A 57,671-nucleotide genomic window follows, 5' to 3' on the forward strand; every position below is an offset into this window, starting at 1 on the left:
AAGGCGGCGTGCCAGTCCGGTGCAGGATGCACAAATACGGCTGGCCTGCCGACACGAAGGCGGCGTGCCAGTCCGGTGCAGGATGCACAAATACGGCTGGCCTGCCGACACGAAGGCGGCAGGGTCATGCAGATGCACACGATCCGCCGCCCGGCGGATTTTCATTTTTCCGGAGAACCCCATGCTCGACATGTTCACCATTGCCACCGTGTGGCTCGCCCTTGCCGTGCTCTCGACGATACTTGCCAACCGGTTGAAAATCTCCATGGCCCTCATGGAGATATGCGTGGGCGCCGCGGCAGGGTACGCCGCCGCGCGCTTCCTGGACCCCGATATCCTCAGGCCGAATGCGGACTGGTTGAAATTCGTCGCGGGCTCCGGGGCAGTGCTGCTCACCTTCCTCGCGGGGATGGAGCTGGACCCCGCGTCCCTGCGGGAAAAATCCAGGGAGATTTCCCTCGTGGGAACCATTGGCTTTTTCGCCCCGTTCCTCGGCTGCGCGGCGATCGCACATTACCTCCTGGGATGGGACACGCGGGCGAGCCTGCTTGCGGGGGTCGCGCTGGCTGCCACCTCCATGGCGGTGATCTACTCGGTCATGATCGAGTACGGGTTCAACAAGACCAGCTACGGAAAGGGCATAATCGGTGCAAGCTTCGTCAATGATATAGGATCGGTGATCGCGCTCTCGCTCATTTTCGCGCCCCTGGATCACAGGATGCTCGTCTTCGCGCTCGCATCGGCGGCGGCGTTTCTCGTCCTCCCCCGCGTGACGCGCAGGCTCATCAGGATTTACGGCTACGGGACCGCGGCGATACGCACCAAGTGGGTGCTTTTCATCGTGTTCGGCATGGGCGCGCTGGCGCTGTGGGCGGGGAGCGAGGCCGTGCTTCCCGCGTACATCGCCGGGATGGTGCTGTCGGCGACCATCAAGAAGGACGAGCTCTTCGTCCGAAGGCTTCGCACGCTCACGATAGGCTTCCTCACGCCATTCTACTTTCTGCGCGCGGGCGCGCTCGTCTCCCTGCCCGCGGTCGCTGCCGCACCGGGGGTGTTCCTCGCGCTCCTCGCCGGGAAGATCATCTCCAAGGTGTTCTGCCTCTATCCCGTGATCGGGATATTCAAGGAGAGCGCGCGTGAGCGCTGGTACTACACGCTGCTCATGTCGACCGGGCTCACCTTCGGCACGATAAGTGCGCTGTACGGACTGACGCACGGCATCGTCACTGCGGAACAGTATTCGCTGCTGGTCGCGGTGATCATCGGGAGCGCGGTAATCCCCACCCTCGTCGCAAACGCGGCATTCCTGCCGGAGCACCTCCTCGAAGCGCCGGTGGCCGACGAGGAGATGGCGCAGATGGAGACCATTTCCGCGGAAGGCCCGGGATTGGACATCGAGGCGTATCTGAAAGGACCGGCCTCGGAACGTTAGGTAAGCTTATGCATAAGCAGTTCACGGACGCCTGCGGCGCCGATATCAAGGCGAACTGCAAGGCAAAACTCAACCTCGACTGACGCCGCCTAGTGACGCGCACCGCCTTCCGCGAAGCTGAACGTGCGAAAGGTGGACACGCGCGCCCCCTGCCGCCACATGTAGTCGGGAAGCCCGGCTTTCCGGCAGGCCCAGATGAGAAATTCCTCGCGCGAGTAGCCGCGCGCCGATGCGACCTCCGGCAGGAATATGCCGTACTGCCCGTTGTACTCCACCACGATCCCGTCCCTGCCAATAACGATTTCATCGATCGACGCTATGGGCGTATGCGGCGTGATCACCGCGATGTCGATGACGATTTCTTGAAGTTCCGCCGCGGCAAGGGGACCGATGCGCCAGTCCTGGAAGGCGGCCCGGTACGCGGCATCGAGCACCGCGCGGTAGAGGGGCGCCTCGGGGAAGAGCGTCCCCATGCAGGCGCGGAAGGCGCCGTTTTTCGCGAGGGTCACGAATACGCCCGCGGGCTTTTTACAGGGTTCGGGTACATCGTCCGGAGCTATCTGGATTCCGGTTCCCTTTTCCATGTACGATACGATGTTCCCGCGGGCTATTTTAAGCAGGAAGGCCGTATCGGCGGCCGTCAGGCCGAAACCTTCTTTACCAGGCGCCTCAACCGGTAAACGTTCCGAGGCTTTCCCTGGGTTCCGTTCGCCCTGCCCCTGCGAATTACACATCGCAAGCACCATGATGATTACAATAAGACCGAACCTGCCCCCGAAAGCGGGACATTGCCTGAAGTGTATCGCATCCATGTCGAATCCCCGGCGGTAAGCACTCATGATATTTCTACCATAGGGTTTTCAATGGGAAAAGTCCACTCCTTCGGAGAATCGAGCGAATGCAATCATTCGGACACCTTACCCCGGCGATGGCTAGTCCCTGATCATTAAAACCGGTTTATTTGACGTTTGATCCTTGTCCAAAATTAATACCGTCCAACCGGATTTTTTTAATTGACACAAGCCCATCCAGGCTTTTATGTAGAAGCATCCCGCGACCATGGGATGGCATATAGAAAGATTGGGCTCCAGGAGGACAGGTACGATGAAGAGGATTCTGATACTTGTGTTTGTGATGATGTTCGCCGCAGGCGGGATCGCGTTCGCGGGGGCCGCCAAGAGCACCTACCCGGTCGTGTTCGCGCACGGCATGGGCGGTTTCGACGATATCCTCGGCCATTTCTATTTCGCCGACGACAGCGGCGTGTGGGTGGGCGACACCTGCCAGTTCCTGGAAATAGGCTGCAACGAGGACATCGATTCCAACCAGCTGACCCTCGCCGCGTCGGTCACGCCCTTCCAGTCCTCCGAGGTTCGCGGAACGCAGCTTGCCGACCAGATCGAAAGCTACATGGCGACGGTCGGGGCGAGCAAGATTAACATCGTGGGTCATTCCCAGGGCGGCATCGACGCGCGCAAGGCCGCGAAGCTTCTCTACCAGAGGAAGGGCGCGCAGGTCGTCCGGGTAATCGTGAGCGTATCCTCACCGCACCGCGGATCGCCCGTCGCCAAGTACATCCTGGACCAGAAGCCCGGCGTCACCAGCGTCCTTTCCGCGCTCATGGAGATCTACGGCGATATCGTCTACGCACCGGGCAACGACGCCTACGCTTCCCTGAAATCCCTCGTGTATAACGACTACAGCGCGAGCGACGGCGTGACCACGGGCCTTAAGGTTTTTAATACCAACTATCCCGTAAGCTCCACCTACGCGTACCGTTATGCGTCGATAATCACCGGACAGGACGGGTTGAGCGTAAACCCGGCCCTCTATCTCCTGAGCGAGGGATTCTTCGATATCGACGGCGACGGATACTGCACGGACGACTGCGACAACGACGGCGCGGCCGGTAAGGGCAACGGCGTCGCGTCCGGTCCGGACGACGACGGACTGGTGGGCATCAATTCCCAGCAGATGGGATACCGGCTCACCTACACGGAGAATTTATTCGGATTCGACAGCATCTCGACGAACGCGAACCTGGGATATGTGGGGTCGATAAACTATCCCACGTCCGCGCAGATGACCAGTCAGGAAAGCAGGGTGAATCAGGACCACGCCGACGTCATAGGCCTGGGGCCCGATACATTCGACGAACCCGAGTTTTACGCGGCGATCATCAACTACATCGCGAGCTTCGACTGACGTACGCGTATCGGACCCGACGACGTGAACAAGCCGCTTTCGGGCGGCTTTTTCATTGCCGTGCGCCGATTTAAATTTTAGTTTACAGGCGCGCCCCATCACGCAGGCTTTTCCCGCGGGTTGACGGCAACTTCAACCCGGGGAAAATATCGGACATGCCGCCGTACCGGCACACCAGGTGAAACCGATGAAGATGAAAACAGGAATTCTGACCGCCGCCGGGATCGTCGCCGCCGCCGTCGTCGCCATCGTGATCTTCGGCAGGAACGATCCCTCGGCCGACGAGATCAGCAAGAGGAAGAAGGACCCCGTGCGCGTGCGGCAGTTCGACGAGCGTGTCATCGCGGGGATCCGCTTCGCCGATCTCGAGCGCGCGGGAGGGGGGCCCCTGAGCTTCGAGGAGCAGGTCGCGTATCTGCGCCAGCGCTTCGGCAGGAAGATCGCGCACGCGCACACCCAGGTGAGGGTGCTCGATCTGCTCATGCGCCACTGCAGGGAACAGGATGCCGACGGCTGGATCGCCTGCCTGCAGGAATACCTGATCGCCGCGTTTCCCGACCTCGCCGACGAGATGTTCGCGCTGTTCGAAAACTATTACAAATACCAGACCTGGCTCCAGAACAACGAGACCGATCTCAAGGGATTATCGAATAAGGAAAGGAAGCGCCTCCTCTGGGAAAAGCGGAAGGCCCTGTTCGGCGACGCGCTCGCGGAGGAGATATGGGCGGGCGAGATCCGCAACGATTCCATCCTCGATGCGATGGAAAAGATCGACAAGGCGGGCGGCAGCATCCTGGACAAGCTTTCGATGTACAAGGGAAGCATTTCGTCCGCGTACGAGGAGGCGGCGCCAGGATTCGTGAGGACGCACCAGCAGGAGGTGATGGACCGGTTCCTGGGCATGGAATCGGTGCAGGCCGGGCTTTCCGCGATGCCGCCGGATGAAAGGGCGCGCAACCTCCGGGAGGTGCGTAAATCCATGGACATGGACGAGGCGGCGCTGGGACGCTGGGAAGAGCTCGACCGTTCCAGGGACACGCGCTGGGACGCCGGCAGCGCATACATGAGCGCGCGCGCCCGGCTGGAGGAGGAATACAAGGGAACCGTGCCGGAATCCAGGCTCGATGAAATTCGCGCGAAGTATTTCGGCACGGAGGCCGAGGCGATTCGAAACGAAGAGGGCTCCGGATATTTTCGATTCAAGGAAAAGCGCGTATGGGGAAAAAATTGAGCGCCGCGGGAGGGCTTGCGATCGAATTCGCGGCCGGCGTGCTGTTCGCCCGTCCCATTCTCTTGAGAGGTTCGATGCGACCATGAAAAGTATATCGGCCACCCCCCTTCTTCTGATGACGTCGCTCCTCCTCGCATGCTTCGCCGGGACCCTCCCGGGGGATAACTCCGCCCGATGCACGGTCGTCACGGTAGGGGAGAACCTGGAGCGCCATGTGGGTTCCTGCATCGAGGTGACAGGTACGGTATCGAACACGAAATACCCCTCGCTGGGAAATTACTGGATCACGGCCTTCGAGCTAGAGGACTACCGGGGCAAGACCGTCACCGTGACGGGTATCGTGGAAAAGCGGACCGAATCGACCGACGGCGGGTTCACGCAGGGGCGTGAGGGGGAGTACTATCACCTGAAGGTGAAATCGGTTTCCGTCGAAAAATCCGTTGATCGATAGGCGCGCGGCGAATCTTCCGGGGCTTCCCGCCCTAATAACTTGACATGAGTCCCTGTTCGGGATAAATTAATCCGATGAAAACGATCGGACGGAAAAAAATCCGGACCCCGGAGGAAAACCTGCGCCGGCTGGAAGAGCTTGTGCGCGAGGCCGAATTGCTTCGACCCCCGGTAAAGAAGAAGCGCATGGTGATGCGATTCAGAACATGGGATGATCTCTATAAATTCTGCATTACAAGGGCGGCCCGGGGCCTATGATAGATCAAAGCCGTCTGGCGGATATCTGCGCCATCCTGAACCGCCATGGCGTGGTCTATGTCGTGGCCGGGGGATACGCGTGCGCGCTCAACGGCCACGTCCGTATGACGGAGGACATAGACATACTCCTCCTGGACGAAACGGAGAACCTTGAAAAAGCCATTCTCTGCATCCGCGAGATCTTTCCTTCCATCAATGATGAGATAATCGTGGCGGACATACGCGATAACGTGGTTCTGAAAGTCGCGGACGACATCGAGGTCGATTTCAGCATTAAGGCGTGGACAATGGATTATTCCGGAGCGCAATCGGATATCCGGCATCGCGTAATCGATGGCGTCGATATTCCTTTTTTAGGACTTGACTCCCTGATAAAAAGCAAGGACACCCTCAGGGAAATAGACCAGTGGGACGTCAGGGTGCTCAGGGAGATTCAAAAGCGTGGACGCTGATCGCCTCCCGCCTAAACCCCAAGCTTCCTCGCGTTCGTCACGAACACATCCTCCAGGCTCGGCTCCACGCGCTCGATGGTAAACCCCCGCAGCCCGCGCTCCTTCATGAAGCGCCGAAGCTCCTTTTCAAGGGGAAATCCCTTCTCGCAGAGCAGGTGAATATCGCTCCCGAAGATCGCTGCTTCTTTCACATAGGGGAGCCGCGAGACGGCGTCGAAGATATCGATGAAATTATCGGCGCTCAGCGCGAACACGCCGTATCCGAGCCCGTCCTTGAGGGCCTGCGGGGAATCGAGCTCTATGATCTTCCCGGCGATGATGAGCGCGATGCGGTCGCAGTGCTCCGCCTCGTCCATGTAATGCGTAGTCACGAAGACGGTCTTGCCCTCGCCGGAAAACTTGTAGATGAGGTCCCAGAAATTTCTCCGCGCGAGCGGGTCGACGCCCGACGTGGGCTCGTCAAGGAAGAGCATGGGCGGATCGTGCAGGATGGCGCCGCCCAGCGCAAGTCGCTGCTTCACCCCGCCGGGAAGTTCCTTCACGAGCGAATTTTTCCGGTCGCCGATATCGGCCATTTCCATCGCGAGCGCCATCCGCTCCTTGAGGCGTCTTCCGGACAGCCCGTACACGCTCCCGAAAAATTCCAGGTTTTCCATCACCGTGAGATCCTCGTAGAGCGAGAAGCGCTGCGACATGTAGCCTATGCTCTGCTTGATCGCGTCCTGGTCCGTGACGATGTCGTGACCGCCCACGCGTCCCCTGCCCTCCGTGGGCGCGAGGATGCCGCAGAGCATCTTGATGGTCGTGCTCTTTCCCGCGCCGTTGGGGCCCAGGAACCCGAATATCTCGCCCTTGTTGACCTGGAAGCTCACCGCGTCCACCGCCGTGAAGTCCCCGAACCTCTTTGTAAGCCCGCTTACCTCGACCGCATTCATCAGTCCATCCCCCTTTTAAATCTGCGCACCGCGAAAAAGAGCATGATCGAGCCCAGCACGAAGAGCGCGACGACGTCATGCCAGAGATGCGCGGGTCCCACGCCCTTCAGGAACACGCCCCGGATGATATCGATGAAGTAGCGCAACGGGTCCGCAAAGGTCACGACCTGGATCACCGGCGGCATCGCGTAGATGGGAAACATGAAGCCGGAAAAAAGGATGGCAGGCAGGAAGAACAGGAAGGTGGAGAGTACCGCCTGCTGCTGGGTGCGCGATATTGTGGAAATGAAAAGTCCCACCGCGAGATTGCACATGATGAAGAAGGCGCTCGCGAAAAGGAGAAACAAAAAGCTCCCGTTGAACGGCACGCCGAAGTAGCCGATAGCGACCATCGTGATCACGATAATGTCGACAAAGGAGACGATCGCGAAGGGGAGCATCTTGCCCACGATGAATTCCGCGGGCCGGAGCGGCGACACGGTAATCTGCTCGATGGTGCCTATCTCGCGCTCCTTTACCACCGCCATCGAGGTGAGCATGATGCTGATGAGCGTGATAAGAAGGCCCAGTATTCCCGGCAGGTAAAAATTGCGGCTGGCGAGGTCGGGATTGAAGAGGGCGCGCTCCTTGAGCTCCACCTGCTGCTTGAAGCGCACCCCTGCGGCCCCGCGGCCCGCGATCATCGCACGCACATTCTTTTCCAGGAATCCCATGGAATAATCCCCCGCGATCGCGTTCACGTAGGACATGGCGACCGAGGCCCTCACGGAATCCGACCCGTCCAGGACAAGCTGCACACCGGCCCCCCTCCCCGCGCGCACGTTTTTCTCGAATCCCTCCTCGATGTGGAGGAACAAGTCAATCTGTCCCGTATCCATGAGGTTCTCGAGCATTTTCTCAGAATCGGCATACGCATAGGGGAGAAAGTAGCCGGACGCCGTGAATTTTTCCACGAACGCCCGGCTCTCGGAGGATCTATCGCGATCGAGCACGGCCATCCTGATATCCTTGACGTCCGTGATGACGGCGTACCCGAATATGAGAAGCATGAAGACCGGCGACGCGAAAAGTACGCCCACCATGCGCCGGTCCCGGAAGACCTGTTTGAATTCCTTGACGAGCATGCTTTTTAAAATCGCCGCGCGGACGAAGCGTTCCATGTCAGCCCCCCTTCTCCGGCAGCGTGAGTCTGAATTTTTTGATGCTCACGGCCATGACCAGCGCGGTGAACAGGAACAGGAACACGACCTGCGACCAGAGAAGGCTCGCCCCCACGCCCTTGAGCGCGATTCCCTTGATGATCGCGATAAGATACTTCGCGGGTATGACGTAGGTGATCACCTGGATCACGAGCGGCATGTTGTTGATGGGAAATATGAATCCCGAGAGCATGAACGACGGCAGGTAGGTCACCATGATCGCGACCTGCACGGAAAGCACCTGCACCCTCGTGGCCGCCGATATCATGATCCCCAGCCCGGAGGTCCCGGCGAGGAACAGGAGCGCGAGCGAGGCCAGCTCCACGAAGCTCCCCTTCAGGGGAATGCCGAACACGAAATACCCGATCGAGAGGGTCACCACGATATCGAACATCCCGAGCAGGAGGTAGGGTATCAGCTTGCCGATAAACACCTCGTAGGGCCGCACCGGGGTGGTGATCAGGGTTTCCATGGTGCCCCGCTCCCACTCGCGCGAGATGGTGAGCGAGGTGATGAGGGCCGATATGATCGCCATGATGATCGCGATGAGCCCCGGCACGATGAAATTCTTGCTCTGGAGCTCCGGGTTGTACCAGATGCGGCTGCGCACGTCCACGGGCACGCGGATGTCGGTGAGGCCGGCGCGCTTGAGCTCGGCAATCTTCATGTCCTGGTTGAAATTGAAGATGATGGACTTCACGTAGCCCATCGAAACCATGGACGAGGTGGAGTCGGACCCGTCCGCGATGAGCTGCACGTCCGCGGGCTTCCCGGACTGGAAGCGCTTCTCGAAGCCGGGCGGGATGACGAGCGCCATCACGATGGCGCCCGAGTCTATGAGCTCGTCCACCTCCCGGTTCGATTCCGCATAACGGAGAATGCTCAGGTACTCGGTGTGGGAGAACTTCTCCACGAGCCTGCGCGAGAGCGCGGACCGGTCCTGGTCCAGGATCGCGGTGTTCACGAGCTTTACGTCCATGGTGAGCGCGTAGCCAAAGAGAAGCAGGAGCAGCGCGGGTATCCCTATCGAAAGGAGCAGGCTCCTCAGGTCCCGGCGTATCTGCGTCCATTCCTTGTCCGCGAGGGCCAGTATCCGCATGAGCGAACGGTTCAGTTTCATGGCGCCACCCCCCCCGAGATGATTTCCACAAACGCGTCCTCCAGGCCGGGCGTGGTCTCGCGGAACGAAACGACCTTTATCCCGCCCGCGGCCAGCGCCTTCCGGATCCCTTTTTCCGCCTTCCGCGCGTCATCGACGAAAAGCCTGAGCCTCCGGCCCGCCATCATCACCGCGCGGAACTCGTCGATGTGCGAGAGTGCTTCCTCCGCGCGCCGCGGATCGTCGGTGACGAATTCGATGAAGGGCTTTCCTATCCCCGCCTTCACCGCGCGCGGGCTTCCCGTCACGATGAACCGGCCGCCGTACATGAGCGCGATCCGGTTGCAGCGCTCCGCCTCGTCCAGGTAGGCGGTGCTCACGACGATGGTCACGCCCTCGCCCAGCAGGTCGTACAGTATGCGCCAGAATTCCCGGCGCGAAACCGGGTCGACGCCGTTGGTGGGCTCGTCCAGCAGCACGAGTCCCGGCGCGTGGACCAGGCAGCACGCCAGACCCAGTTTCTGCTTCATGCCGCCGGAGAGCTTTCCCGCCAGCCGGTCCCTGAACGGCTCGAGCCTCGAAAACGCATAGAGCCGCGGCAGGCGCGCGCGAATCTCCTTCCCGGTCACGCCGTAGAGCCTTCCGAAGAACCGGATGTTCTCCTCGACCGTGAGGTCCTCGTAGAGCCCGAACCGTTGCGGCATATAGGCAAGTCCCTCCTTGATCTCGTGGGCGTGTGTACGCGAATCCAGCCCGCTAATCGCGACACTTCCCCCTGAGGGCGTGAGTATCGCCGCGATGAGTCTTAGAAGCGTGCTCTTCCCCGCGCCGTCCGGTCCCACGATTCCGAATATCTCCCCCCGCTCCACCTTCGCGGTCAGACCGTCCACCGCGGTGACGGGGCCGAAGCGCTTCGTGAGGTTGGCGATCTCGATCACTTTTCATCCCCCGTGTATATCACCGCGTCCGCGGGCATCCCGGGCTTGAGGGCGATATCCGGGTTCATGATCGCGATCTTGACCTCGAAGACGAGCTTCACCCGTTCGTCCTTCGTCTGTATGGTCTTGGGGGTGAACTCGGCCCGGTTCGAGATTGCGGTCACCTTTCCCTCGAACGGCTTCCCGGGGAATGAATCGACGAACACGTGCGCCTTCTGTCCCGGCTTCACGAAGCCAAGCTTCGTTTCGTTCACGTATATCTTTATGTAGACGTTTTTCAGATCAGCGAGCGTAAGGATGGGGGAACCGGGAAAGGCCATCTCCCCCACCTCGAGATTGCGCTCGAGCACGTGGCCCTCGATGGGGGCGTAGATAACGGCGTTCCCGATCGTCGCGGAAACCAGGTCATAGGCGGCCTTCGCAACGCGGTACGCCGTCTCGGCGTTATCCAGATCGCGGTTTGAGGTCGATCCGGACCCGAAAAGCTCGCGCACGCGCACGAGGTTCCGCTCGGCGTTCGTGAAGTTCGCGAGGGCGGAAAGCCGCTGCGCGTTCAGCTCGTCATAGTCGAGCTTCGCGACGAGCTCGCCCTTTTTCGCGCGCGCGCCCTCGTCGAAGGGAAGCTCGATCACCCTTCCCGCGATCTTCGAGCTGATCTCTATCTCGGTGACCTCGATGGTACCGGAGCCCTCGATCCTGCCGCCGTCGCCGCCCAGCCGCCGGAAGACCTCGAAATAGAGTATGGCCGATACTACGACCACGGCCAGGATTACGATGGGTACGATCTTCCGGTTTTTCATTGTGCGTCCTCCATGATTATTTTCTCGTCGTCGGTGCCGATTTCCCTTTTAAGCTCGGCGAGCGAGGTGAAGTAGCTGTTGACGGAGTTGATGTAACCCGTCCGCGCGTTCGTGAGCGCGAGCTCCGCCGACAGCAGCTCCGCGTTCTTGATGACGCCGGCGCGGTAGCTCTCCTTCGCGATGCGAAGGCCCTCCTCGGCAGTCGCCACGTTCTCCCGCTGAGACCGTATGGTATGGTAGGAGGTCACGAGCCTCGAATAGCTCGCGCTCACCGATATTCCCACGAGCGCCCTGATCTTCGCGAGCTCATCCTCGGCCTCCCGCACCTTGAGCTCCTCCTCCCGCCCCGCGGCCCGCGTGGAATCCCAGGGATTGAGCGCGCCCCAGCGGTAGGTCGCGGCCACGCGCACCTGCCAGGTGTTCTGCCAGTCGCTCGTGCCGGTGATCGAGGACATGTCCGGTGTAATGGTGTTCGGTCCCACTTGAATCGCTAAATCGGGCGCATTGGGAAGCAGTTTCGTCATCCCGTACGAGCCGCCGATCGTGAACGTGGGCCACAGGTAGTACGCGTCCTGGATGCCTTCCGCGTTCTCGGCCATCTCGCGCTTCTTTTGCAACTGGATCACCTCCGGACGGTTCTTGAGCCCGGCCCGCACGAGGCGCCCGGTCTTTACGCGCGCGTCCCCGGCCGGGAGGCGAAACTCGTCCCGCTTGAGCACGGAATCGTCCGCCGCGTAACGGTCGCCCTCGGCCCCCAGGTGGTAGTTGAAGGTGTCGAGGCACACGCGCCAGGCGTTTTCCGCCTCGAGCAGGAGCGGCTCCTGGCCCTGGTACTGCACCTGCGCCTGCAGGAGCTCGAACCGGGGAACGCTTCCCGTGCGGAAAAGGTTTTCCACGTCCTTGAGGTTATTTTTCAAGAGTTCCCTCGATTCCTTCCTGAGCGTGATCACTTCCCCCGCGAGCAGCAGATTGAAGTAGCTCTTTATCACGTTATACTCGATCTCCGCCTTGATTCGCCGCGCTTCTTCACGGGCGACTATGAGCGCCTTGCGCGAAAGCTGTAGCGAGTTGTAAAACATGCCCGGGTTGATCCCGAATTTTAGCTGCACGAAGCGCAGGTCGTACTGTCCGTCCGAAAGGCTCATGGCGCCGCTCTCCGCATACTGGCGCTGGAGGGATGCCTCGGATTCGAGCACGGGAATGAGCTGGCCCCATACCCCGCCCACCCTTTCTTCCGCCTCGCGAAGCTTCAGGGACGCGATGCGGTGATCCCGGTTGCTTTCGAGCGCGACGCGGCGCGCCTCCTCCAGCGATATCTTCTGCGGCGCCGCGCTTTCGTCCGCGCGGGTACGTGAGGCCAACGTTCCCATCGCCAGGACGAGGATGGCGCACAACGCCGCAATTTTGTATCGGTCCCTCATGCCGGTTCCTCCCTCTTTTCGATTCCATGCTTGAGTATTCCCATGAAGTTTTCCTTGAACTCCTGCAGGTGATTTTCGTGGAACAGGACGCCGTGAATATCGGCCCCCTCGGTCGTTATCCGAAACAGGTTGAAAAAGACGACGCCCCCCACGATCTGGAGCATCGTGTAGTACGGCTTGATATCGCGGATGAGCCCTTCCGCCTTCGAGCGCTCGATGAGCGGGATGATGAGCTCCATCATGGGCGTGAGCAGTACCGGTATCCCCACCTTCCGGAAATATTTTCCGCCGCTCGATATCTCCCTGATCATTACCCGGATGAAACTGCGATCGAGCCCGTGAATGTAGACGATATAATTTTCCAGGATCGTGTAGAGCGCGTCCAGGGGGCTCCCCTCGCTCGGCATGATGCTCTTGACGTAGCCGTAAATCCCCTGGAAAAGGTTATTCAGGATGCGCTCGTAAAGCGCCTCCTTGCTCTTGAAATGATAGTAGATCATCGCCTTGTTTACCTTCGCGCGGGCCGCGATCCGATCCACGCGCGCCCCGTCGAATCCGTGGCCGGCGAATTCCTGGAGTGCGGCCTCCAGCACCTTGTCCTCCGTCGCGATTTTTTCTTTCTTTGGCATGTTCCCTTCCCGTCACATAAATAATTTTTCCGCCAGCGAGCCCGCGACGAGCGAAAGCGCGATGAGGGGCAGATAGACGACCGCCCCGCATACGAACGCGATCGCGAAACCGCGCCTGTCGATATAGTGTTCCCTGAACGCGGCCCGGAAGACCAGCAATGCGAAGGGAATGTTTACCAAGAGCGCGGTATACACCCCCGGGGCGGGGGTCAGGAACAAAATGGAAGCCCCCACATGCGAGAGCGCGTTCAGGAGCATGACGGCCTGTATGGCCACCGGCATATGCCCCCAGAATCCCTTTTCGAGAAAATACAGTGATGCATACACCGCCGCAAAACCGCCCAGGGTGACGATTACCAGCGCCGCGTGGAACTGGGGCCCGGTCACGAAATGCACGCCGGGAAGGTATTTTGCCGAGAACGCGACCATACCCGGCGCCTCCTCCAGGTTATGCAGCCCCATCAGGAACGGCATGATCCAGAGGAGCGATTTATACGAATCAAGAAATTTTTTCTTCATAAGTTAACCAACCGGTTATTAAAACTAACTGTTTAGTTAAACATATCCGATGAACCTGCCGGCGTCAATATTTTTTCCGTATATTCTTAAATTAATTCTCCTGTGCCGCCCCGGAACCCACGTCGAGGCGACAGAATCCTGATTTTTTCGCTTTTTTTCAAATTAATGCTTGAATTTGATTCCGGCAGGTGCATACCAGCTTTTTTCCTGAGTGGAAAGCACCGCTCGGAGGGATTGAATATACAAATTAAACTTAAAATAAAGTAAATATTCGACTTGTTGCGAAACTGCTGTCTCGCGCTCGCAGGAAACCCCTGCGGGGGGCTTTTAAGGGGCTTCGCCCCTTATACCCCATAAAAAATTGAGTTATGCAACGAGTCTATATAGATTTTATAACTACGAGTCAAATGGAGCGCCACACATGATCAGCCCGGCAGTACAGGACGAACAGGGTACCGAAATCCGCGAATGGGCAGGCTTTACCCCCGGCGAATGGACGGACGAAATAAACGTCCGCGAATTCATTCAGAAAAACTACATCCCCTTCGAGGGCGACCGCGCCTTTCTCCAGGGTCCCACCGAATCGACGCTCGCGCTCTGGGGCAAGATAAGCGACCTGATAAAGGAAGAACGAAAGAAGGGCATACTCGACGCCGACACGAGCGTCATCTCATCGATCATCTCCCACGAGCCAGGCTACATCGACAAGGACCTCGAGATCATCCTCGGGCTCCAGACCGAGAAGCCCTTGAAGCGCGCGATAATGCCCTTTGGGGGAATCCGTATGGCCACGCAGGGACTCAAGGCCTACGGGTACGAGATAGCGCCCGCCATCACCGAGATATTCAGCCGGTACCGGAAAACCCACAACGAAGCCGTACATGACGCCTATACCGACGAGATGAAGCGTGCGAAGAAGAACGCGATCATCACCGGGCTCCCGGACGCCTACGGCAGGGGCCGCATAATCGGCGACTACCGGCGCATCGCCCTGTACGGCGTGGACCGGCTTATCGAGGTGAAGCAGAAGGAAAAGAAGCACCTTGATTACGATTATATCGAATCCCCCATCGTGCGGCTGCGCGAGGAGCTCTCCGAGCAGATCAAGGCGCTCCACGAATTGAAGCAGATGGCGTCCGCGTACGGGCTCGATATCGGCAAACCGGCGGCAACCGCGCTCGAGGCGGTTCAATGGACCTACTTCGGCTACCTGGCCGCGGTGAAGGAACAGAACGGTGCGGCCATGTCGCTGGGACGGGTCACGAGCTTTTTCGACATCTACATGCAGCGCGACATCGAGCGGGGGCTCCTCACCGAAGCCGGCGCGCAGGAGATCATCGACCGCTTTGTAATCAAGCTCAGGATCGTGCGCTTCCTGCGCACACCCGAATACGACCAGCTCTTCTCGGGTGATCCGGTCTGGATCACGGAATCGATAGGCGGGATGGGGATCGACGGCAGGACGCTCGTGACGAAGACGAGCTTCAGGATTCTCCAGACGCTCTACAACCTGGGCCCCGCTCCGGAGCCCAACCTCACCGTACTCTGGTCCGAGAAGCTCCCGGACGGATTCAAGCGATTCTGCGCCCAGGTGTCGGTCGACACGAGCGCCATACAGTATGAAAACGACGACCTCATGCGCCCGGTGCACGGCGACGATTACGGGATCGCCTGCTGCGTCTCGGCGATGAGGATCGGGAAGCAGATGCAGTTTTTCGGGGCGCGCGCGAACCTCGCGAAGGCGCTGCTCTACGCGATCAACGGCGGGCGCGACGAGATGTCCGGCGACCAGGTGGGCCCGGAGTTCGCGCCCATCACGGACGAGTACCTGGACTACAAGGACGTTATGCGGAAATACGACCAGGTCCTCGACTGGCTCGCGCAGCTCTACATCAACACCCTGAACATCATCCACTACATGCACGACAAGTACGCCTATGAGCGCATCCAGATGGCGCTGCACGACCGCGATGTGATACGCACCTCGGCATGCGGCTTCGCGGGGCTCTCGGTCGTCGCGGATTCCCTGTCGGCGATTCGGCACGCGCGGGTGAAGACGGTGAGGAACGAACGGGGGCTTGTGTCCGATTATATCATCGAAGGGGATTACCCGGCCTTTGGCAACAACGACGACCGCGTGGACGATATCGCCATAGACGTCGTGCGCAGGTTCATGATGAAGCTCAAGAAGCACAAGACCTACAGGAACTCGACCGCGACGCTCTCGATTCTCACCATCACCTCGAACGTGGTGTACGGCAAGAAGACGGGAAGCACGCCGGACGGAAGGCTCGCGGGCGAGCCCTTCGCGCCGGGCGCGAATCCCATGCACGGGCGTGACCAGAAGGGCGCCATCGCGTCCATGGCATCGGTCGCGAAGCTCCCGTACGAATACGCGGAGGACGGGATATCGTATACCTTTTCGATCATCCCCAAGGCACTGGGCAAGTCCGTGGAAGAGCGCACCGGGAACCTGGTGGGAATGCTCGACGGGTATTTCCACAGCGGCGGGCACCATATCAACGTGAACGTCTTCGACCGGGAGACGCTCATGGACGCGATGGAGCACCCCGAGCTCTACCCGCAGCTCACGATCCGGGTATCGGGATACGCGGTGAACTTCATAAAGCTCACCAGGGAGCAGCAGCTTGACGTCATCAAGCGGACCTTCCACCGGCACTCCTGAAGTCCCGAAACCGGGGACGCGCGGAAGGATTCATTCATTCGAATCCTTCGGCGCGGTCGACGGCCCGGGAATACGGTTCGTCGTCTTTATGCAGGGATGCCCGTTCCGCTGCAAATACTGCCAGAATCCCGACACCTGGCTAACCGGGAGGGGCCTCGAGATGTCGCCGCTCGAGGTTTTCCGGGAGGTGAGGAAATACCGCGCATATTTTCACTCCGCCGGGGGCGGTATCACGGTGACCGGCGGCGAGCCGCTTCTCCAGCCGCGTTTCGTGAAGGAGCTCTTCGAGCTTTGCCACGGAGACAAGATCCACACCGCCCTCGACACCTCGGGATGCGTCCCCCCTGCAATGGCCGAAGAAGCCGTGTCGCAGACCGACCTTGTGCTCCTCGACCTTAAAAGCATCGACGAGAAGACGCACAAGGCGCTCACGGGATCCGGGCTTGCGCCTGTCATGCGTTTTGCGAAATGGCTGTCCGATATCGCCAAACCCGCGTGGATACGGCATGTCGTGGTTCCGGGCTACACGGACGACGACGCGATGCTGGGCGCGCTCGCGGATTTCATCCTCACCCTGCGCAACGTGGAGCTCGTCGAGCTCCTCCCCTTCCACAAGCTCGCCGAGTTCAAATGGAGGGAGCTGGGGTACGAGTACGAGCTCTACGATACGGAGCCGCCCTCCCCGGAAAGGATGCGGGAGATCATCGATATGTTCGCCGCGAAAGGATTGAAGGCGCGCTGAGGGGACCGATATCGCCCCGCGGCATACGGGACCGGCAGCCCCGCGGCGGCGATTTACGGCAGTGAACGCAGCCGGCGGGTTGCTTCATCCGGCTATTTCTTCCTGGGAAGGGGCGCCTCCAGGACGGGACGGAAACCGATATAGTTGTTGTGGTAACTGTTCAGATATTTGTCCCGAAAAGCGGAGCGCATATAATCTGCGATCAGGCACCAGGACCCGCCGCGGACTACGTGACGATCGCCGTTCCCGGGTCCGGCAGGATCTTTTTCCGGACTGTTTTTATAATAACGCTCGTCGTATGCATCCGCGCACCACTCCGAAACATTTCCGCTCATGTCGTATAATCCAAAGCCGTTGGGTTGTCTGGAGCCGACCGGATGCGTTTTTTGTTCGGAATTTTTAACAAACCAGCAGTACGCGCCGTCCATTTCATCCCCCCAGTAATACCGCGTACCTGTACCGGCGCGACACGCGTATTCCCATTCCGCCTCGGTGGGGAGCCGGATGGCGATATCGTTCTTATTTTTAAATTTCCCGCAGAATTTTTTCGCGTCGTCCCAGCTGACCGATTCCGCGGGATTATCCTTTGCCTTGAAACCGCTCGCGTTATCTCCCATCACCGCTTCATACTGCGCCTGCGTGCACTCATATTTCGCCATCCAGAAACCGTTCACGGTTACCTTGTGCTGCGGGCGTTCACTGGAGCCGCCTTCGCTTTCAGGAGACCCCATGGAAAATGTTCCCCCGGGAACAAAGACAAACTCGATGCCTCCCACCACTTTCACTCCCCTCGTTGCATCTATTGCGTCAAATACCCCGGGGTAGTCTTCACGCTTCATCTCCCCCGCAGTCAAAACCTTCGCAATACCGTTATATGTGGCGAGCGCTTCCGCCGAGGCAAACCTGACAAGCGGTCCCGACAGCAGCTTCCTCGCCTCCTTGAGCGATTTCTTCGCGCTCGAATTTTCATTTTTGAAGTTGTAGTGCTCCGCGAGGTCCGCGAACCTTTTCACGGAGTTCTGTACATAGTTTCGGCCTGTCACGCTCACCGTGTCGACTTTTTGCTCCAGGCGATGAACCGTCTCCGTTTTCTTCTCCGGATTGTGCAAGTATTCGATCTTTCTCCCTCCCGTCTCGTAGCATTCCAGTGCCTCTCCGAAGCGGTATTCCCTGTAATGTTCGTCACCTTTTCTTTCAATGAGCCCGGCCATGGCAAGGAGCATCGAATCTTCCCGTTCATCGAGCGTTTTCAGAATGCCCGCGACGGCCTCACCGCGTGCATCGGACGGGGTTTCCTTGTTTACCTGGGCGCGCACCTTGCCGTAGCGCGCTGACATCTTTTCCAGGAATGATTGGTCAGGGTTCCCGCCGTCGGCATACGTCCGGTCGACCTCCTCGATTTCGGGTTTGTACATCATCGCATATGCGGTATCGGCACGGCGCCTGGCGCTAGCGACGAATTCCCCCATCTTCGCCTGCTTCTCGGCCGACAGTTTCGAGCGAATTCGCTCCAGGATGGAACAATAGTGCCCTGCGGCCTTCTCGTATTTTCCTTCCTTGAATAATCTGTCTCCTTCCTGGAGCAGTTCCCTGCTGGAACTGAGAATTTTCTGCACCGATTCATCGGGCGAATTGAAATCCAGCTCGGCGATATCGGAACCCCTTGAATAATCGACCTCGATGCCTTTCAATGAAACCACCCCGGCTAAATCGTCATCGCCCGGCTTTCGGATCGTATAGGAAGGATCGACCAGCTTGTACGCGGCTTCCCGGATAAAGTGATCGAGCCAGCGCTGGCTGAAATTCTCTTTGAACATGGATTTAGCGGAAATGGTGAGCGCTTTCCGGTCACGGACCAGATTGTTAAGCACCAGGGTGAGTTCGCCGCCCGATCCGCGGATTTCGCCGTAAATGATTTCATCCGCGTTAATCGCTTCCGCGATCTGGGACGTACAGCTTTCATCCGAAGAGCCCGATGAAAGAATTTTTTCCGCCTGCGCGTACATTATTCGCACGGCCTCGTCATCTATTACGTAATATGATTGTCCGAATTTCCCGATTACCTCGAGCTTAAGCCCGTCGCGCACCTCATCGGCCAGCTTTTGTGATACACCATCGGTTTTAATGGCGGATATGTATAATTTTCGCTTGTCATCTCCGCCATAGGACCGGTTCAGGGGTGCAATCCCGGCAATAAATACGGCAAGGGCCAGAATGAATGCGACCCCCAAATGAATCTGCGTCCGCGAACTACTTCGGACCTCTCCATTTTTCATTGAGCACTCCTGTGGTGAGAACGTTTACGACGGGATAGTCTGAATTAGTACTCATTCTATAAAATAATGCGGCGTTGGCTGGTGACCGGTTCAACTGTTTTGCTACTTGTTTTCTTTCGCCTTCATTTCATATGTTTTTTCCGGGCTGTAATCCATTATCCAAAGGAACGGGACAAGGAATAAAACCCCCCCGCAACACGCACTGGCCGAGAACTGGTCTTTTACAAGCGGCGTGGTGAAATCATTATAACCGTCCTTGGTGAGCCTAAGGGTCGTATTTGAAAGAAATGATTTGCTGTCGGTCTGAACGTACGGCGTTTCCCCTCTGTATTCGCCATCGATATAGACCTTGGCCCCCGCGGGGATGGTATTGATTTTAACGCTGCTCTTGCAACCCACGGCAGCCATGAAAATAATCATCATGAAAATTGCGGCTGTTTTTCTCATCGATAACACCTCTCCTGAATTTTTTGCTCAAAGCCATCCAGCACAGCACCGCACGGTAGTAACCATGCAATTCCAATAGAAGAAACCGTTAATAGTAATGTCTGATAAACCGCTGTGAAGCACAGCGTGCTCAAAGGACAAAACGGCTCGAAAACTCCACGCAGCGAGCCGGAAAACGTTATTTATATAACAACTGAAACTTTCATGGTCAATTATATTCGTCAAGCCCAATACGATTTTTTTTACTCATCGATGTGAATTTTTTAGAAACTGCGCTATGACCATTCTGTTTATTGCATGACGTCACCCGCCCGCGGACACGGTCCCCCTACATATTCGCGATCTTCTTCTCCTCAAGGTCCCGCCCCTTGCGCGGATAGGCGAGGTAGGGAACGATCACGTCATTCCTGAGGCTTCCGGTGCCGTCGTAGGTGACCGATATCACCGGCACCCCGGTGGCGCGCTCGATCTCCGCCGACATGGCCTCGGAGACAAGCGAGGGGCAGCAGAAGGCCGGGCTCGTTTGCACGAAGAGCGCAATGTCCGGGTAGTGTTCCAGGAGCGCGAATATCTTGAGTATGTTGTCGTGGGTCTCCCCGTTGTTATGCAGCTTCAGGCCGAAGCGCGCCAGGATCCTTTCCGCCGGGATGTCGTATGACGGCATGGGCTCTTTTAATACCTTCTCGAAATATCGGTAATACTTCTTCTCCATCATCCCGACTATCCCCAGCATGGCCCTGCTGGTGAATACATCCTTGTATTTTCCTTCGGACAGCCAGCGCTTAAAGTAGGAGCCCGCGACCACCTTCGCGTAATCGCTGTAGGGGGTGGTGAGCGCCTCGCCCCCCGCCGCCTCTATCGCCCTCACTAAATTCTGGTTCATCACGTCGTTGTCGCGCGCGTAGAGGTCGCCGAATATCGCGACCTTGGGACGCCGTCCCGGCTTGACCGCGACATTCTCGAACTCGGCGACCGCGTCGCGCACCGCCGTCTCGCGCGGGCTCTTCCCCAGGAAATGCGCCTCCAGGATTTCGGTGGCGCGCGCAATCGCCGCGTCCGTCGCGCCGCGTACCTCTTCATAGGGGCGCAGTGTACACCCGGCCTTGCGTATCAGCCCCCCGAAAAGGTAGGCGAAGTAGGCGTTGATCATCATCTGCGGGGGAAACTCCAGAAAGGTCACGTCGCCCACGTAGACGCCCGCCTTCTCCATCCCGCCGCCCTCGGCCTCGAAGATGCTCTTGATATAATACGGGTACATGCGGATGTTGCAGGCGACCCCGCTCTCGAGCATCCACAGCAGGGTATTCGCGGGATCCAGCTCGTGCGCGCGCACGTAATCCATAAATTCCTGCGCGATCGCGTTCATGGGGATGCACTGCCCCGTGTTGTGGCGCAGGCTCTTCTGGATGAGCGTATCGTTCTCCTCGAGCAGGCGCGCGTCGATCCCCGCGCTGCGGAGATTCGCGACCAGGAAGCGCCCGGTGATCGGGTCCCAGTTGGGAAACAGCAGGGTTTTGCCGGCGATCTTCTTCTCGACCTTCGGATTCGACATCCGGAGGCCCGCGGCGCCCCGGCGCGCGTTCCCTGAATGGTGGTTGCGGAATGCGCGCACCGCGGACTCTATGCGGGTCTCGTATCCCACGCTCGAGTCGTGCTCGTCAAGCTGCAGCACCAGGTAGGGCTTGCCGTGATGGTCCATGATGCGTTTGAAGTATTCCACCACGTAGGAGTCGGGCGAACACTTGAACGAGGTCACCAGCACCGGGTACACCCCGGGGCGTGTCGCGATCGCCTCGGCGGTCTCGATTATCTTCGACGCGAAGTTCCAGTGGAAGGCCGCCAGCAGGTCCTTCACACGGGCCGTATCGGCGGGCGAATATTCGACCATGTCCTGGTAAAACGTCTTGATCCCCAGCGTCGCGAAAATGTCGGGGATGCCCTTGTTCATGGAGGGGGCGAGCACCGTGTAGGGGCGGCCCAGCAGGACGACACTCACCCCGCCTAACGTCGATTCGCGCTCCCGCGCGTACACGGCGCGCAGGGAGGACTGCACGGTTTCCTGGAAGCGAATGGCATCCTCGTACGCGTTGTACACCTCCACGAAGCCCAGGTCTTCGCCCAGCACCGGGCGCAGTGCCTTCACGAGCTCGCCGGCGGTGTGGAAATGCGAGTAGGCGTGGTTGACGAGCGGCATGATCGTACGGGAACGCAGGCCCGCGCCATGCATCACCGACATGATCGCGGGCGAATACTGCGTGTAATAGCAGTACTGCCGGGCGCGCTCCTTCGACCGGTTCCTGCCCTCGAGGTACACCGGCATGAACACGTAATCGGCATGCTCGGAAAGCCAGGAGGCGTGCCCGTACATCGCCGACATGGGCGCGCAGAACTCCGCGCCGGCGCGCTCCTTGCCGCGCTTCACCGGGTCGGCGCAGTCCTCGCTCGTGACGGTGCGCACCCCCAGCAGGTCGAAAAATTTTCTCCACAACGGAAGCTCGTCGAACATGTGCAGCGCCGCGGGAATTCCCAGCGTGACCCAGCCCCGGTTTTTCTGCGTGGGCGGGAACGCGGCCGCCCTGCGGCGCGCACGCAGGAGGTCGAAGCCGGAGGCATTCTTGTTGACGAACTTTTTCGTGTCGTAATCGCGGCCGCACAGGAATCCGTACGCGACCGTCTCTCCGTCTACATGGGCGGTCTTGATCTTGCAATGATTCGTGCAGAGATCGCACACCTCCGCGCCCAGCGGGATGCGCTTGCCGTGCAGCGAAAGGCCCCTGAACGAGCTCGCGGCGGGCGCGTCCTCGGCAAGGGAGAGCGCGACGCCCAGCGCCCCCGTGATGTGGCAGAACCGGGACACGAAGATGGGCTTCCCCAGCTTCTGCTCGAACGCGGCGACGAGCGCGCGGTTCTTCGCGGTCGCGCCCTGGAAGCACACCCGCTCGCCTATGTTCGCCTCGATGGCGACCTTGGACAGGTAGTTGTCGCGCACGGAATGCAGCACCGTGGCGAGTATCTCGGGGACCTCGTATCCCTTGTTCAGCAAATGGTTGATGTCGCGCTCCATGAAGACGGTGCACCGGTCGCTCGCGATGGGCGCGCGCGCCCCCCCCGCCCGCTCCGCGTACTCGTCCAGCGGGCAGCTCAGTTTCTGCGCCTGCTCCTCGACAAAGCTCCCCGTCCCCGCGGCGCACACGGAGTTCATGATGGAAAAGGTCACCGTCCCGTTGCGCAGCGTGGTGAACTTCGCATCCTGGCCGCCTATTTCGATAATCGTGTCGATCTCCGGATCGAGCGTCGCGGCCGCGCGCGCGTGCGCGGTGATCTCGTCCAGCACCAGGTCGGCGCCCATGATCTTCCCGATGAATTTTCTTCCCGAGCCGGTGGTCCCGGCCCCGGCGATGTCGAACGGGATGTGCGCGCGGCGCCCGGCGTCTTCGATCGCCTCGAGTATCGCCTGCGTGGCCGCGAGCGGCCTTCCCGCGGTGCGCGTATAGAATCCCGCGAGCACGCGACCGTCGCCGTCCAGCAGCGCGGCCTTCGTGCTCGTCGAGCCGATGTCGATCCCCAGGAACGCGCGGCAGGCCGCTCCCCTCGCGGGCTTTTCGTAAATGTCGACTTCCACCGGGATTTCGAATCCCGGAACGGCCGGGTCGTAGTTATAGCGCTCTATGCCGGGAAATTCCGGGTAGTCGGAGAGCGTGAGCTCCAGGGGCGCGTAGTAATACCGCTTCTCTTCCCGTTCCTCCGCGACCAGCCGCGCGAGGGGCTTTTCCGGAGCAAGGGGCTGCGCCGATTCATCCCCGGCCAGGCACAGCGCCGCGCCGATGGCGCCGTACAGGTGCGCGCGCTCGCCGGCGACCAGGGGCGTTCCCATGAGCCGTTCCAGGTGTTTCACCACCGCCGCATTGCGCGCAACGCCCCCTGCGAATATCACCGGACCGCGCAGCTCTTCGCCGCCGCACAGGGTGTCGACGATATTCTTTGCGAGGCCGTGGCACAGGCCGTCGCATATCTGCGCCAGCGTATAGCCTTCCTGCTGGGCGTGTATAAGGTCCGTTTTCGCGAAGACGGCGCAGCGCGAGGCGATCCTGGGTATGTCGCCCGTGCTCGCGCACGCGATCGCCGAAAGCTCCTCGATCCCCGGGAGGCCCAGCCTGCGCGCCTGCTGGTCAAGGAAGCTCCCCGTGCCCGCGGCGCAGCTCGAATTCGCGCGGTACCGGCGGTAGGACCCGTCCTCGTCGAACCGGATGAGGCCGAACCGCTCCCCGCCCACCATGAGAATGGAGCCGGGCTTCCCGTGCATGCGCCGCGCCGCGGTGATCACGGCGATCCTTCCGTCGTAGCGGTGCGCCCCCGTGATGATGCCGGGGGATGACGCCGTGCAGGCGATTCCCCGCGCGTCGTACGCGTCGAACTCCGCAAGCATCGATTCGAGGGTCGCCGCGATCTTCCCGTAGTGGAACCGGTAGGCGCTTTTCGCCGCCTCTCCCCGTTCGTCCACCAGCGCGATCGCGATGGACACCGATCCGATATCCACCCCCAGGTATTGGGCATTTTTATTCATTTGTTGTATATCCTGTAATTATATATAAGTTTAACTGCACATAAAATTTAATGTAAATATCGTGATGGAAGTGAGCGCGTATTATTCATGCCCCTTGGAAATTGCAAGCATTAAAAGAAAAATATCGTTTTTCAACCGGCGAATCCAGCGGCGGACAGCCCATCCTGGGAATTTTTTCCGATTCTCCCCCGGTGAAGAGTAATGAATTTCGATCCGCCAGGAATACTATGAACGATTCGTGAAAAATCGGTTTGTTTTCGATGGGGTACGGGGCGGGCTTTTCAGGCGGGATACTTTGCTCCGCGCTTAAAGATTTCTCCCTGCGGTCGAAATGACAGATTTGCAGCAACCCTATAACACAATGCACAATGCATTCGAATTCTTTTCGGTTCGGGCGCCGATACTCCTTTCGGCCCGCGCCGCGCGCCCCCCGGCAGCACGGTGCGATGCCGGACGAAACCCGCTATTCCGGGAAGACCGGCCAGCGGTCGATAATCTTCCCGCCCCGTACCACGAGCAGGTCGCCGAACTCGCGCATGATCGCCTCGCTCTGGGTGGGACGGAGGAAAACCGTATCGTCGGCCCCCAGCGCGGTGCGCGCCGAACCGTTCACGATCGACTGGTTGGTGCTGAACCCGTAGATCGCGTTTCCCTCAAGCCCCGCCGGCGACGTGAACCGCGCCATCCATCCGCCCCCGTAGATGAAATAGGTGAGCTGCTTGTTGGGATTCCACGCGCTCATGAATCCCGCGAGCCCCTCGATGAAGGGGATGGTAGTCCCTGAAATCTTCTTCAGCACGGGGGCCGCGATGAAGAGGGCCGGCTCGTGGCGTTCCAGGAGCATGGTATCGAAGTCCGACGGCTGCACGATGCAGGAGCCCGCGGAGATATCGTTCACGGGGCCTCTGCCCTGGAAGAGCATGTAGGTGTGGCTGCCGCCGCTGTTGAGGGTGAGCCCCTCGCGGAAGAGGGCCGGGTATTTCGCCTTTCCCGCGTCGAAGAATTCATTATAGCGGTCGAGCATTCCCTGGAAGGCCTTGTCGATCGCCGCGCGCTTCGACCCGAACACTGTCGGCGCCGATGCGGTGTGCACGTCGTAGCCCATGAATCCCGCGAGGGCGAGGCTCTTCGGGTTGGCCGCGATGAGCGCGAGCATCTCCTCGAGCTCAGCCGTCGTCCTGAGACCGCCGCGGTGCAGGCCCACATCGATCTCGACATTAACGCGCATGAGCAGGTTTTTCTCGCGCGCGAGCGCAAGGTATTGTTTCAGCCTCTCGGGACTGTCCACGAGCCACTGCACCTTCGCGGACGGGTCGAAGTTCCATTCGGGCCGCAGGGCCCCGTAGAATTCCCGCGCCGCGTTGACCGGCATGGGCTTGCCCAGGAGCATGTCCATACCGCCCAGCCCCGCCCGGGCGAGGATCCTGAGATCGGGCTCGTGAAAAACCATGAGCCTATCGGACCCCATCCGCTTCTGGACGTACTGTACCAGCTTGACCGAGGGAAGCGATTTCACCACCAGCCGGAAGGACGCGGGCGGCTTTATGGCCTCTTTGAGCAGCGCCAGGTTCCGGTCGACGCGGTCGAGGTCCAGGACGAGCGACGGGCGTCCGGGCCCGTTTTTTTTCATTTCGGCGTTGAGCGCCTTGAAGTACTCGTCGTACGGGGCCCCGTTGTCCGAGGGCTTCATGGCGACGGCAGCGAGCAGGAGAACGACGACACAGCCGGCGAGAATGGAGAGTTTTCGATGCTGTCGGATAAACCGGATCATGCGGGGCCTCCGCGGATTGTTTTCCGCAGTATGGCACGGTACGCGGAAAAAGTCAATCCCGGGGGCCGCGGTGCCGTGGAAGGCGCGGATTCGAATCCGCGCCTTCCATCTTTATTCGCTTTTCCGATCACTGTTCGGTTTAAATAAAACGTTTGCTAAAATCAGAACACTTCGTGTAAAGTGCCGTAAAAATTTTACCGGCTGGAAAGTGATCATGGACCGCGCGATATCTATACTCGTCTTTATCAATATAATTGCCACCTCGTTCTTCTTTTACATCGGCGCCCTGATCATCTGGGCCTGCACGCGCCCCTTCGACAGGCGCCTTCGGTTCCTCCATCTGTACACCTGCTTCTGGGGCGCGTTTTACACCTATATCATGCCCGCGTGGCCGGCGAAGATCGAGGGCAGGAAGAAGATCAGGCGCGGCGCCACCTACGTGATCGTGTCGAACCACCAGTCGCAGCTCGATATCCTGGTGCTCTTCCGGCTCTATAAACATTTCAAGTGGGTGTCCAAGGCCGAGATATTCCGCTTACCGCTCATCGGGTGGAACATGGTGCTGAACAACTACATCAAGCTCCGCAGGGGCGAGAAGGAAAGCATCGCGCAGATGATGGCCGACTCCGAGAAGCAGCTCGCACAGGGCAGCTCCATATTTATTTTCCCCGAGGGCTCCCGCTCCCCGGACGGGAACTTGAAGCAGTTCAAGATGGGGGCGTTCATACTCGCTAAAAAGATGAGGGTGCCGATAATGCCGGTCGTAGTGGAAGGCACGCGCCACGCCCTTCCCAAGTACAGCGTCAACTTCCACGGAACGCACCCCATAAAGGTACGCGTGCTCGACGAGATTCCCTACGAACAATTCGCCGATAAAACCGTCGAGGAGACGGCCGCCCTGGTGCGGGACTATATCAACGGCGAGCTGGTGAAGCTGCAGAAGGAAATGTACGGCTGAGACGCCACACGTACGCGATCCCGTGCGTGTGGCGAGCGTGCCGCACGATCTCCCCGGCGGGCTAGTCGATATTGTACCTCGTCCCGCTCAGCAACCGGTTTAAAACCTGCACCTTCAGCAAAACGATGCCCTCCCCGCTTTTCGATTTTGCGATCACGAGCTGGTCCCCGGTGTTTATGCCCAATTCCGCGCGCAGATCGGCCGGGATGACGATCTGTCCCTTCGGGCTCACCTTCCCGACCCCGTATACCTGCATATCATTTTCTTTTTTTGCCATGGGCGCCTCATCTTCGATATCCTATCATTTCAATCCGGTATCGGTCCGGTAGTAACGATCCCGTCTCCGGCAATGGGCGGTTTTTCCTGTACCACCGGTGAAATTACCGTTACCGGTGACGGCATAATTATACAAATGGCACCATTTGTCAAATATTATTATTTGTTTTACTTGTTTAACTTTTTATAATTTTATTACTTGACGCGATACGCCAAAGACGGCATCATGCAATCATGCATGGTCTCATCTGTTATTAGCGTGCGCGCAAGACGACAAGAGCATCACCCGGCCGCCTGTCATGGTTTCCGGGGATATTCCCCGCACGGAGGATTATATGGACCTGTTGGACAAACTGAGCAAGCACGAGGTCCGCGAATTCGTTTCAAAGAGCTGGCTCACGCACGACGCCATGTGGTTTTACTGCACCCTGCAGGAGTGCGGCGCGGAAACGGCAAATAGATTGAACAAGTCCGCGGTCCGCGCCATGGCCGGCATCGAGATTCAGAGAATAATGAAGCTGATGGGCGATCCCAGGCCGGAGATTAAAACCTTCACACAGTTGCAGGAGATCATCGATACGACCTTCAGGTTCATCAAGCCCGATTTCATGAAGCTGTACTACGGCACCCCGGAAATAAATCTGTTTGTCGGCGGGTTTCACGAGTGTTTCGCCCACGACGGCCTGAAGAAATTCGGAATGATCGATAGCTACGATTGCGGCGTAGTAGCCAGGGTCAGCACCTGGTTCGAAACCCTGGGGGTGAAATTCGAGATTTTACAGGATATCGAAAAGGGATGCCTGATGCACAAGTACGGAAAATGCGAAATTGCATACAGGTTTTTTCTTGAGTAAAGAGCACCGGCAGGCGGAAATGACTTCAGGGTCTCACAGAAGGAGGAACGACTCATGTCTATGAGTACCGCGATAGGAAAATTAAAATTCCGGGTAAAATCATGAATGATGAAACTTCGCATAAAAGACCGCTGGAAGTTTTTTTGCCGTTCAAAGTACAGACATATGATATCGATTTTGCGGGAATCGTCAGTAATATCACGTATGTTCGATGGCTCGAAGACCTGCGCCTCCAATTGCTTGAAACGTACTACCCCCTCGACACGCTGATTAGAGATGGCAATGTCCCCATTATTCAGACGACGCAGATAGAATATCGAAGGCCGATACGGATGTTCGATAAAGTGACCGGGCACATTTGGATGAGTGAATTTGATTCGCCCCGGTGGACGGCGCGCATGGAAATCACGGTTAACGATAAAACCGCGGCCACCGCGAGCCAGAGCGGGGTATTTATCAGCATGCTGACCATGAAACCGTCCGCGGCACCGGAATCATTGCAGAAGCGCTTTGATGACGCCATGCGCGAAAATTGACGCTTTTCCGCACAGCCGCTCCCGCCCGAGGTCCGGAAATCCCATGATCCGCCGGAGTATCTTTCCCGTCCGCGGATATGAAATGATTATTCCGCTTTCCTGGTCGAAATTCCGAATGGCAGGTACCCCGGGCACCGCGAAAGGAGACTCGTCACCAGGAAAAGTACGGCGATGACACCCAGGATAATGGCGGCGGTGCCCGTGATCTGCCCGGTAAAATAAAGCACCGCGATGAGAATCGCCACCGCGGTCCTGATAATCCTGTCTATGGTCCCCATGTTTTTTTTCATTGGAAACTTCCCCCGGTATTAATTTTTCCTAAATACATTAATTGACTATCCATTGAATCGCGAGAACCACGGCCGCGATGATGCCGGCGCAGATCGCACACACCAGGATGATTTTCAGGATTTTAACCATACCCGCTTCCCCTCGCAGTGCCGTTGGCCTCGTTTAATAATGTACAGAGAGGGAACCGGATAGTCAAGGAATGGGGGCGATGGTGCGCCGGGTATGGGACGACATTTATAAAATTCCCCTGCCCGCGTGCATATATTTCTTGCAGGCCGGGAAAAAACATAGAAAAGTATTCCCGATTAATAATTGTGAGTGAGGGGCACGCCCATGGAACCATCACCTCATCCATCCGCAACGGCACAGGCACGCCGTTATGACCTCGATTGGCTCAGGGTCCTGGCCGTCCTTCTGCTGGTGCCGTTTCATTCGGCCCTGGTATTCAACCTCGACCCGAACGCCATTGTATACATGAAAGATGTCGTGCAGAGCGAATTCCTGGTCCACGCGGCAGGCTTCATCCATAGATGGCATATGCCGCTGTTGTTTTTCATAGCCGGCGCGGCGACATGGCTCGCCCTGGGCGTTCGCACCGGCGACCGATACTTGAGGGAACGCGTTGCACGCCTGCTGGTGCCATTCGCATTCGGCCTTGTCGCGTTGATTCCGCCCATGACCTACGTACACTTCCTCGATCGCGCCGATACGCCGGGTTTCTGGCGGCACTTTGCAGGCTTCTGGACGCTCGATCCCCATGATTTGAGCGGTCTGGGAGGTACACTTACCGTGGGCCATCTCTGGTTCATCCTTTTCCTGTTCATCTTTTCGGTCGGCGCGCTGCCCCTGTTCGCGCGCCTGCGCGGCGTTCGCCGACAGGTACTCGTTGACCGGCTGGCGGGCTGGTGCGCAAAACCGGGGATGATTCTGATCCTTCCCGGATTGCTGCTCGCCATCGCGGCCGCGATACCGTTGCTGGGCGACAAGAATCCTTTTTTCTATTTCAGCGTTTTCATCCTGGGCGGCGTCTTCATGACCGACGGGCGTTTCCGGCAGGCGGTCGATCGACAGCTGAAGGCGGCCGTTGCACTGGGGATCGCCTTGGTGGCGCTCAACTACCTTTTTCCGCTGCAGTACCAGGAGGAATGGTCATGGCAGTGGATGGCGCTGGGGACCCTGTACATCCTCAGCCGCTGGGTGTGGGTTCTCGTCTTTATCGGCGCGGGCCGCCGCCTCCTGGTCCGTACAAACAAGGTCCTGGATTACGCCGCCGAGGCCGCGTATCCCTTCTACATTCTGCATCTGCCGGTGGTTACTATGGTCACGTATTTTGTAATCCGGTTCGAAACGGTCATTGCGGTCAAATACGCGGTAATCGTGCTTGTCGCGATCGGCCTGACGCTGGCCGTCTACGAGGTCTTTGTCAAGCGGATACGCCTCATGCGATTCCTGTTCGGGATGAAACCCCAGCTGCCGATATGAAGCATTATGCCGGAAAGCTGTCGCCGGCACGATGATATAAATTCCCATAAGCTTTATCCGCCAGGAGCGTTAAAAGGACGACTTCATGCTGCATTTTAGGAAGAATATTCTTCTTTATATATAGCGGCATGAGATTTTTCATCGGGAAGTATGCGCCTGAGAATTTTCTGATACGAAGGCTCGAGGCCGGCCGCGAGAGCCGCTTCAATCATCCTGACGGCGTCCGACTCTTTACCGCTCAATGAGTTCAGCTTCTTTTTGAGAGGCATCACCGTCATCATACCGGCGATGAACCTGCCCACCGCCTTCCAGAAACTTTCATTTCCCGCCTGCTTGTTGAACCTGTTGAAATAATAGTGCTTGAATAACCTGCCATGCATATGCTCCTGTTCCGCTGCCTCTCTCAACCTGGCCCCGAGTTTTGGGTTTTTTTTCGCATACTGCATCGCAAGCACGGCATAAAGTCCTGACGCGAGCATTTCTTTCCGGAATGAACCTCTTACCAGCGACTCCAGATTATCCATCATGCGGTCCTCCTCCTTATTGATTATTTCTTATTACAAATGGCAATCCACCCCGACGGGCGCGCATGCCCGTGCTTAATGAATGCCGAATATATCCCTGAAGCGCGCGTGTTCCAGGGTGTTCCTCAGCCAACCGGTTATATCGGGTGGGCCGTAAAAAGGATCATTCCGGTAGATATCGAAAAACGGATCGTAATAGCTCTCCCTGAATTCATCCAGTTTCAGTTCCAGCGCATCCCGTAGCTTCATCGCTGATGGCTTGTTATACCTCAAGGCCCCGGGATCGATCCTGCCTGAATCAAGGAAAGACTTCATCTTATTCGAACACCTGCATGGGCTGTTCGGATTCACATGGCCGCAGAGACCATTCATGTGGGAATATACCTTTCTCCTGGCCCGGGACAGGAGCTTTCTGAAATTACCGCGCGAAACACCAACGACTTCGCTTCCCACAACATCGGTCACCCTGAAGATTCCGCCGAGGATAAAGACGAGTCGCTCGATGCGGTTCAGGCAGATCAGCATCCCCGCCATGCAGCCAATACGCAGGTCCTCCAGTATCATCCTGGAATCCGGATGAGACGAGTCACGGTTATCCGGTATAGATTCTATCAGCGAAACATACTCGTCCAGGTCGGTAAACCTTCGTTCCAGCCGGCTCTTTTTCATCGTTGCAACATGGTTTGCCGTAATCCTGTACACCCATGTCCTGAAAGACCCCCTGTTCTCGTCATACGTCGCCAGGCTTGTCAGTATCTTTATTAAAATCTCCTGTGTAATATCAGCCGCTTCATCATGATCCATTACCATCTTAAAGGTAATATTATAGATCCAATCCTGGTGCCTGTTAATCAAAGCCTCCAGCGAGACTCTGTCACCCGCAACCGATTCACGTATCAATCCGATATCGGACTTATCAGCTTGAACGCTCTGAATTATCTCTTTACGCATGAAATACCGCCTCAGTGTTTAATTATTATAGCATCCGAAAGAGGCTGGTGTGACGAGGGGTATGAATATTTATCATAAAATCAGGTATTTTCCGTGAATTATGAGATGAAAGATTCAGGCAACCCAGGGAGCCAACGAAATATTTTGTCCCATAAACTATAAATGAATTATCGCCGAATCTAATGTATCGGCTAAACGCCATCGTAATGTACCATCCATGATACCCGGTATCATGGAGTATTTGCTTTTATTCAAGGGGGCGGGTAAAATGTCCCCAAGCTGGGTTTTTTTACCCGGGCATTGAGGGGTGTTCCGCGGAGGACGATTGCAAGTGGCGCGTTATCCTGAGGAATACCCCCCGGCAGAGTATGCTAGTACCGCATTTATTTGGAGATGATCCATGCCATATTATATCGATGCCGAAAAAACGAATCTCGATGATTTACAAAAACGAATCGAGGAAACGGATTTAATCCCGAGCCGCAGCTCACTAACCGTCAATATCGAGGATAATTTCGAAAAATTGAAAGCACAGGGCTTTCTGACTCTTTGGGATTTACGGAAGGAATTAAAATATTCAAAAAATATCCCTTCGCTTTCGAAGAAAACCGGGGTTGATTACGATTACCTGGTACTACTTAGACGTGAAATCGAAGGCTATTTCCCCAAGCCCCTCCCGCTATGCGCCTTTGATGGGTTCCAGAAGGGTGAAATTGAAAAATTAGAAAAATGCGGTTTGAAGAATTCCGTTTTATTGCATGAAGCGCTGGATTCCGCGAAAAAGAGATCGGAAATCAGTGCCAGGACAGGAATAGCCGGCACGCGTATCGATATTTTTTATTCATTAATCGATCTCACAAGAATTCAATGGATAAGTCCGATTGCCGCGGGGATGCTGGTCGCCGCCGGATATGATACGATAAAAAGGGTCTCCCAGGCGGACGCCGATGAACTATATAATGCGCTCGACCGGGTGAATAAAGAAAGAAATTTTTTCAAGGGAAAAATAGGGCTTCGTGATGTGAAACGAATCGTGAAAGCGGCATCCTATGTGAAATAAGGCGGGCTGATACGACTCCGGCCCTCCAGGTTACGGGAATGGGAGAGGTGGCGATGGAAGCTCTCTGACATAACGGCTGGTACCGGAAGAATTCTCAACAAAAATCGACGTCGGATCGGAAATGCGTATATGAAAAAAATCCAGGAAGTTTCAAGATCGATCGAAATAGCCGCCTCCCCCGGCCTGTGTTACCGGGTTATATGCGACATGGATAACTATCATTCCTGGTTCAGTCACGTGAGGGATCTCGATATCAGGAAAACGGGAGACGACTGCCGGGCCCTGAGCGTCGTGTACACCTTCGACCTGCTGATAAAGAAGGGACTGAAGATCGTGCTTGACTACCGATATGACGACGACGCGAGGATACTGCATTTCAAGTCGGCGGGGGGCGACGTCTCCCGGGCGGCAGGAACGTACGAGTTCCGGGAGCTGCCGGAAGACCGGACCCTCCTCGTGTTCTCCCTCCGCGTCGATTTCGGCATGCTCATGCCGGCAAAGATCACGGAATTCCTGTCGGGACGGGTGCTCGACGATTTCGTGCAGATGGTCAAGGGGGAATGCGAGAGGCGGAAGGATTTATTCTAAGGTTTCGGGGAGACCGCGCTCATTAAAATGCCGATTATTGAGTACCGATAAAACGTGAAAATGAACGACGACAAACAAATGACACTGCCGGGCATGAGCTTCATGACCATGACCCTCGTCTGCCGGGAATGCAGGGCCGTCGTGCAGGACTCCGTGGCTATCGGCGCGGACGCCGGTCCCCTTCTTACGAAGTATGGCTGGTCGCGCGACGCCTTGGGCCTCCTGTGCGGCAAATGCAGGGAGGATGCCGGGGGGCGATAACACGGCGAGGTCCGTTGTCGCGCGCACACACCCGGCATATATCCGTGTACCGGTAGCGCCCTCTTTAAAAAATCCGGCTTTCACTGCCCGGAGGAAAACGCCTCTCCCGCGGCAGACGACCGGACGGTTACTCTTTAGTGCGGATCACCCTGTCCAGGTCCTGCGCTTTTTCCTGGATGAGTTTCGAAACATCGATGATCACATCATTGGACTGGGTGATCTCCAGCGCCATCTGCGACAGCCGGTCTATGATTTTCTGCGTCTGGGCCATGGAATTCTTCTGTTCGTTCGTAGATGTCACGATCTCTTTCGACAACCTGTCGATCACCTCGGCCTGCCGGATGACCACTTCAAGGGCCGTGTTCTGCTTCGTCATCATCTCCCGTATCAAATCGAACCCGGAACCGATGACGTGTACCAGCTGGAGTATGGTATCGGTCGACTCCTTGGTGCTGAAGACGATGCGCGTGCCGGATTCGATGTCGGCGATGATCTTCGTTATCTGTTTTGTTATTTCCTTTGAATTATCGGAAGTAGCCTGCGCAAGTTTTCCAATTTCGTCCGCAACCACGGCGAATCCGCGCCCGTAGTCACCGGCCCGGGCCGCCTCGATCGCGGCGTTCAGGCTGAGCAGATTGATGCGGTCCGATATGTCGTCGATTATCTCGATGAACTGGTTGATCGCCGTGCCCCCGGCATTTATCGTGTTCATGGTATCCGTCATCGTGCGGAGGCTGTCGCCCGTGGCCGTCGCCGAACCCATAATCTCCCTTATGCTCTCCTCGACCTTCCGGTTCTCCAGGATGAGGTTCTTCTGGGCATCGTTGAGCACGTCCACGAGGTTCTTCGATTTCTCGCCTTCTTCTTTCTGGCTTATGGTCGAATTGTAGATGGTTTCCACCGACGCGGAGAACTCCTCGAATGTCGCGGACATCTCTTCGCTTGTCGAGGCCTGTTCCATGGAAAGGCTCGTAAAACGGTTGGTAATTCCCTGGAGCCGGTCGCTCACGCTGATAAACTCTTCGGACAACGTGCCCGCGGTTCCCACGATGCCCTCGAGATACGCGGCCCGTTCGATCGTCGTTTTTTCGTGCTCCTTCTGCTCATCAAGGAGTTTCGACAGTTTTATTCTCATGACGTTGATATTATCGGCGAGGGCGAGGGAGAGGAAGACGACAACGAGCGAGGAGCCGATCTGCACGCCCCAGTCGGCGATAAACATCCCCGGCAGCACCCCAAAGGTCTTAAGGACATAGATTACGATGCCCGCCACGAGGCCGCCAAAGCCGATCAGGATGAACCGGGCCGGTCGCGAATTGCGGATAGTCGCATATATGACGCACCCGAACAGGCAAACCGCCAGGACCCCCACTAACGCGGTTGCGCCGCGGATTGCCAGGCCATAGTCGACGAAAAGGGTGCACACGGCCCATGCGGATCCCGGGACAATGACGCCGTAGAGAAATATTTTATCGACGACCCTGAAAAGCTTTTTGGTTTCGATGACCTGTTTCATGAACACGGCCGCCAGTGTAATTGCAACACAGATAAAAAAAGGCAGGGCGAACGAACCCCACCATAAGGCGTTCGGCCACAGGTATTGAAAGGAATAACCGTTCAGCGACATCTGCATTAAAATATACGCGGCGATGAACAAGACGTAATACAAATAACCGCGGTCGCGACCGGCGATGAAGATGAAAAAATTGTAGACCAGCATGATGAGCATGAGGCCGTAATATATCCAGATGATGGGCATCTGCGTCTGATTTCTGTGAATATATGCATTCTGAGACATGAGGATGGGCGTAAAATTCAGGGAACTCGACGTTTCAATTCTCAGGAAATACCGGTGGATCCCGGGGCCCTCGTTCAGCCGGAAGACGAAGTTCTTATCTTCGATTTCGCGTTCATGGAAAGGATACTTGTTACCGGTTTTAAATACGCGGTATCCCTTGCCCGTCGGGCGATAGAATTCCACATGATTCAGCATCGGATAGGTTAATTCCAAAAAATGGTTGAGGGCACTGCCCGTAGTATCGAGAGAAAACCGGAACCAGTATACCGAACGGGTAAATCCGAAATTCAGGGACTCTTTATTCGACGCGGTCCATCGCTCTTCTTTTACGACCTGATCGAAGGATAGGGTATTTTCTTTGTCTTCGATATATTCGACATTCAAGCCTATCGCCTGCGCGTCAAACGAATCGTCAACCCTTATGCCCTGGAGGGCCGCAAGCGACAGGGGAAAAGAAAATAGTATTGATGCGATGATTGCAATTTTTAATTTCATTGATCCCTGCTCACAAGTTTATATATAAAACGCGTCCCATCCCGGCAGGATTACTTCCGCATGGCTTCACTTCTTATCAATTTACTCTGTTAAAGTCCACTCTCATTTTTAAAAAGCCGGGGCGATTGAGTTTTATTTTCCGATGGACGTCAGGTTAAAACGGCCCTTGCCATCTCAGGGATAATATATAACGGCGATAAAAAGTCAACGAATTACCGGAATCTTCGCTTTGACAGCCTGTAGTATAAATGATTACCGGGAAAATAAGAAACCCACAAGAGCATCACGGCTCAGTATGATTCGAGACTGGGGTGAGACGCTGTTTTACCATCCTCTCGCATGAGCGTTATCCGATAAAATTTCAAAAGCCTGCTTTTCTGTACCATCGTAGTTGAAGAAACCAAGTGTTTGGATGTACTCGATGAAACCTGAATTACCCACAAGGCCATACTGTGTCGCAGTTGCGATTGCTGATGAATTGTCGACATCGTTCAATCTGAGGAAGCTGACCGCTTTTATAGATGCGTTATGAGTATCCCATGCGTCGAATATATTCTGAACAAACTGCGCCTGCTTGCTTTCAGAGCTGTTGCAGAATGTGCCGCCGGTTTGATAACCCGCTTCCTGCATATAGATCGGCTTGCCGGTCGCAGAGTAATTGCCGACGAAAGTGGAAATATCAGACGAAACGACTGCTGAGTCTTTTACCGTAAAATCATTATTCAGCGGATAATAGGTTACTCCCAGAATATCGACAGTCCCTGCGAGGGCGGTAAAGACAGCCGTGTCGGCGTTCATCCCGTATAGCGTTCCGGTGAAGCCGGTCTTCAGTGAAGAATATGGTTTTGCGGCAATCAATAATTTGACGTTGTATAAAAATGCTGCGTAATCGCTCCATGAAAAATACGAGTCGCCTGCAACATTGTACCCGTCAATTTCATTGCCGATCTGAATGGATGTCAGTAAAGCATAATCGATACTCTCCGTGATGAACAGCTTTTCGAGCAGATCGATAAATCTGTTTGCCATTGTAATGTCATTAAAGCGAGTTGTCATCAGATCTGAAGGAAGATGTTTCCCGGTGGTATCAACTGTCCAGATGGTAAGACTGAGTTTCAAACCGTTTGCGCTGCATACAACAGCCATGTTTTTGATGTTTTGAACCCATGTTGCATCATATGTAGCTCCCGTTGCGTTTATATCGCTCCAGAGAACAGGAAAGGTGATAAACTGCACTCCGGCGGCTTTTACTTTTGTTATTCCCGCGTTAAAATCAATGGAGGGTGTTGTGTTTAAAACGTCCATTCCCAGCAGCCTGTCGCCCTTTGGTATGCGACTGGATGTGGAATTTTCATCATTGCAGGATGTGAATAATAAAACCGATAAAACCAGGATCAGCAGGTGGTTGAATTTGTGGCGCATGTTTTTCCTTTTGAAAATGATGTCTTTGTGCCGAGTGTTTCATTATAATCTATCTACCGTGATTTATACTTAGCACGCAATTTTATTTTCACAATATTTATACCACGAACCCCAGGCCGTACTTTGGCACCCCGCCCCTATCTCTTCAATCGCCTTTAATCCTTTGTCCCCTCATCTCCCATGAACGGCGCCCTCGGAAAATGCCCGGTCCCGCGAAGCTATCGTACGATCACCGGGAAGTCCGGCACCGTCTGCGGCTTCGTGGTGGTGGGGGTCTGTTTTCCGCCGGTGAGCTCCTTAACCCGTTCCGAGATATACAGGTCGAGCATGTTCACGGTGATGCGCCCGGAGCGCTGGTAATCGGCGCCGCCGTTCATCCCCTCGATGAGCGCCTTCGTGAACGCGCCGTTGGCCCAGTCGGGCGACTCGAGCGAGTACTGGCTCCCGGTGGACGACGCGAAGACTATCACCCCGTTCTCGCTGGAGGCGAGCTCGTTCACCACGCCGGTAATATCGGTCACCCCGCGCCTCGAACCCATCACGTTACCCGAGTGGCACGTGTCCACGAAAAAGAGCGCCTTCCCCGCGAGCGAGGCTACCGTGTTCTTGATGTCGGTGAAGGGCACCGCGGTGCGTTTGAGCTTTTCGCGGTTCGCGTTCACGGGGAGAAAATAGTAGATCCCCGTGGAATCGTTCACGCCGTGCCCGGCGAAGAAGATCATCGCCACGTCCTTGCTCGTGGTCTCCTTGCTGATCCAGTCGAGCCCATCCAGGACCTCGTCCTTCGTGGCGCCCGCGTCAATGAGAACCTTCACTGTGACCTCGCGATAGAGGCTCCCCTGCTGGCTTTTCAGGAAGCCGGCGAAGTCGCCCGCGTCCTTGCTCGCGAAATTGAGCTTGAGCTCCGGGTCCTCATACATGCTCACGCCCACCGCGAGGATATAGAGCTTGGGCTTGATCACGAATTCCTGCGGATTGGGCTTCGTGAAGGTCACCTTGATGGTGGACGGCACGCTGAACCCGTTGGAGTTTTTCGCGAGGGCCGATATCTCGTTCTCCCCCTCCTCGACGCTCACCATCACCGTCTTGCGCTCGCCCGCCTTCGCCTTCGGCTTCAGGGTGATGCCGCGCTGGTCGCTCTTGGACGGGCGGCCGTTCACGAGCACCTTGATCTCCGTGACAGGATCGTTCTCGGGGGTCTTGACCAGGAGCGTGAGCTCCACGGTGTCCTGCGCCGTCTGGTAGCCGCTTTCCGGAGAAATGATCGTGACGACGGGCGGGAGCGATTCCACGATCGAGCGGTCGTCGCCCTTGAGGCCCTTGTCCTTGTTGGCCTGCGCGAGGGCCTGGTCAACGCTCGCGGTCTTCAACACGAGCTGGATCACGTCGGGACGGTAGAAGCGTTGCGCGAAACGGCTCACCGGGTAAAAGTCCGCGGCCGCGGCGATCCCGTTGTTGATGTGCCAGCCTATGAGGTCCTGACCACCGGGCGAGCAATCGTAATAGCCGGAGGGCGTCCAGATCACCCAGGTGCGATTCTCGGCGTGGACGAACAGGGAGAGGAGCTCCTGCCCGTTCGCGGTGCTGAACCACCGCACCGTGCCGTCGCCGAACAGGATGGCGACCGTACGCGCGTCGTCGGCGATATTCACGGCCCAGGCGACGCCGGGTGCGGTCACCTTCCAAAGCTGGCTCCCCGAGCGGTCCATGCAGTAGATGCTCCAGTCGGCGCCAATGATGAAAAAGTCGCCGCTGTCGGCGATGTCAAGGCTGCGCGAAAGCTCGTAATCCTCGAGGAAGCTTATCTGCGCCCCGTTCAGCTTCACCTTCTGCGAGTTCGCCCAGTCGGTGACCGTGGTTCCCCCCGCCGACTGTTTGGGCGAGCCGAAGGTGGCGCCCTTCTCGACGACCTCGCGCTGTTCGATGGAAAAGGTGAGCGGCTTCTTGCCGAACGGCGTAAACCCGGTCACGGTCCCATTCGCGTTCAGCTTGAAATGGCTCTGGTCCTTCGCGCGGAAATCGTTGGTCGCGCCCTTCACGAAGTATTTCATCGTGCCCGCGCGGTCCATACGGCCTACGTCCGGGAAGGCGCTCCCGAATATGAGCGAATCGTCCGGCAGGGTCTTGATGTCCATGATGTTGTTGAGGCCGCCGTTGAACTCCTGGTAGCCTCCCCTGCCGCCGTCGCTCCACCTTCTGATGACGCGCCACCAGGTGTTGTCGCGGTAGAGGCTGTATCCGCCCACCCCGTACAGGTAGCTCCCGTCCAGCGACCAGCACACCTTGTCGAACTTGTAGAACTGTTCGCTGCCGGTCACGTCCGGCTCGTAGAGCACCTCGAGGGAATAGCCGTCCAGCACCTGCACCGTCCAGGTGTCGTCGTAGCCCACCGCGATCTTCGCGCCGTCCGGTGAGAACGCAAGGTTGAAGGGCCTGCGGCCCCCCGTGGTCGCCATCTCTTTCACGAGCTTGAAGCCCGCGCCGTACAGGCGGATATTCCCGTCGTACGACACGCTCGCGAACCGGCCCGTGCGGTCGAACGCGACGCTGTAGGTATTGTCGCCGTAGCCCTTGAGCGCGTGCACGAGCTTCCAGGTCGAGGTGTCGAATATGCGCACCCCGTTCGCCCGCCCCAGGCTCGCCGCGAGGTACTTCCCGTCCGGGGAGAACTCGATGTCGTTGATCACGTTCTCGAGCCCGGGGATGCGTCCCGTCATCTCGCCCGTCTGCGCGTTGAACAGGTAGATCGTATTGTTGCCGTACCAGTCGTATCCGGTCCATCCCCCGGTCGCGATGGTTTTCCCGTCGCGCGAGATGGCGCAGCTGAAAAGCTTGCCCTCGTTCGCCGCGTCTATCGGGGGGCGCAGGGTGCGCAACGCCTCACCGGTGCGCGCGTCCCAGAGGATGGCGATCTTGTCGTCCGCGCAGGAGACCATGTATTTCCCCTGGGCGTCCACGTCCATGCGCTTGAGGGCGCCCGTGTGCATGCCGGTGTTGAGGCGGAGAATGGGATCCTTCGTGGGCTCACCGGCCCGGAGCGGCGGCGCGCACAGGAGCGCGAGGGCGGCGATCAATGCGACGGCAAACAGTTTTTTCATGGCGGCCTCCAGGGGTGAACCGGAACGCGCGGCGGCGATTTTCCTTCCGCGGAATTTAAAGGTATGATACGGATCGTGAATCGGAATTTCAAGAGAATTTTAAAGGCGCGGTCCGGAACGCCGCAAATATTGCTCTTGACAAGTCCGCGCGCCGCGGTACAGATATTCTTTTTATCGAACGAACGACGCACGACAACCGTGACCAGAGGCAACCATGTTTCCTATTCTCTTCCAGTATAAGCTCATTTCGATAGGCGGTTACGGCGTGATGCTGGGGACCGGCTTCTACCTGGCCTTCCTGCTCTTCGAGCGGGAGCTCAAGCAGAGGTCCATGGACCCCGAGATCGCCTACAAGATACTCCTGGCCGCGATACCCGGCGGTATCGTCGGCTCAAAGCTATTCCACGTCCTTGAACACCTGGACGAATTCCTGATGAACCCATGGGACATGCTCATATCCGGCGCGGGGCTTTCGGCGTACGGCGGCTTCCTGCTGTCGTTCCTGCTCGCCTTCGTCATCGTCAAGCGGAGCAAGGAGAGCTTCTTCAAGGTGGCCGATACTGCGGTCCCCTCGATGGCGCTCGGTTACTGCTTCGGGCGCTTTGGCTGCCACGTCGCGGGCGACGGCTGCTACGGCATTTTCACCGAGGGCTTCTGGGGGACAGCGTACCCGAACGGCATCGTCCCCTCGACCATGCCCGTCTTCCCCACCCCGCTCTTCGAGGTATTCTTTTCCTTTATAGTGCTCGGTGCGATGCTCCAGCTCAGGAAGCGCGAATGGCCGGATGGAAGGCTCTTCTTCCTGTACCTTTTATTGAACGGGCTTCCCCGCTTCCTCGTGGAATTCATCCGGCTCAATCCCAAGCTCATGCTGGGCCTCACGCAGGCGCAGGTGATTGGCGTGGTCTTCATGATCGTGAGCGCGGCGGGAATGTATATCGTCGGGAAGAGAGCGGTACGGGCGTAAGTTTCCGCGCCTTGTTCGCACGGCCGGTCAGGGTTCGGGGGCCGATACGCAACAGCATCTATCAGGGGAACGGGTGATCGTTCCCTTGCCTGTTATATCGGCACCCGAATGCCCCGGCCCTTCCCGTACGCCTGCTTCAATTTCGGGATGAGAGCCCGTCATCGCTGCATCGCCCTCATCACACGCGCCGATCTCTCCGGGTTATCTCGTTTTCAGGGACTCGTAAAGCCTTTCATATTTTTCGTGGATCATTTTCCGGTCGAACTCCCAGAAGCTGTTCAGCATGGCATCCAGTTCCTGATTCGAAAAATATTTCTCGGTGTCGGGGAAGAAGACCTTATCTTCCTTGAGGATATGGCGCGGGTAAAAGGTTATAAGGAAAGACAGCTTCTCGATGATCACGTCGATGCCGGCCACGTCCCCCTTGACGTACCGTGCGTTCGCCTCGACAAGTCCGCTCACGGCCTTCCTCGCCTGCGCGTGCTCGTCGATCAGCTCCCGCATGATGCGCGCATCGTCATCGTTCAGCTTCCTGGGCTCAAGCTCCCTGAAAAGTATGTCCTCCTCCTTCCCGTGATGGGTGCGGTCCGCGTAGGTCTTAATAAAATCGACGATTGTATCGATGAACACGGAATTCACCTTTCTCTCCCGCTTGATGACCTCCAGTTCCCCGCCGGTCAGTACCAGCATCTTTTCTATAAGCCTGTGCTCGATCATCAACGGACCCCGTGGTTTCATGCATTCCTCCTTTCAGTTTCAATCGCGCCGCGCGTCGGACCGTGGCCGGTTGATAAAAATGTAATGAAGCCGAATGGATAAATCAACTATATCGGTCATGGGGGCTCTTTGATGTCGTACGCACCTGAGCGGCCCGGGGCCGGTTCCTTCGCGCGTCCCGGACAGGTAAGGAAATTAATTTACCGGACCCATCGGCCTTCCGGCGTATCGGCGGATAAAATCACAGCAATTCGGGGGCCAAGAGCACAATCTTGCCGGCCACGGAACCGCTTTCCAGTATCCGGTTCGCCTCCGCCGCCTCGAGGAGCGGCATCCTTTTCGCGATTATCGGCTTGATCTTCTTCTGTGCAAGCAATCCGAACAGCGCCGCGATGTCCTCCTGCACCGGCTGCGGCGTATTCACAATACCTTTTCGTAGCAGTTAAATATTCCCTTTCTGAACCGCACCGTGCCGGCCAGGGAGTAGTTCAATCCCTCGTACAGTTTCAACGCGGCCGGGTTGTTCACGAACGCGTCCAGTTTTATCGAGAGATAACCGGCATTTCTCGCGTGCTCCTCGGCATGGTTCATCAATCGCTTCGCGATGCCCCTGCCCTGGCAGTCCGGCCTGACGGAAAGCCGATGGATCACCAGGGATTTTCCTTCCGCACAGTTCCAGCGCACACTCTTATACTCTGGGGAGTATTCTTCGCTCAGGACTATGTATCCGCGCAGTGCGTCATTCCCATGATACCCGTAGGCCTGCCCGCTGCGGAGGTCGTCCCTGAGTATTTCGCGGGTCGGGTAAATTTCATCCCATTGGAATATACCTTCGTCGTCCATTTTTCGGGTGACGCTTCTGATAAGCGCGAAGGCTTCATCCAGTGAGAGTTCGTTGAGTTTCGTAATCATCGTTCCAGCCGCCTTGCGACGTGAAGCGCTGCGCACGCCCTCCGGGAAATGCCTGCGGGGCCTTTATCGAAAACCCGCCGGGATGGCCGCCGCGGGCGTGCACGGACACGGGCCTGAGACACGGGTATCATCTAGTGCCGCCGGTGTCCAATGGTTTTCTAATCATACGGCATTCCCACGGCATGGAAATTCATACGAATTCTACGGGAATTTCGCGCAAATCGGCTTGTGATTTTCATCGAGAAAATATACCGTATATCGAGTCGAGTTTCCCGAACGATTTCCCGCGGGGATTCGTCCGATCTCAATTCCGGCTTCCCCGGGGGCTATCGAAGGTGCGGTATTTTAATGGATGAATTGATCCTTAAAGAAATGCGTGACGAATTGTCGCGTTATTGCGCCGTTCCGGAAAGCGAATGGCAGAAAGTCGCACGCATGATTAAACCCCTTCGGATCAGGAAAAACGAGCATTTCATCAATATCGGCGAGGTCGCGGATAAGCTTGGATTCATCAAATCCGGAATATTCCGGGTGTACTATGTCACGGATGATGGAGACGAAAAAATCCTCGTATTCCGGAATGAAAATCATTTTCTCACCGCGTTCAGCGCCTTTCTCAACGGAACTCCTTCCTGGTACGCGATCCAGGCCCTCGAAGACAGTGTGCTGCTTTGTTTCACCCTGAAGGAGTACACGCGGATCATGGCCAACGACTCCTGCTGGAACACCCTGACGAGGAAATACGTGGAAAACCTCTTCATCGAAAAGGAGCAGAGGGAACGCGGGTTTCTCTCCGAGAACGCCATGACCCGCTACATAACCTTCCAGCAGAGCTATCCCGGCATAGAGGGCAGGATACCTCAATACTATATCGCCTCCTACCTGGGGATCACGCCGGTGGCCCTGAGCAGAATACGGAAAAAAATGGGAAAAAAATCCACTCCATAAACCCAGGTTAATGCGCCCTTCCCCATCCTACACTACATTACCCCCGGCCTGATCAAGACGCGGCGCATCGATCGTTTCCGCCCGCCCTGTTCATGCCCGCAAACCACGCACGCGGGGGAATATCGATATGAGAATTGCGTTTGTTACAGGTTCCACGGGTTTTCTGGGATTGAATCTTATCGGCGAACTCAAAACGGGCGATTGGGAGATTTACGCACTCCACCTTCCGGGCGAGGATTTACGCTGCCTGAATAAATTAAACGTCATTCCCGTTGCGGGAAATATCCTCGATCCCGGATCGCTCGTGCGCGCAATTCCCGAAAAAGCCGACGCGGTGTTCCATGTGGCCGGCGATACGAGCATGTGGGAAAGGCACAGGGACAGACAGTACGCGATCAACGTGATCGGCACAAGAAATGTGGTGAATGCCTCGATCGCAAAACACGCGGGGCGATTCATTCACACCTCGTCGATTTCCGCGTACGGGTACCATCCCGGAACGGTGGTATCGGAACATACCGCCTCCAACGCCTTGTCGTGCAAGATGAATTATAATATCACCAAATACCTCGCCGAACAGGAGGTGCGCAAGGGGATGGACGCGGGGCTTTCCGCGGTAATCATGAATCCCTGCAATATTATCGGCCCCTATGACCGATCGAACTGGTCACAGATCATCAAGTCCGTGTTACACGACGCGCTTCCCGGCATTCCCCCCGGAAAGGCCACGTTCGCGCATGTGAAGGATATCGCGCGCGCACACATCGCCGCCGTCGATAAGGGCCGACCGGGGGAAAATTATATCCTCGGGGGGATCTGCGCGGATTTCAAAGAGGTAATCAATGAGATCCAGAGACTCCTGGGAAAACCGGCCGGCGGAAACACGGTGTCCCGGGGAATTCTGAGGCTTGCCATGTATTCGTCAATGCTGCGATCGCTGATCGGCCGGGGAGAGCCGTCCATCACCCCGGCGAAGTACAAACGGCTCGTGGGCGCGCTGCTCTGCGATGACCGCAAGGCGGGAAGGGAACTGGGCTTCGCGACCCGGCCGCTGGACCGAATGCTCGCCGACAGCTACGAATGGCTGAAACAAGAGAATCTGCTGGAATCATAAATGCGCAATGGAATCCGGGCGATCGCCCATGTCCCGATTCAACACTACCACTACGATCGGAGGAAACCGATGAACGCTGAAACCCAGGCAACGAAGGGATGGAACCTCATCACCGAGGCATTTCTCAATAGGGGAGTCGAATATTTATTTTCGGTACCGGGAGAGAGCATAACGCCGGTCCAACGAGCCGTCGAAGATACGCCGATAAAAATAATCACCGCCCGTCACGAACAGGCGGCCGCGTTCATGGCGGAGGCGTACGGGAGAATGACGAAGAAGCCGGGCATCATCCTCGTGACATTCGGGCCGGGCTTCACCAATACGATATCGTCGATCGTGAACGCGCGTCTCTCCAACTCGCCCGTTATATTGATCGCCGGTGCGCACGGAAACAAGTCGCCGGAAAAGCTCGGCCTGCAGGATATGCGGCAGGAACCCATCATCGAATCCATTGTCAAGAAATCCCTGGTCTGCAGGAAGGCCGAGCGCATTCCGGAATATATCGATATGGCCTTTCGATACGCCACCCATGGCCGTCCGGGACCGGTGTTCCTCGAGCTCCCCATCGACGTGCTGGACGCAACGGTGAACCTACAGAACGTCTCCCGTCCGTTAACCAGGGTATCCTCCAGGCCGATTGATACCGGGGAGGCGCGTGCCATGATCGACTTGATCAGGAATTCGGCGAAGCCCGTCATATTCGCGGGCAGCGGCGTGTATTTTTCGGACGCCGGCAGGGAGCTTACCGCATTTGTCGAAAACACGGGCATACCGGTGTTCACCGTCAAGTTTGCGCGCGGCTCGGTCCCCGACACGCATCCCCTCTGCTTCGAATCCTCCATCCTGGTCAGGCCTGGATCTTCGGGAATGGCGATTTCCGAATCCGATTGCGTCATTCTCCTGGGCAACCGCTTGTGCATGTACAACGTGTGCGGCGCCTTTTTCAGAAGCGACGCGAAAATTATCCAGGTCGACATCGAACCGGAGGAGATCGGAAGGAACAGGTCGATCGATCTCGCGATCTGCAGCGATATTAGGGAACTTCTCGTGGCGTGCAATAAAACTATCAATGCGGAAAATTACGGCGAATCCCTCAGGAAGCGGTTCTCCGGATGGGTGAACGGATTGAAGGACAATGAAAAAGCATCCAAAGAGATGGGCCGGCTTAATTCCGACAGCGACACCGTTCCCATCAACCCCGGCAGGCTTGCGCGTGAGATCGACGATTTCATGGACAGGAAGGATGATATGGTCGTGGCCGACGGCGGGGATTCACAATCATGGATACTTACCACGCGTACCTGCCGCGCGGAATGGAACGTGATGGATTCGGGCCTCTACGGCTGCCTGGGGGTCGGCATACCCTATGCGGTTTCGGCGAAACTGGTGAACCCTGACCGAAGGGTGCTGCTGTTCATCGGGGACGGCAGCATGGGTTTCAATTTCATGGAGGTGGAAACTTCGATCCGGAATAATCTGCCCATAGTGATCGTGGTGAACAACAACAATCTCTGGGGAATGACCGCGAACAGCATGCACTCAAGATATAAGCATTACATACCCGGCACCGTAGAGATAGGATTCGTGCCCTACCATGACGCCGTGGCGGCCCTGGGGGGAAAGGGAATCCTTGTCGAGAACCCCGGGGACATCGCCCCCGCGCTTGAAGAAGCCTTCGCCTCGGGAAAGACCACATGCATCAACGTGGTTACCGACCCGCGAATAATCGGGCCGGGATCCATCGCGCTGGCGATGCTGGGGGAGGAGTAATTGCATTCGTCACAGGATACGCCTGCCCGGTGTGTATGTTTCATGCATGGGTACCAAGCATGAAACCGTCCATGTCTGGTACGTCCATCACAATTATCGTGTTATGCGTTTTCGTCCTTGCGGCCGGGACGCTGATCCGCAGTTGGATGAAAACACCTTACGGTGATCTCGATCTCCGCGCGGCGCTTCTGCTTAAATTTATAAAGGTCGCGGGAATTGAATTATTCAAAGAAGGCGAAACTCCGGGGGAAAGCAGGAAGACCAGGAATGAATCAAGCCTGCTCAGGGGCCGCGGCATCCGCCTGGAGGCGGTGAGGAATATTGAAATACCCGGACCCGGGGGTATCATACCCCTCCGGATATATATTCCACGAACCGGACCTACTCTGCCGGTAATCGTATATTATCATGGGGGTGGTTGGTTTACGGGAACCCTGGATACGCACGATGCCATCTGCCGGTCACTCGCGCGGAAGACCGGCGCCGTTCTGGTGGCGGTGGATTTTCGACTGGCCCCGGAACACGTCTTTCCCGCGGCCGTAGAAGATGCCTATGCAGCCCTTGTCTGGGTCGAACAAAACTGTCGAACCTTTCAGGGGGATGGGACCCGCATCGTTGTCGCGGGTGACAGTTCGGGTGGAAACCTTGCCGCGGCGATAAGCATCCTGGCGCGCGATGCAGGCGGTCCGCCCATACGATGCCAGGCGCTCATTTACCCAGTAACCGATATTTCCCGCATGGAGACTCCTTCTTACCGGCATTACACGCGCGGATATTATCTCACGAAGCGGTATATGGAACTATTTCGTTCCATGTACGTTCCCGATCGTGCGCAATGGAAGGATCCCCGCGTTTCTCCGCTTCTGGCCGGGGACCTGCGAAACCTTCCGCCGGCAATTATCATAACCGCCGAATTCGATATACTTCGCGATGACGGCGAGGCGTACGCGGCAAGGCTCGCCGAATCCAATGTCCCGGTAGTGCACCGTCGTTATGAAGGACTCATCCACGGGTTTATGGGAATGGACCGGATATTTCCCCAGTCGCATGAAGCCATTTCGTATATCGGTGATGAGTTAAAAAAGTATCTAACTGGTATTGAGGGGAACATTGAATAATATAAGTCTCATGGAATCATGCATCACCATTGTATCGGATCCAAAAATAATGGGGGCCGGGATCGATGTCCATTTTCGGAGAACATGTCGTAGAAGAATAAGGGAAGCAAATAGTATAATCAACAAATCCGGGGCAATACCATGTTCAATAAAATAAAGGTCAGGATACTTAATAAGTATGAAAACGTGTCCGGTATTTTGTACCGCAAAGCGTCTATACTTTTAATGGCGAATTTCGTTATTATTGTGTCCGTCCTTATTTTGCCCCCGTTGGTATATTCCCTGCGGGGGATACTGCTCTGGGTATTGCTGATTTCGCTCATGGCAATAGCGGGAATGGTCTTAAGCATCATACTGATCAGAATCGGTTACTATTATATCGCTGCAAATGTAACCTCGTTGACATCTCTCATAGTGTCCTGTTGCGGCGTCATTTATCAGCAATACCAAATGGACCCAGTCAAGATCGGTTATTCTTCCATGATGTATATCATTCCTATCAGCGTCGTTTACACTTCCCTGTTTTGCACCCGCCGGTGGACTACGCTTATCATGGTCGTCTCTCTCATGCTGGATTTTTCATATTTCCGATACCTGCGCGTTACTGGCGCAATCGATCACTTGACACTCAGCGCAGGGTTCATCGACAGTATATTTGCCATACTGCTGGCCTATGGCATCTCCATGCTTATCGATAAAATGAATAAAGACGCGATGGGTGACATCAAACGCGAACTCGAAAAAAATACCAGGCAATACACGCAAATAAAAAAGCTCCATGAATCAATCACGGATACGTCTGTCATCCTTGCAAAAACATCGGAGGAATTGTCGGCGATGGCGATGAATTTCTCTAGCACTGCGATGTCCCAATTCGCTTCGGCCGAAGAGATCAGCTCGTCGGTTGAACAGATGAAATCGAACATGAACGTAGTAGCCGTGGACTCCGGCAGCCAGTATTTGAGTCTCGAAGCCTTGATTGAGCGAATAAATACTTTATCATCTTCCATCCTCACGATGAAGACCATCATTGAAAAAGCATCTAATGCCTCCGATGAAACCTCTCAGCAAACTAAATCGGGAGAAAGCATATTGGATGAGATGAATAAAACTATGGCCGTCATCATCGAAAGCTCACGGCAGATGATCATGATCGTCGATGTAATCAATGAAATAGCGGACAAGATCAGCCTTCTCTCGCTCAATGCCACCATAGAGGCCGCCAGGGCGAAAGAGTCGGGCAGGGGATTCGCCGTCGTGGCGAACGAAATTTCAAAACTGTCGACAATAACCAGCAACAGCCTGAGGGAAATTACCAGTCTCATTCAAAAAACCGAGAGTGAGGTCACCGTCGGCATGAATAACGTAAAGACGATTGTTGAAGTAATGCGAATCACGATTACGAATGTAAACAGCATCAACGAATGGATGTCCCGCATAAACGAAGAGATGGCGATACAGGTCTCCATGAACCACGAGGTGAACGACCAAGCGACAAACGTACGCAAAATATCTGCCGAGATTCGACTATCGGCAAACGAACAAGAACAGGGGCTGGCCGAGGTCGCGCAAAACGTTACGAGCATGACCAGCCTGAATCAATCGTTCTCAGAAAGCGCCATGCGACTGGCGGGAGCGACCGAGGAGATCGCGACGATCGCGGAAAAACTAAAAACACAACTCACCGCATGCTAAACGGCCATCTCAATAATGTATAAAATATATCTTGCCGCACCAAGGAGAGGACATGAACGAAAAGAATCATTCCGGTGAATTCCCCATAAGCAGGCTCTCCGCATGGTACATCCTTATAGTGTGCAGCCTGCTCTACATGATTAACTATATGGACCGGCAGGTCCTCTCCATAACCACTGAGTATATCCGCGGCGACCTGGGACTCACCGATTCACATATCGGGATTATTCAGACGGTTTTCTTCATGAGCATGGCTCTCTTTTCCTTTCCCGTCGCCTTCGTAGTGGACCGGTGGAGCCGGAAGAAAACCATAAGCATCATGGCCGTACTCTGGAGCATTTTTACGCTGATTACCGGCATGGGGAAAAGCTTTGCGGGTATTCTTATCCCCCGCGCGCTCACCGGCACCGGGGAAGCGGGCTTCACCTCGGGCGGGACCCCGCTCATCGCCGCGGCCTTCCCCAGGGAAAAGCGGAGCATGGCAATGGGAATCTTCAACCTGGCGATACCTCTTGGTTCCGCGCTGGGAATACTGCTGGGCGGCGTCATGGCCCAACGGTACGGATGGAGGACGCCCTTTTACGTCTTTGCGGTCCCCGGTGTCATCCTGGGCCTGCTGGCGCTTCGCATGAAGGATTACAAAACCGTTCATCATCACGACGACACCGGCCGGCGAATCGGTTTTTTACAGACCGTAGTCCTTCTGTTTCGCATCCGGACGTTGAAGTGGTTATACCTGGGTTACGCCATGCAGAACTTGATGGCCTTTTCGTTTCTTACCTGGGGGCCGGCATTTTACATGCGCTCCCACGGCGCCGACGCCCGGCAGACCGGAACGGCCATCAGCATCATTGGCGTGATGGCCATATTCGGTTCGATCGCCGGGGGGATAATAGCCGATATGTGGCAGAGGCGGAACGCACGGGGGCGAATGCTCACGGCCGCATACGGACTGTGCAGTGCGACGGTGCTGTTCGTCCTCATGATTTATTTCGATATCAGCGGCATCGGATTCGCCATCGGCATCGGATTCGGCATCTTCCTGGTGATTCCTATTCCGGCAATTAGCGCGGTCACCCAGGACGTGTCGCCGCCCGCGCTGAAAGGCGTATCATGGGGAATGAACGCGTTCTGCTGCTACGTGCTTGGAGGGGGATGGGCTCCCCTGTTCATCGGTTTCATCTCAGACGCCATCGGTGGCGGCGCGCAAGGGCTTAAATCCGGGCTCCTTATAACCGCCATCGGCGGTCTGGCCGGTTCCATGTTCTACTGGCTGAGCTCGCGATCTTACCCGAATGATATGGAAAAGATCAGGGGCCTGACGCTGGAAGCAGGTGATTGAAACTTGAATGAGTGACACGGTTGGCGGAGTACGAGGTACTATACAACAGGAAGAGGATATCAAATGAAAAGCGAGGAAGTAAATGTTTTTATCGCGTGATGATCGCGGATACTCGTGCAATGAATACTATCATACTTGTACGGATAATAATATGATTCCGATAATAACCGCCACAGATCCAAGCAGATTGTAAATATTGATTCTTTCATGAAAAACGAAATACGAGAAGACCATAATGAGGGCTATACATGCCCCCGAAAAAACAGGATATGCGAAGCTCAGTCTGATATTCTTCAAGGCTTTCGTAAACAGGAATATATTTACGCCTCCAAGAATCATGCCCAGCGCGAAGAGCGCTATCCATAGCAGGTCATTTTGCCTGTTTGCAATGCTTTTATATATGAAATATGAGGCGACATTAAACAGTACGGATAAACTCAATAATAGGTAACTCATCGCGCAATCCACCCCCGGCGGCGTATAGCGTCGCCCTGTCCGTTCTTATATTTCGAATAATGCAAGGTCCTGATCGCAGCGTCAAGTTAATGTTCCCTTTGAGTTTACCACACTAACCGCGTATCTACGCCCCTGGTGAAACGTTGCGGGCAGCACCAGGAATAATCCACGATAGCGATAGCGATTCCGCTATCGAATCACTCGCTCACGATAACCATTTCCTTAACCCTGGCAGAATCCGATGGGAAGGATTTCGCGCCAACCCAGAAACACACGCCCGCCAGTATTCCACCGGCCGCCGTAATCACCAGGGCAATCCTGAGACCCGCCAGGCCGCTGCCCAACGAATCGGAGATAAGTCCAATCGCGATAGGTGCCCATCCTCCGCCGAGCACGTATTGAAGAAGCACATTCATCCCCCAGGACAGGCTTTTTAAATCAGGGGGCACCACCTCCTGCGTTGCGGCGGAGAGGGCGGGTATGCTCATCATCGCGATTATTCCGAACATGACCGCAGAAATATAACCGATTCCCTTCACATTAAGGGCGTAGGAAGTCATCAGCAATAGTGATGCCGCCGAGGAGCAGATCGCGGGCATGAGCAACCTCGCTTTTTGGTTTTTTAATTGCCATTTATCGGATAATACGCCGCCCAGCAATGCCCCGATTATCGCCATCATTCCGACAATTCCCATGAGCATTCCCGCTTTGTCCTCCCTGCAGCCGTAACAACGCATTATGTAAGAAGGCCCCCATACAAAAAATGAAAATGTCATTATCTGCATCATCGCGTAGCCGATATACAGCCACCGCAGCGACCGAATCTTGAAAAGCGCCCGCGCCGATTGCATCAGGTTCTTTTTACCGCCGGGGATATCGGAATTGGAATATGTCCTGTAATCTTTCATAAAGAATGAGGCGATTCCCAGGATAATTCCCGGGATCGCGAATATGATAAACGGCGTTCTCCAACTGCCGGATTGTACGGAAATATAGCCTCCCAGGACGACACCCAGTGCGCTTCCTGTGGGAATCGCCATATTGAAAATTCCCATCACCTTGCCATGGTATTTTTTGTTGTACGCGGCGGTTATCATCGCGGTCCCGCCGGAAGCAAAACCCGCCTCGCCGACTCCCACGAACATTCGGGGCATAAGGACGCCGAGATAGGTTTTTCCGATACCGGTCAGGCAGGTGAAAAGGCTCCATCCTACCGCCATAATCCCTATCGATTTCTTTCTGCTCCATCGATCGACGACAAACGCGGTGGGAAGGGCAAAGAAGGCGATACTCATGAGGAAGACGGTTTGAATGGTTCCCACCTGCGTGTCGCTGAACCCGAGGTCGTTTTTCATAGCCTCCTGCACCACTGAAAGCACCTGGCGATCCATGTAGTTGACTACATAGAGCAATGCGAAAATAATCAGGATAAAATGCGAATGAATATCTCCCGCTGCGAAATCCCTTCCGCCTGTCTCACGAGTGTTTCTGGGCATTTTTATTTTCTCCTTCTGCAAGATGACGTCCGGCATTAGATCGATACTTCGCTTTTCAAATCCGATAAAAATATTCTGATTTTCTCGCTGTCCTGAACGGATATTTGAGGCAGCGGACTCCTGACCCTGGAACGCACCGGATGACCTTGTTGATGCAGGATTTCTTTTACGACCGCATGGCGTGAAACATTTCTTGATCTCATCAAGGACGGGAAACGGGATAATACTTTAAGGCCGGTTTTTTGGATTGCCGCCGGAAGGCCAAACGTATTCAGCACCGGAATCATGCGCTGGATGAGTTCCTGACGATGATTGGCCAGTTCGCGCTCGCCTGAAATCCAGGCTTCATAACAGTTAACGACAACCTCAGGGGAAAAAGCGGGGATCTGGCAGATGGCGCCCTGCGCCCCCAGTTGAAGGGACTTGAGAAGGAAAAAACTATTGCCCGTAAGCAGCGAATACGTGCGGTTTTGCGTGAGCTCGCAAAATGCCCTGGTATCGGACATGTTCATGGAACTCTCTTTCATGCCAGCAAGCTCCTTTATGGACAATAGTTCGCTCATCTCTTTTCTCGAAAAAAACAATCCGGTCATTTGGGGATAATGGTAGTAAAGAACGGGCTTTTTTGATTTCCCGCATACCCTGAGCATCAACTCTTTCATCTCCGGAAACGCCACCGGATAATAGGTGGGTTGAATTACCAGGAAACCGTCGATATCCAGGACACCTGCCTCTTCGACAAAGGCCAGGGTCTCCCGCGCGCTGTTAAATCCAACGCCCACAAGAAGCGGAATCCTTCCGTGAATTGCCTTTACCGCGGTCTTCACTATCTGTAATTTTTCCCTGGCGGTGAAATACGGAAATTCCCCCCCGCTACCCAGCACTAAAACGCCGTGACAGCGGGAAGCGATATAATAGTTCAATAAATGATGCATGCCGCCGGGATCCAGGGTTTCATCGTCCATCAGGGGAGTCGGTGCCACCGGGAAAACGCCTTTCAAATATTCGTGTAATGCCATTTTCGTCTCCTGTCAGTAATTTCAAATGATAAACTTGAAAATGCTTCTTGAGATCAATGCCGCAGGGATCAGAAGGAAGTATGCTGTGTATACATGCATATAATCCCGGTTTGACGATTGATCTCCGCCCTGGTTTGCTGTCCGGAGATGACCCTCTTTAATATTTCCACTATCTCATGACCTACGTCTTCAATGCTTCTTCCTTCAAGAATGGAACCAGCATTGATATCCATATCGTCCGCCATATTTCGATACAGGGCGCTGTTGCTCGCGATCTTGATTACAGGAACAATCGGGTACCCGATCGGTTGTCCGCGTCCCGTGGTAAACAGCATAACCTGCGCGCCGGAAGCCGCCACCCCCGTCATGGATTCCGTATCATACCCGGGACCGTCCATGATTATCACTCCTTTCTCGCGGGGACGTTCTCCGTAGCTCACCACTTGTGCAATGGGCCTGTTTCCCGCTTTCGCTATGCACCCGAGCGATTTCTCCCTGATGGAGCTCATGCCGCCGTCCATATTGCCCGGCGCGATCGAAACCTTCGCGAGAGGACCCAGCACCGCCCATGCGACCTTATCGGTATCATTAATAATCGTATCGATTTGCTGCGCAACCTCGGGGGTTGCCGCCCTTTTCTTTAAAATGTGATTCGTTCCGATCATTTCGGTCGTTTCTGTAAGGATCACCGTACCCCCGTTATCAACGACCCAGTCGGAGGCGATTCCGACTGCTGGATTCGCGCTGATCCCGGAGAATGAGTCCGAACCGCCGCATTCAAGACCGACAATTAATTTATCGAGCGGACAGGCTGCCATGGGAATTTTTCCAACCTCCGCCAGCAGCTCCTTTGCCAGCTGAATACCCTTTTCGGTCGTGTTCCTGGTACCCCCCTCTTTTTGAATGATTAACGTTTTTACCGGTTTATTAGCCATTGCCGCGACCATTTCCAATCCTACAGGATTTATAAATTCACATCCCAGTCCTATCACCAGGAACGCGGCTACATTGGGGTTCAGCGCCAGATTCTGGAGTGTTTTCGTATGAAGAACGAGGTCCGCTCCGCCGCGTCCGCATCCGTGACCATGGTACAGGGGAGTTGCCTCGGGAACGGCTCCTGCAATCGCGGCAACGACTCCGTTCGCGCAGGACACTGTCGGAATAATTGCGACGTAATTCCTGGTGCCGACCGTACCGTCCTTTCTTTCGTATCCAAGAAATGATTCCATAATTATTTTTCTCCCTCGATGATCATATTGTGAATATGGACCCAATCGCCTTTTTTTAAAGGACCCCTGGCCTGTCCTATTGGTTCGCCATACTTGATAATGCTTTGACCATCCTCGATATCCTTACGGACTATTTTATGCCCGCACGGGATGTCGGACAGCGCGGGAAACGTTACCCCGCCGGGGAGCGATACAAGGTCGCCCCGCACTATATCAATGGTCGCGACTACGACGTTATCCAGTGGATTGATTTCAATGACATTTACTTTCATACCAGTTCCTCTTTCCTGAATTTGCACGCTCATGATCGTCCGTTTTCCTGAATCCCGACCATCTCAGCGAAATTTTCCCCGAGGACCCTCCTGCGAATCCCCGGGTCTGTAAATAAAGATTCGAACCTTCTTATCGTGTAACCGTAATTAATCGGAACACCCTTCTCGTGGGTTCCCGTTGGGCCGTCGGTCCCGAATAAGCAGCGGTCGGCGCCCAGGAATTCTATTACCCGCCTGGTCATGCGTCCGCTTACATATGATATTTGGGATATATCGACGAACATATTCTGAATATCTTTTATGCGTTTCCAAGTTTCCGAATAGCATGGAAAAGCGGCATGGGCTAAAATGATCTTCAATTCCGGGAACAGCCGGGATAATTCTCGGTATTGTTCGAAAGGGGAAAAATCACAGTGGATAAGCAGCGGCTTTCTTAACTTTACCAGCTCCGCGGCAACAGGTTGGAGTTTTATCGGAGAGTATCTGTGCCAGAAGGGGTGCGCCTTGCCTCCGGCAAGGTTTTTATTTGAACTGAATCGTGCAAGCTCCTCGGTCGGAATTTTTTCACCCCGGGGATTTACGAAAACCCATCCCAGAAATTTCCCGGGGTATTGATCGACCAGCTTGAACACGACGTCATTATCCGGATCCCTGAATATCTCATATTCTCCGCCGGGTAATTTAATATCGCCATTTTCAGAAAAGTTGCTCAGCAGCATCCTTGGTATTTCCCTGAACCCGGGTCTTTCCAGAAAGCTCCGCATAAGCCAGGAAACCGCAGGGTGCGGCAAAGGGACAGGCTGGTTCATCGATGCCATAAGGGATATTTTATCGACGCCTGATTCATTCATTGTGCGTATCAGGTCATCCGGGGTCGTGATGAGTTCATCCCAATGGAAGTGACAATCGATAACCATGCTTCACCTGCCCGCCTATTTGCGCCAGCTCACGTTGTCCGACGCTGCGATGTAATAATTACCTCGCAGGATGCCCACGCACAATAGGTATGCGGTGTATTGCTATTTGCGTAAACAGAGTATTTTCACCTAGGCAAATCACCTACACGCTGCAATCATTTTCTGCTTGCTACCGGCTGAGGCCACACTATGCTCTTAGTAAGAGGAATGTTTGGCGGTAACTATGATGCGCAGGTTTACATCCCGGCTGCGGTCCCAATATTCGAGCAGTCCTTTCGAAATTCGAATAAAATCGAGAATTCTCGCGTATTTATGCCTCATCATCGTCGTAATTCTTTCATGCATCTTCGTTTCGAACTTAATCCAGGTACCTCTGTTTGGAAACAGGCCTCTCTTTATCATTATTATTCAAATTAGTTTTATTCTGATCAGTCTGGCCCTACTCCTCAATGGATTTTATAATTCCGCAGTTAAAATAATCATGGTTACGGTCCCCTTGGCCACCGTCTCCTTCATTATCATGAATACGATTTATGGGACTTTCAGCCTGTATCACGTAAATACCTTATACTATTCATTCGCAATTTTAGTAGTTGCAGCACTCTTCGGGACCTGGCAGTGGTTATATATTTTAACGGGAGTGTATATCGTTTTTGCCACGTCTTATTTCGCAGGTATATCAATGTATGCCGATATCCATGGAAACGATTTAACAAATGTCATTTTAGACTATAATTTTTCGCTGCTCCTCGTGTGCATGGTCAGCGCCATGATCAAGAAGATAAATGCATCGATGATCAACAGGCTCGAATTTTATAACGAACAACTTCATCATGAAATGAGTGAGCGCGTAGCCTTGGAAAAAGCGATGATGACGATCGATGAGACAATTCATTTCCAAATCGGCCAGGAGCTTCACGACGACCTAGGACAACATCTCGTGGCCGTTAAAATGAGAAGTGAGGCCCTTAGAAAGATATCCGAAACGAAATTCCCGGACGCGATCCCTGAAATCGATACCATAATCGAATTGACGGATCAGGCCGTTTTG

The 57,671-nt window shown here is 55.8% G+C and carries 52 protein-coding genes (1 of these 52 running past the window's edge); 23 read left to right on the top strand and 29 right to left on the bottom strand.

All coding sequences use genetic code 11. The features are described 5' to 3' along the window. Positions 1–181 precede the first annotated feature (181 nt). The gene (locus EPN93_13375; GenBank protein ID TAL33605.1) at positions 182–1,432 is read left to right on the top strand and encodes a cation:proton antiporter; all 1,251 of its coding nucleotides are present in this window, start codon (positions 182–184) and stop codon (positions 1,430–1,432) included. 89 nt (positions 1,433–1,521) lie between these two features. On the opposite strand, the gene amrA is transcribed toward EPN93_13375, so the two are convergent. Then, complete coding sequence (gene amrA, locus EPN93_13380) at positions 1,522–2,271, bottom strand: AmmeMemoRadiSam system protein A (GenBank protein TAL33606.1); 750 nt, start codon at positions 2,269–2,271, stop codon at positions 1,522–1,524. Between the two features lie 265 nt (positions 2,272–2,536). On the opposite strand from amrA, the gene EPN93_13385 reads away from it, so the two are divergent. The 5 genes from EPN93_13385 to EPN93_13405 all read left to right on the top strand — a co-directional run bounded on the left by EPN93_13385 (position 2,537) and on the right by EPN93_13405 (position 6,028). After that, positions 2,537–3,637 (top strand): acetyltransferase, encoded by a 1,101-nt coding sequence (locus tag EPN93_13385; GenBank protein ID TAL33607.1) that lies wholly within the window; start codon positions 2,537–2,539, stop codon positions 3,635–3,637. A gap of 187 nt (positions 3,638–3,824) precedes the next feature. Next, a complete protein-coding gene (locus EPN93_13390; protein ID TAL33608.1) occupies positions 3,825–4,868 on the top strand; it encodes a hypothetical protein in 1,044 nt (347 codons plus the stop codon). 82 nt (positions 4,869–4,950) lie between these two features. Then, positions 4,951–5,319, top strand: coding sequence for a hypothetical protein (locus tag EPN93_13395; protein TAL33609.1), 369 nt, complete (start codon positions 4,951–4,953; stop codon positions 5,317–5,319). 74 nt (positions 5,320–5,393) lie between these two features. Next, positions 5,394–5,576, top strand: a complete 183-nt coding sequence (locus tag EPN93_13400) for a hypothetical protein (protein TAL33610.1) — start codon at positions 5,394–5,396, stop codon at positions 5,574–5,576. Next, on the top strand, positions 5,573–6,028 hold the full coding sequence (locus tag EPN93_13405; GenBank protein ID TAL33611.1) for a hypothetical protein: 456 nt from the start codon (positions 5,573–5,575) through the stop codon (positions 6,026–6,028). The genes EPN93_13400 and EPN93_13405 overlap by 4 nt, the downstream gene beginning before the upstream one ends. Positions 6,029–6,039: 11 nt before the next feature. Here EPN93_13405 and EPN93_13410 read toward each other — a convergent pair whose 3' ends face one another. The 8 genes from EPN93_13410 to EPN93_13445 are packed head-to-tail and all read right to left on the bottom strand — an operon-like array spanning position 6,040 to position 13,568. After that, positions 6,040–6,963: an ABC transporter ATP-binding protein gene (locus EPN93_13410; GenBank protein TAL33612.1), complete on the bottom strand. Its 924-nt coding sequence runs from the start codon at positions 6,961–6,963 to the stop codon at positions 6,040–6,042. Further along, entirely contained in the window at positions 6,963–8,123 is a 1,161-nt protein-coding gene (locus tag EPN93_13415; protein TAL33613.1) for an ABC transporter permease, read from the bottom strand. Before EPN93_13415 ends, EPN93_13410 begins: the two co-directional genes overlap by 1 nt. A 1-nt stretch (position 8,124) precedes the next feature. Then, positions 8,125–9,282: an ABC transporter permease gene (locus tag EPN93_13420; protein ID TAL33614.1), complete on the bottom strand. Its 1,158-nt coding sequence runs from the start codon at positions 9,280–9,282 to the stop codon at positions 8,125–8,127. Next, positions 9,279–10,199: an ABC transporter ATP-binding protein gene (locus EPN93_13425; protein TAL33615.1), complete on the bottom strand. Its 921-nt coding sequence runs from the start codon at positions 10,197–10,199 to the stop codon at positions 9,279–9,281. Before EPN93_13425 ends, EPN93_13420 begins: the two co-directional genes overlap by 4 nt. Next, on the bottom strand, positions 10,196–10,999 hold the full coding sequence (locus EPN93_13430) for an efflux RND transporter periplasmic adaptor subunit (protein TAL33616.1): 804 nt from the start codon (positions 10,997–10,999) through the stop codon (positions 10,196–10,198). Before EPN93_13430 ends, EPN93_13425 begins: the two co-directional genes overlap by 4 nt. Next, positions 10,996–12,420 carry a TolC family protein gene (locus tag EPN93_13435; GenBank protein TAL33617.1) on the bottom strand — a complete coding sequence of 475 codons (1,425 nt, stop codon included), beginning with the start codon at positions 12,418–12,420 and terminating at the stop codon, positions 10,996–10,998. The genes EPN93_13430 and EPN93_13435 overlap by 4 nt, the downstream gene beginning before the upstream one ends. Then, positions 12,417–13,049 (bottom strand): TetR/AcrR family transcriptional regulator, encoded by a 633-nt coding sequence (locus EPN93_13440; GenBank protein ID TAL33618.1) that lies wholly within the window; start codon positions 13,047–13,049, stop codon positions 12,417–12,419. The genes EPN93_13435 and EPN93_13440 overlap by 4 nt, the downstream gene beginning before the upstream one ends. A gap of 12 nt (positions 13,050–13,061) precedes the next feature. Next, entirely contained in the window at positions 13,062–13,568 is a 507-nt protein-coding gene (locus EPN93_13445) for an HXXEE domain-containing protein (protein TAL33619.1), read from the bottom strand. Positions 13,569–13,989: 421 nt separating this feature from the next. On the opposite strand from EPN93_13445, the gene pflB reads away from it, so the two are divergent. Beyond that, a complete protein-coding gene (gene pflB, locus EPN93_13450; GenBank protein ID TAL33620.1) occupies positions 13,990–16,254 on the top strand; it encodes a formate C-acetyltransferase in 2,265 nt (754 codons plus the stop codon). Next, positions 16,217–16,996 carry a pyruvate formate lyase-activating protein gene (pflA, locus tag EPN93_13455; protein ID TAL33621.1) on the top strand — a complete coding sequence of 260 codons (780 nt, stop codon included), beginning with the start codon at positions 16,217–16,219 and terminating at the stop codon, positions 16,994–16,996. Before pflB ends, pflA begins: the two co-directional genes overlap by 38 nt. 92 nt (positions 16,997–17,088) lie before the next feature. On the opposite strand, the gene EPN93_13460 is transcribed toward pflA, so the two are convergent. The 4 genes from EPN93_13460 to EPN93_13475 form a co-directional block, all read right to left on the bottom strand. Next, positions 17,089–17,763 (bottom strand): formylglycine-generating enzyme family protein, encoded by a 675-nt coding sequence (locus EPN93_13460; GenBank protein ID TAL33669.1) that lies wholly within the window; start codon positions 17,761–17,763, stop codon positions 17,089–17,091. Between the two features lie 1,611 nt (positions 17,764–19,374). Next, positions 19,375–19,719 carry a PEGA domain-containing protein gene (locus tag EPN93_13465; protein ID TAL33622.1) on the bottom strand — a complete coding sequence of 115 codons (345 nt, stop codon included), beginning with the start codon at positions 19,717–19,719 and terminating at the stop codon, positions 19,375–19,377. A gap of 328 nt (positions 19,720–20,047) precedes the next feature. Then, a complete protein-coding gene (locus EPN93_13470; GenBank protein TAL33623.1) occupies positions 20,048–24,283 on the bottom strand; it encodes a CoA activase in 4,236 nt (1,411 codons plus the stop codon). Between the two features lie 463 nt (positions 24,284–24,746). Next, positions 24,747–26,054 carry a hypothetical protein gene (locus tag EPN93_13475; GenBank protein ID TAL33624.1) on the bottom strand — a complete coding sequence of 436 codons (1,308 nt, stop codon included), beginning with the start codon at positions 26,052–26,054 and terminating at the stop codon, positions 24,747–24,749. 214 nt (positions 26,055–26,268) lie between these two features. Between EPN93_13475 and EPN93_13480 the strand changes: the two genes are divergently transcribed. Beyond that, the gene (locus EPN93_13480; protein ID TAL33625.1) at positions 26,269–27,012 is read left to right on the top strand and encodes a 1-acyl-sn-glycerol-3-phosphate acyltransferase; all 744 of its coding nucleotides are present in this window, start codon (positions 26,269–26,271) and stop codon (positions 27,010–27,012) included. Positions 27,013–27,073: 61 nt separating this feature from the next. Here EPN93_13480 and EPN93_13485 read toward each other — a convergent pair whose 3' ends face one another. Continuing rightward, entirely contained in the window at positions 27,074–27,268 is a 195-nt protein-coding gene (locus EPN93_13485; protein ID TAL33670.1) for an AbrB/MazE/SpoVT family DNA-binding domain-containing protein, read from the bottom strand. A gap of 355 nt (positions 27,269–27,623) precedes the next feature. On the opposite strand from EPN93_13485, the gene EPN93_13490 reads away from it, so the two are divergent. Beyond that, the gene (locus EPN93_13490) at positions 27,624–28,142 is read left to right on the top strand and encodes a hypothetical protein (protein ID TAL33626.1); all 519 of its coding nucleotides are present in this window, start codon (positions 27,624–27,626) and stop codon (positions 28,140–28,142) included. A 101-nt stretch (positions 28,143–28,243) separates the two neighbouring features. Then, the gene (locus tag EPN93_13495) at positions 28,244–28,678 is read left to right on the top strand and encodes an acyl-CoA thioesterase (GenBank protein TAL33627.1); all 435 of its coding nucleotides are present in this window, start codon (positions 28,244–28,246) and stop codon (positions 28,676–28,678) included. An 86-nt stretch (positions 28,679–28,764) separates the two neighbouring features. On the opposite strand, the gene EPN93_13500 is transcribed toward EPN93_13495, so the two are convergent. Then, positions 28,765–28,968, bottom strand: coding sequence for a DUF2892 domain-containing protein (locus EPN93_13500; protein TAL33628.1), 204 nt, complete (start codon positions 28,966–28,968; stop codon positions 28,765–28,767). 334 nt (positions 28,969–29,302) lie between these two features. Between EPN93_13500 and EPN93_13505 the strand changes: the two genes are divergently transcribed. Further along, the gene (locus tag EPN93_13505; GenBank protein ID TAL33629.1) at positions 29,303–30,451 is read left to right on the top strand and encodes an acyltransferase; all 1,149 of its coding nucleotides are present in this window, start codon (positions 29,303–29,305) and stop codon (positions 30,449–30,451) included. A 95-nt stretch (positions 30,452–30,546) separates the two neighbouring features. Here the strand turns inward: EPN93_13505 and EPN93_13510 are convergent, their stop codons facing one another. Then, positions 30,547–30,978 carry a ferritin-like domain-containing protein gene (locus EPN93_13510; GenBank protein ID TAL33630.1) on the bottom strand — a complete coding sequence of 144 codons (432 nt, stop codon included), beginning with the start codon at positions 30,976–30,978 and terminating at the stop codon, positions 30,547–30,549. A 72-nt stretch (positions 30,979–31,050) separates the two neighbouring features. Next, positions 31,051–31,926 carry an RNA polymerase sigma factor gene (locus EPN93_13515; protein ID TAL33631.1) on the bottom strand — a complete coding sequence of 292 codons (876 nt, stop codon included), beginning with the start codon at positions 31,924–31,926 and terminating at the stop codon, positions 31,051–31,053. Between the two features lie 400 nt (positions 31,927–32,326). On the opposite strand from EPN93_13515, the gene EPN93_13520 reads away from it, so the two are divergent. From EPN93_13520 to EPN93_13530, 3 genes are all read left to right on the top strand, one after another. After that, positions 32,327–32,986, top strand: a complete 660-nt coding sequence (locus tag EPN93_13520) for a DUF4332 domain-containing protein (GenBank protein ID TAL33632.1) — start codon at positions 32,327–32,329, stop codon at positions 32,984–32,986. A gap of 129 nt (positions 32,987–33,115) precedes the next feature. Continuing rightward, positions 33,116–33,574 (top strand): hypothetical protein, encoded by a 459-nt coding sequence (locus EPN93_13525; GenBank protein TAL33633.1) that lies wholly within the window; start codon positions 33,116–33,118, stop codon positions 33,572–33,574. Positions 33,575–33,634: 60 nt separating this feature from the next. Beyond that, positions 33,635–33,835: a hypothetical protein gene (locus EPN93_13530; GenBank protein ID TAL33634.1), complete on the top strand. Its 201-nt coding sequence runs from the start codon at positions 33,635–33,637 to the stop codon at positions 33,833–33,835. Between the two features lie 127 nt (positions 33,836–33,962). Here EPN93_13530 and EPN93_13535 read toward each other — a convergent pair whose 3' ends face one another. From EPN93_13535 to EPN93_13545, 3 genes are all read right to left on the bottom strand, one after another. Next, on the bottom strand, positions 33,963–36,128 hold the full coding sequence (locus EPN93_13535; protein ID TAL33635.1) for a hypothetical protein: 2,166 nt from the start codon (positions 36,126–36,128) through the stop codon (positions 33,963–33,965). Between the two features lie 324 nt (positions 36,129–36,452). Then, positions 36,453–37,550, bottom strand: coding sequence for a hypothetical protein (locus tag EPN93_13540; protein TAL33636.1), 1,098 nt, complete (start codon positions 37,548–37,550; stop codon positions 36,453–36,455). 218 nt (positions 37,551–37,768) lie between these two features. Then, on the bottom strand, positions 37,769–40,648 hold the full coding sequence (locus tag EPN93_13545) for a hypothetical protein (GenBank protein TAL33637.1): 2,880 nt from the start codon (positions 40,646–40,648) through the stop codon (positions 37,769–37,771). Positions 40,649–40,862: 214 nt separating this feature from the next. Between EPN93_13545 and EPN93_13550 the strand changes: the two genes are divergently transcribed. Then, positions 40,863–41,615 carry a prolipoprotein diacylglyceryl transferase gene (locus EPN93_13550; GenBank protein TAL33638.1) on the top strand — a complete coding sequence of 251 codons (753 nt, stop codon included), beginning with the start codon at positions 40,863–40,865 and terminating at the stop codon, positions 41,613–41,615. A 201-nt stretch (positions 41,616–41,816) separates the two neighbouring features. Here the strand turns inward: EPN93_13550 and EPN93_13555 are convergent, their stop codons facing one another. The 3 genes from EPN93_13555 to EPN93_13565 all read right to left on the bottom strand — a co-directional run bounded on the left by EPN93_13555 (position 41,817) and on the right by EPN93_13565 (position 43,244). Beyond that, positions 41,817–42,353 carry a cation-binding protein gene (locus tag EPN93_13555; GenBank protein TAL33639.1) on the bottom strand — a complete coding sequence of 179 codons (537 nt, stop codon included), beginning with the start codon at positions 42,351–42,353 and terminating at the stop codon, positions 41,817–41,819. Positions 42,354–42,573: 220 nt separating this feature from the next. Beyond that, positions 42,574–42,774, bottom strand: coding sequence for a hypothetical protein (locus EPN93_13560; protein TAL33640.1), 201 nt, complete (start codon positions 42,772–42,774; stop codon positions 42,574–42,576). Next, positions 42,753–43,244, bottom strand: a complete 492-nt coding sequence (locus EPN93_13565; protein TAL33641.1) for a GNAT family N-acetyltransferase — start codon at positions 43,242–43,244, stop codon at positions 42,753–42,755. Before EPN93_13565 ends, EPN93_13560 begins: the two co-directional genes overlap by 22 nt. 348 nt (positions 43,245–43,592) lie before the next feature. Between EPN93_13565 and EPN93_13570 the strand changes: the two genes are divergently transcribed. The 6 genes from EPN93_13570 to EPN93_13595 all read left to right on the top strand — a co-directional run bounded on the left by EPN93_13570 (position 43,593) and on the right by EPN93_13595 (position 51,231). After that, positions 43,593–44,192, top strand: coding sequence for a Crp/Fnr family transcriptional regulator (locus tag EPN93_13570; protein ID TAL33642.1), 600 nt, complete (start codon positions 43,593–43,595; stop codon positions 44,190–44,192). A 127-nt stretch (positions 44,193–44,319) separates the two neighbouring features. Further along, positions 44,320–45,306 carry an NAD-dependent epimerase/dehydratase family protein gene (locus EPN93_13575; GenBank protein TAL33643.1) on the top strand — a complete coding sequence of 329 codons (987 nt, stop codon included), beginning with the start codon at positions 44,320–44,322 and terminating at the stop codon, positions 45,304–45,306. Next, positions 45,307–47,076, top strand: coding sequence for a thiamine pyrophosphate-binding protein (locus EPN93_13580; GenBank protein ID TAL33644.1), 1,770 nt, complete (start codon positions 45,307–45,309; stop codon positions 47,074–47,076). Further along, complete coding sequence (locus EPN93_13585; GenBank protein TAL33645.1) at positions 47,001–48,194, top strand: alpha/beta hydrolase; 1,194 nt, start codon at positions 47,001–47,003, stop codon at positions 48,192–48,194. Before EPN93_13580 ends, EPN93_13585 begins: the two co-directional genes overlap by 76 nt. A gap of 141 nt (positions 48,195–48,335) precedes the next feature. After that, positions 48,336–49,889 carry a hypothetical protein gene (locus EPN93_13590; GenBank protein ID TAL33646.1) on the top strand — a complete coding sequence of 518 codons (1,554 nt, stop codon included), beginning with the start codon at positions 48,336–48,338 and terminating at the stop codon, positions 49,887–49,889. A 52-nt stretch (positions 49,890–49,941) separates the two neighbouring features. Then, on the top strand, positions 49,942–51,231 hold the full coding sequence (locus tag EPN93_13595; GenBank protein TAL33647.1) for an MFS transporter: 1,290 nt from the start codon (positions 49,942–49,944) through the stop codon (positions 51,229–51,231). A 129-nt stretch (positions 51,232–51,360) separates the two neighbouring features. Here EPN93_13595 and EPN93_13600 read toward each other — a convergent pair whose 3' ends face one another. The 6 genes from EPN93_13600 to EPN93_13625 all read right to left on the bottom strand — a co-directional run bounded on the left by EPN93_13600 (position 51,361) and on the right by EPN93_13625 (position 56,620). Then, positions 51,361–51,687: a hypothetical protein gene (locus EPN93_13600; protein ID TAL33648.1), complete on the bottom strand. Its 327-nt coding sequence runs from the start codon at positions 51,685–51,687 to the stop codon at positions 51,361–51,363. Positions 51,688–51,884: 197 nt separating this feature from the next. Then, entirely contained in the window at positions 51,885–53,219 is a 1,335-nt protein-coding gene (locus EPN93_13605) for an MFS transporter (GenBank protein TAL33649.1), read from the bottom strand. Then, positions 53,219–54,202 (bottom strand): dihydrodipicolinate synthase family protein, encoded by a 984-nt coding sequence (locus tag EPN93_13610; protein TAL33650.1) that lies wholly within the window; start codon positions 54,200–54,202, stop codon positions 53,219–53,221. Before EPN93_13610 ends, EPN93_13605 begins: the two co-directional genes overlap by 1 nt. A gap of 68 nt (positions 54,203–54,270) precedes the next feature. Further along, positions 54,271–55,431, bottom strand: coding sequence for an altronate dehydratase (locus EPN93_13615; GenBank protein ID TAL33651.1), 1,161 nt, complete (start codon positions 55,429–55,431; stop codon positions 54,271–54,273). Between the two features lie 2 nt (positions 55,432–55,433). Then, a complete protein-coding gene (locus tag EPN93_13620; protein ID TAL33652.1) occupies positions 55,434–55,736 on the bottom strand; it encodes a hypothetical protein in 303 nt (100 codons plus the stop codon). Then, complete coding sequence (locus EPN93_13625) at positions 55,733–56,620, bottom strand: hypothetical protein (protein TAL33653.1); 888 nt, start codon at positions 56,618–56,620, stop codon at positions 55,733–55,735. Before EPN93_13625 ends, EPN93_13620 begins: the two co-directional genes overlap by 4 nt. Before the next feature lie 223 nt (positions 56,621–56,843). On the opposite strand from EPN93_13625, the gene EPN93_13630 reads away from it, so the two are divergent. After that, on the top strand, positions 56,844–57,671 hold the 5' portion of the coding sequence (locus EPN93_13630) for a hypothetical protein (GenBank protein ID TAL33654.1). Its footprint extends 447 nt past the window's final position; only the first 828 of its 1,275 coding nucleotides appear in the window; it begins with the start codon at positions 56,844–56,846; its stop codon lies beyond the right edge, outside the window.

The organism is Spirochaetota bacterium (genome assembly GCA_004297825.1).
Classification (GTDB): domain Bacteria; phylum Spirochaetota; class UBA4802; order UBA4802; family UBA5368; genus FW300-bin19.

Coding starts and splice junctions, on each gene's coding strand:
- EPN93_13415 (TAL33613.1), bottom strand. CDS start 8,123: ATGGAACGCTTCGTCCGCGCGGCGATTTTAAAAAGCATGCTCGTCAAG.
- EPN93_13515 (TAL33631.1), bottom strand. CDS start 31,926: ATGCGTAAAGAGATAATTCAGAGCGTTCAAGCTGATAAGTCCGATATC.
- EPN93_13405 (TAL33611.1), top strand. CDS start 5,573: ATGATAGATCAAAGCCGTCTGGCGGATATCTGCGCCATCCTGAACCGC.
- EPN93_13400 (TAL33610.1), top strand. CDS start 5,394: ATGAAAACGATCGGACGGAAAAAAATCCGGACCCCGGAGGAAAACCTG.
- EPN93_13500 (TAL33628.1), bottom strand. CDS start 28,968: ATGAAAAAAAACATGGGGACCATAGACAGGATTATCAGGACCGCGGTG.
- EPN93_13570 (TAL33642.1), top strand. CDS start 43,593: ATGGATGAATTGATCCTTAAAGAAATGCGTGACGAATTGTCGCGTTAT.
- amrA (TAL33606.1), bottom strand. CDS start 2,271: ATGAGTGCTTACCGCCGGGGATTCGACATGGATGCGATACACTTCAGG.
- EPN93_13505 (TAL33629.1), top strand. CDS start 29,303: ATGGAACCATCACCTCATCCATCCGCAACGGCACAGGCACGCCGTTAT.
- EPN93_13490 (TAL33626.1), top strand. CDS start 27,624: ATGGACCTGTTGGACAAACTGAGCAAGCACGAGGTCCGCGAATTCGTT.
- EPN93_13390 (TAL33608.1), top strand. CDS start 3,825: ATGAAGATGAAAACAGGAATTCTGACCGCCGCCGGGATCGTCGCCGCC.
- EPN93_13615 (TAL33651.1), bottom strand. CDS start 55,431: ATGGAATCATTTCTTGGATACGAAAGAAAGGACGGTACGGTCGGCACC.
- EPN93_13540 (TAL33636.1), bottom strand. CDS start 37,550: ATGCGCCACAAATTCAACCACCTGCTGATCCTGGTTTTATCGGTTTTA.
- EPN93_13530 (TAL33634.1), top strand. CDS start 33,635: ATGAACGACGACAAACAAATGACACTGCCGGGCATGAGCTTCATGACC.
- EPN93_13470 (TAL33623.1), bottom strand. CDS start 24,283: ATGAATAAAAATGCCCAATACCTGGGGGTGGATATCGGATCGGTGTCC.
- EPN93_13375 (TAL33605.1), top strand. CDS start 182: ATGCTCGACATGTTCACCATTGCCACCGTGTGGCTCGCCCTTGCCGTG.
- EPN93_13445 (TAL33619.1), bottom strand. CDS start 13,568: ATGAAGAAAAAATTTCTTGATTCGTATAAATCGCTCCTCTGGATCATG.
- EPN93_13475 (TAL33624.1), bottom strand. CDS start 26,054: ATGATCCGGTTTATCCGACAGCATCGAAAACTCTCCATTCTCGCCGGC.
- EPN93_13495 (TAL33627.1), top strand. CDS start 28,244: ATGAATGATGAAACTTCGCATAAAAGACCGCTGGAAGTTTTTTTGCCG.
- EPN93_13420 (TAL33614.1), bottom strand. CDS start 9,282: ATGAAACTGAACCGTTCGCTCATGCGGATACTGGCCCTCGCGGACAAG.
- EPN93_13385 (TAL33607.1), top strand. CDS start 2,537: ATGAAGAGGATTCTGATACTTGTGTTTGTGATGATGTTCGCCGCAGGC.
- EPN93_13610 (TAL33650.1), bottom strand. CDS start 54,202: ATGGCATTACACGAATATTTGAAAGGCGTTTTCCCGGTGGCACCGACT.
- EPN93_13510 (TAL33630.1), bottom strand. CDS start 30,978: ATGATGGATAATCTGGAGTCGCTGGTAAGAGGTTCATTCCGGAAAGAA.
- EPN93_13525 (TAL33633.1), top strand. CDS start 33,116: ATGAAAAAAATCCAGGAAGTTTCAAGATCGATCGAAATAGCCGCCTCC.
- EPN93_13545 (TAL33637.1), bottom strand. CDS start 40,648: ATGAAAAAACTGTTTGCCGTCGCATTGATCGCCGCCCTCGCGCTCCTG.
- EPN93_13465 (TAL33622.1), bottom strand. CDS start 19,719: ATGAGAAAAACAGCCGCAATTTTCATGATGATTATTTTCATGGCTGCC.
- EPN93_13575 (TAL33643.1), top strand. CDS start 44,320: ATGAGAATTGCGTTTGTTACAGGTTCCACGGGTTTTCTGGGATTGAAT.
- EPN93_13535 (TAL33635.1), bottom strand. CDS start 36,128: ATGAAATTAAAAATTGCAATCATCGCATCAATACTATTTTCTTTTCCC.
- EPN93_13440 (TAL33618.1), bottom strand. CDS start 13,049: ATGCCAAAGAAAGAAAAAATCGCGACGGAGGACAAGGTGCTGGAGGCC.
- pflB (TAL33620.1), top strand. CDS start 13,990: ATGATCAGCCCGGCAGTACAGGACGAACAGGGTACCGAAATCCGCGAA.
- EPN93_13625 (TAL33653.1), bottom strand. CDS start 56,620: ATGGTTATCGATTGTCACTTCCATTGGGATGAACTCATCACGACCCCG.
- EPN93_13565 (TAL33641.1), bottom strand. CDS start 43,244: ATGATTACGAAACTCAACGAACTCTCACTGGATGAAGCCTTCGCGCTT.
- EPN93_13620 (TAL33652.1), bottom strand. CDS start 55,736: ATGAGCGTGCAAATTCAGGAAAGAGGAACTGGTATGAAAGTAAATGTC.
- EPN93_13410 (TAL33612.1), bottom strand. CDS start 6,963: ATGAATGCGGTCGAGGTAAGCGGGCTTACAAAGAGGTTCGGGGACTTC.
- EPN93_13590 (TAL33646.1), top strand. CDS start 48,336: ATGTTCAATAAAATAAAGGTCAGGATACTTAATAAGTATGAAAACGTG.
- EPN93_13600 (TAL33648.1), bottom strand. CDS start 51,687: ATGAGTTACCTATTATTGAGTTTATCCGTACTGTTTAATGTCGCCTCA.
- EPN93_13395 (TAL33609.1), top strand. CDS start 4,951: ATGAAAAGTATATCGGCCACCCCCCTTCTTCTGATGACGTCGCTCCTC.
- EPN93_13485 (TAL33670.1), bottom strand. CDS start 27,268: ATGCAGGTATACGGGGTCGGGAAGGTGAGCCCGAAGGGACAGATCGTC.
- EPN93_13555 (TAL33639.1), bottom strand. CDS start 42,353: ATGAAACCACGGGGTCCGTTGATGATCGAGCACAGGCTTATAGAAAAG.
- EPN93_13435 (TAL33617.1), bottom strand. CDS start 12,420: ATGAGGGACCGATACAAAATTGCGGCGTTGTGCGCCATCCTCGTCCTG.
- EPN93_13605 (TAL33649.1), bottom strand. CDS start 53,219: ATGCCGGACGTCATCTTGCAGAAGGAGAAAATAAAAATGCCCAGAAAC.
- EPN93_13430 (TAL33616.1), bottom strand. CDS start 10,999: ATGAAAAACCGGAAGATCGTACCCATCGTAATCCTGGCCGTGGTCGTA.
- EPN93_13585 (TAL33645.1), top strand. CDS start 47,001: ATGCATCAACGTGGTTACCGACCCGCGAATAATCGGGCCGGGATCCAT.
- EPN93_13550 (TAL33638.1), top strand. CDS start 40,863: ATGTTTCCTATTCTCTTCCAGTATAAGCTCATTTCGATAGGCGGTTAC.
- EPN93_13520 (TAL33632.1), top strand. CDS start 32,327: ATGCCATATTATATCGATGCCGAAAAAACGAATCTCGATGATTTACAA.
- EPN93_13595 (TAL33647.1), top strand. CDS start 49,942: ATGAACGAAAAGAATCATTCCGGTGAATTCCCCATAAGCAGGCTCTCC.
- EPN93_13480 (TAL33625.1), top strand. CDS start 26,269: ATGGACCGCGCGATATCTATACTCGTCTTTATCAATATAATTGCCACC.
- EPN93_13580 (TAL33644.1), top strand. CDS start 45,307: ATGCGCAATGGAATCCGGGCGATCGCCCATGTCCCGATTCAACACTAC.